The organism is Staphylococcus sp. FSL W8-0774, from assembly GCF_038006785.1.
GTDB lineage: Bacteria > Bacillota > Bacilli > Staphylococcales > Staphylococcaceae > Staphylococcus > Staphylococcus pasteuri.
In genome coordinates this window covers 346029-403699 of the sequence record NZ_JBBOVW010000001.1, presented here as the reverse complement: position 1 = coordinate 403699, position 57671 = coordinate 346029, and the positions used below count along the sequence as shown (strand labels likewise).

Annotated in this window: 57 protein-coding genes and 1 pseudogene (1 of these 58 only partly in view); 17 read left to right on the top strand and 41 right to left on the bottom strand. The window is 32.1% G+C overall.

The genetic code is table 11. The annotated features are described in order from the left end of the window. From aldA to NSQ15_RS01805, 3 genes are all read left to right on the top strand, one after another. Positions 1–4, top strand: partial view of an aldehyde dehydrogenase gene (gene aldA / locus NSQ15_RS01815; protein WP_070453208.1) — the 3' portion only. It extends 1424 nt beyond the left edge of the window; the window shows 4 of its 1428 coding nt (coding positions 1425–1428); its start codon lies off the left edge, out of view; its stop codon occupies positions 2–4. A gap of 127 nt (positions 5–131) precedes the next feature. Continuing rightward, on the top strand, positions 132–413 hold the full coding sequence (locus NSQ15_RS01810; RefSeq protein WP_154835363.1) for a GNAT family N-acetyltransferase: 282 nt from the start codon (positions 132–134) through the stop codon (positions 411–413). A gap of 137 nt (positions 414–550) precedes the next feature. Beyond that, the gene (locus NSQ15_RS01805) at positions 551–1357 is read left to right on the top strand and encodes a VOC family protein (RefSeq protein WP_154835365.1); all 807 of its coding nucleotides are present in this window, start codon (positions 551–553) and stop codon (positions 1355–1357) included. 85 nt (positions 1358–1442) lie between these two features. Here the strand turns inward: NSQ15_RS01805 and NSQ15_RS01800 are convergent, their stop codons facing one another. Both NSQ15_RS01800 and NSQ15_RS01795 read right to left on the bottom strand, forming a co-directional pair. Then, positions 1443–2936, bottom strand: a complete 1494-nt coding sequence (locus NSQ15_RS01800; protein ID WP_154874040.1) for an aldehyde dehydrogenase family protein — start codon at positions 2934–2936, stop codon at positions 1443–1445. Positions 2937–3210: 274 nt separating this feature from the next. Further along, on the bottom strand, positions 3211–3873 hold the full coding sequence (locus tag NSQ15_RS01795) for an NAD(P)H-dependent oxidoreductase (RefSeq protein WP_046467009.1): 663 nt from the start codon (positions 3871–3873) through the stop codon (positions 3211–3213). Positions 3874–4150: 277 nt separating this feature from the next. Between NSQ15_RS01795 and NSQ15_RS01790 the strand changes: the two genes are divergently transcribed. Continuing rightward, on the top strand, positions 4151–5143 hold the full coding sequence (locus NSQ15_RS01790) for a D-lactate dehydrogenase (protein ID WP_017636549.1): 993 nt from the start codon (positions 4151–4153) through the stop codon (positions 5141–5143). Between the two features lie 57 nt (positions 5144–5200). Here the strand turns inward: NSQ15_RS01790 and NSQ15_RS01785 are convergent, their stop codons facing one another. Next, the gene (locus tag NSQ15_RS01785; protein WP_340746889.1) at positions 5201–6007 is read right to left on the bottom strand and encodes a Cof-type HAD-IIB family hydrolase; all 807 of its coding nucleotides are present in this window, start codon (positions 6005–6007) and stop codon (positions 5201–5203) included. 182 nt (positions 6008–6189) lie between these two features. Then, positions 6190–6804, bottom strand: coding sequence for a class A sortase SrtA (gene srtA / locus NSQ15_RS01780; RefSeq protein ID WP_154835369.1), 615 nt, complete (start codon positions 6802–6804; stop codon positions 6190–6192). A 204-nt stretch (positions 6805–7008) separates the two neighbouring features. On the opposite strand from srtA, the gene NSQ15_RS01775 reads away from it, so the two are divergent. Next, positions 7009–7506: a GNAT family N-acetyltransferase gene (locus NSQ15_RS01775; RefSeq protein ID WP_029056095.1), complete on the top strand. Its 498-nt coding sequence runs from the start codon at positions 7009–7011 to the stop codon at positions 7504–7506. 36 nt (positions 7507–7542) lie between these two features. Here the strand turns inward: NSQ15_RS01775 and NSQ15_RS01770 are convergent, their stop codons facing one another. The 5 genes from NSQ15_RS01770 to xylB all read right to left on the bottom strand — a co-directional run bounded on the left by NSQ15_RS01770 (position 7543) and on the right by xylB (position 12496). Next, positions 7543–7716, bottom strand: coding sequence for a hypothetical protein (locus tag NSQ15_RS01770; RefSeq protein ID WP_096807728.1), 174 nt, complete (start codon positions 7714–7716; stop codon positions 7543–7545). 174 nt (positions 7717–7890) lie between these two features. After that, positions 7891–8790, bottom strand: coding sequence for an L-serine ammonia-lyase, iron-sulfur-dependent, subunit alpha (sdaAA, locus tag NSQ15_RS01765; protein WP_017636553.1), 900 nt, complete (start codon positions 8788–8790; stop codon positions 7891–7893). Positions 8791–8802: 12 nt separating this feature from the next. Beyond that, entirely contained in the window at positions 8803–9483 is a 681-nt protein-coding gene (sdaAB, locus tag NSQ15_RS01760) for an L-serine ammonia-lyase, iron-sulfur-dependent subunit beta (protein WP_017636554.1), read from the bottom strand. A gap of 2 nt (positions 9484–9485) precedes the next feature. Beyond that, positions 9486–10529 (bottom strand): PTS sugar transporter subunit IIC, encoded by a 1044-nt coding sequence (locus tag NSQ15_RS01755; RefSeq protein ID WP_017636555.1) that lies wholly within the window; start codon positions 10527–10529, stop codon positions 9486–9488. A 488-nt stretch (positions 10530–11017) separates the two neighbouring features. After that, positions 11018–12496 (bottom strand): xylulokinase, encoded by a 1479-nt coding sequence (gene xylB, locus NSQ15_RS01750; protein ID WP_154835371.1) that lies wholly within the window; start codon positions 12494–12496, stop codon positions 11018–11020. Between the two features lie 233 nt (positions 12497–12729). Here xylB and NSQ15_RS01745 point away from each other — a divergent pair, with 233 nt between their 5' ends. Continuing rightward, positions 12730–13395: an MBL fold metallo-hydrolase gene (locus tag NSQ15_RS01745; RefSeq protein WP_154835373.1), complete on the top strand. Its 666-nt coding sequence runs from the start codon at positions 12730–12732 to the stop codon at positions 13393–13395. Here the strand turns inward: NSQ15_RS01745 and NSQ15_RS01740 are convergent. From NSQ15_RS01740 to pgsB, 6 genes and pseudogenes are all read right to left on the bottom strand, one after another. Then, positions 13394–13579, bottom strand: a pseudogene (locus NSQ15_RS01740) (IS5/IS1182 family transposase); the annotation flags it as partial. The gene NSQ15_RS01745 and the pseudogene NSQ15_RS01740 overlap by 2 nt on opposite strands. Positions 13580–13957: 378 nt before the next feature. Beyond that, positions 13958–15559, bottom strand: coding sequence for a gamma-glutamyltransferase (locus NSQ15_RS01735; protein ID WP_017636559.1), 1602 nt, complete (start codon positions 15557–15559; stop codon positions 13958–13960). A 2-nt stretch (positions 15560–15561) separates the two neighbouring features. After that, positions 15562–15723, bottom strand: a complete 162-nt coding sequence (locus NSQ15_RS01730; RefSeq protein ID WP_186802288.1) for a hypothetical protein — start codon at positions 15721–15723, stop codon at positions 15562–15564. Further along, entirely contained in the window at positions 15713–16786 is a 1074-nt protein-coding gene (locus NSQ15_RS01725; protein ID WP_017636561.1) for a CapA family protein, read from the bottom strand. Before NSQ15_RS01725 ends, NSQ15_RS01730 begins: the two co-directional genes overlap by 11 nt. Positions 16787–16812: 26 nt before the next feature. Next, positions 16813–17265, bottom strand: coding sequence for a poly-gamma-glutamate biosynthesis protein PgsC (gene pgsC, locus NSQ15_RS01720; protein ID WP_002450119.1), 453 nt, complete (start codon positions 17263–17265; stop codon positions 16813–16815). A gap of 1 nt (position 17266) precedes the next feature. Next, the gene (gene pgsB, locus NSQ15_RS01715; RefSeq protein WP_026083444.1) at positions 17267–18424 is read right to left on the bottom strand and encodes a poly-gamma-glutamate synthase PgsB; all 1158 of its coding nucleotides are present in this window, start codon (positions 18422–18424) and stop codon (positions 17267–17269) included. Between the two features lie 453 nt (positions 18425–18877). Between pgsB and NSQ15_RS01710 the strand changes: the two genes are divergently transcribed. Next, positions 18878–19207, top strand: coding sequence for a hypothetical protein (locus NSQ15_RS01710; protein WP_029056088.1), 330 nt, complete (start codon positions 18878–18880; stop codon positions 19205–19207). A 56-nt stretch (positions 19208–19263) separates the two neighbouring features. Here NSQ15_RS01710 and NSQ15_RS01705 read toward each other — a convergent pair whose 3' ends face one another. From NSQ15_RS01705 to NSQ15_RS01690, 4 genes are all read right to left on the bottom strand, one after another. Next, on the bottom strand, positions 19264–20238 hold the full coding sequence (locus tag NSQ15_RS01705; RefSeq protein WP_340746888.1) for an alpha/beta hydrolase: 975 nt from the start codon (positions 20236–20238) through the stop codon (positions 19264–19266). Between the two features lie 78 nt (positions 20239–20316). Then, a complete protein-coding gene (locus tag NSQ15_RS01700) occupies positions 20317–21165 on the bottom strand; it encodes a YitT family protein (protein ID WP_046467001.1) in 849 nt (282 codons plus the stop codon). Positions 21166–21355: 190 nt separating this feature from the next. Further along, complete coding sequence (locus NSQ15_RS01695) at positions 21356–21697, bottom strand: thioredoxin family protein (RefSeq protein ID WP_154874036.1); 342 nt, start codon at positions 21695–21697, stop codon at positions 21356–21358. A gap of 64 nt (positions 21698–21761) precedes the next feature. Beyond that, the gene (locus NSQ15_RS01690) at positions 21762–22169 is read right to left on the bottom strand and encodes an acyl-CoA thioesterase (protein WP_017636567.1); all 408 of its coding nucleotides are present in this window, start codon (positions 22167–22169) and stop codon (positions 21762–21764) included. A 215-nt stretch (positions 22170–22384) separates the two neighbouring features. On the opposite strand from NSQ15_RS01690, the gene NSQ15_RS01685 reads away from it, so the two are divergent. Then, entirely contained in the window at positions 22385–23440 is a 1056-nt protein-coding gene (locus tag NSQ15_RS01685; protein WP_029056084.1) for a zinc-dependent alcohol dehydrogenase family protein, read from the top strand. 359 nt (positions 23441–23799) lie between these two features. Here NSQ15_RS01685 and ptsG read toward each other — a convergent pair whose 3' ends face one another. The 5 genes from ptsG to cidR all read right to left on the bottom strand — a co-directional run bounded on the left by ptsG (position 23800) and on the right by cidR (position 30051). Next, entirely contained in the window at positions 23800–25866 is a 2067-nt protein-coding gene (gene ptsG, locus NSQ15_RS01680) for a glucose-specific PTS transporter subunit IIBC (RefSeq protein ID WP_029055995.1), read from the bottom strand. 229 nt (positions 25867–26095) lie between these two features. Further along, positions 26096–27835, bottom strand: a complete 1740-nt coding sequence (locus NSQ15_RS01675) for a pyruvate oxidase (RefSeq protein WP_029055994.1) — start codon at positions 27833–27835, stop codon at positions 26096–26098. Positions 27836–27879: 44 nt separating this feature from the next. Then, positions 27880–28569: an LrgB family protein gene (locus tag NSQ15_RS01670; protein WP_017636570.1), complete on the bottom strand. Its 690-nt coding sequence runs from the start codon at positions 28567–28569 to the stop codon at positions 27880–27882. Beyond that, entirely contained in the window at positions 28566–28958 is a 393-nt protein-coding gene (locus tag NSQ15_RS01665; RefSeq protein ID WP_017636571.1) for a CidA/LrgA family protein, read from the bottom strand. The genes NSQ15_RS01670 and NSQ15_RS01665 overlap by 4 nt, the downstream gene beginning before the upstream one ends. A gap of 214 nt (positions 28959–29172) precedes the next feature. After that, entirely contained in the window at positions 29173–30051 is an 879-nt protein-coding gene (cidR, locus tag NSQ15_RS01660; protein WP_154835385.1) for a cidABC operon transcriptional activator CidR, read from the bottom strand. Between the two features lie 212 nt (positions 30052–30263). Here cidR and NSQ15_RS01655 point away from each other — a divergent pair, with 212 nt between their 5' ends. Both NSQ15_RS01655 and NSQ15_RS01650 read left to right on the top strand, forming a co-directional pair. Then, positions 30264–30479: a sterile alpha motif-like domain-containing protein gene (locus tag NSQ15_RS01655; RefSeq protein WP_002450133.1), complete on the top strand. Its 216-nt coding sequence runs from the start codon at positions 30264–30266 to the stop codon at positions 30477–30479. A 452-nt stretch (positions 30480–30931) separates the two neighbouring features. Further along, positions 30932–31369, top strand: a complete 438-nt coding sequence (locus NSQ15_RS01650; protein WP_070453153.1) for a CHAP domain-containing protein — start codon at positions 30932–30934, stop codon at positions 31367–31369. 56 nt (positions 31370–31425) lie between these two features. Here NSQ15_RS01650 and NSQ15_RS01645 read toward each other — a convergent pair whose 3' ends face one another. After that, complete coding sequence (locus tag NSQ15_RS01645) at positions 31426–32781, bottom strand: hydroxymethylglutaryl-CoA reductase, degradative (protein WP_256219682.1); 1356 nt, start codon at positions 32779–32781, stop codon at positions 31426–31428. A 248-nt stretch (positions 32782–33029) separates the two neighbouring features. On the opposite strand from NSQ15_RS01645, the gene NSQ15_RS01640 reads away from it, so the two are divergent. Continuing rightward, positions 33030–34196, top strand: coding sequence for a hydroxymethylglutaryl-CoA synthase (locus NSQ15_RS01640; RefSeq protein ID WP_029055990.1), 1167 nt, complete (start codon positions 33030–33032; stop codon positions 34194–34196). Positions 34197–34308: 112 nt separating this feature from the next. Here the strand turns inward: NSQ15_RS01640 and NSQ15_RS01635 are convergent, their stop codons facing one another. Next, positions 34309–34830: a methylated-DNA--[protein]-cysteine S-methyltransferase gene (locus tag NSQ15_RS01635; RefSeq protein ID WP_017636577.1), complete on the bottom strand. Its 522-nt coding sequence runs from the start codon at positions 34828–34830 to the stop codon at positions 34309–34311. A gap of 89 nt (positions 34831–34919) precedes the next feature. Here NSQ15_RS01635 and NSQ15_RS01630 point away from each other — a divergent pair, with 89 nt between their 5' ends. Next, positions 34920–35252 carry a YrhK family protein gene (locus NSQ15_RS01630; protein ID WP_046466995.1) on the top strand — a complete coding sequence of 111 codons (333 nt, stop codon included), beginning with the start codon at positions 34920–34922 and terminating at the stop codon, positions 35250–35252. A gap of 57 nt (positions 35253–35309) precedes the next feature. Here the strand turns inward: NSQ15_RS01630 and NSQ15_RS01625 are convergent, their stop codons facing one another. From NSQ15_RS01625 to NSQ15_RS01610, 4 genes are all read right to left on the bottom strand, one after another. After that, the gene (locus tag NSQ15_RS01625) at positions 35310–35774 is read right to left on the bottom strand and encodes a hypothetical protein (protein ID WP_154835387.1); all 465 of its coding nucleotides are present in this window, start codon (positions 35772–35774) and stop codon (positions 35310–35312) included. Positions 35775–35985: 211 nt separating this feature from the next. Further along, the gene (gene pruA / locus NSQ15_RS01620; RefSeq protein ID WP_154874032.1) at positions 35986–37530 is read right to left on the bottom strand and encodes an L-glutamate gamma-semialdehyde dehydrogenase; all 1545 of its coding nucleotides are present in this window, start codon (positions 37528–37530) and stop codon (positions 35986–35988) included. A gap of 334 nt (positions 37531–37864) precedes the next feature. Then, positions 37865–38428, bottom strand: coding sequence for a sugar O-acetyltransferase (locus tag NSQ15_RS01615; protein ID WP_017636581.1), 564 nt, complete (start codon positions 38426–38428; stop codon positions 37865–37867). A gap of 42 nt (positions 38429–38470) precedes the next feature. After that, entirely contained in the window at positions 38471–39340 is an 870-nt protein-coding gene (locus NSQ15_RS01610; RefSeq protein WP_154874030.1) for an SDR family oxidoreductase, read from the bottom strand. Between the two features lie 192 nt (positions 39341–39532). Here NSQ15_RS01610 and NSQ15_RS01605 point away from each other — a divergent pair, with 192 nt between their 5' ends. The 3 genes from NSQ15_RS01605 (at position 39533) to copZ (ending at position 42637) form a co-directional block, all read left to right on the top strand. Next, positions 39533–39739, top strand: a complete 207-nt coding sequence (locus NSQ15_RS01605; protein ID WP_029055986.1) for a hypothetical protein — start codon at positions 39533–39535, stop codon at positions 39737–39739. Positions 39740–39954: 215 nt separating this feature from the next. Further along, positions 39955–42339 (top strand): heavy metal translocating P-type ATPase, encoded by a 2385-nt coding sequence (locus tag NSQ15_RS01600; protein WP_340746887.1) that lies wholly within the window; start codon positions 39955–39957, stop codon positions 42337–42339. Between the two features lie 91 nt (positions 42340–42430). Further along, positions 42431–42637: a copper chaperone CopZ gene (gene copZ, locus NSQ15_RS01595; RefSeq protein WP_029055984.1), complete on the top strand. Its 207-nt coding sequence runs from the start codon at positions 42431–42433 to the stop codon at positions 42635–42637. A 99-nt stretch (positions 42638–42736) separates the two neighbouring features. Here copZ and NSQ15_RS01590 read toward each other — a convergent pair whose 3' ends face one another. The 10 genes from NSQ15_RS01590 to NSQ15_RS01545 all read right to left on the bottom strand — a co-directional run bounded on the left by NSQ15_RS01590 (position 42737) and on the right by NSQ15_RS01545 (position 54653). Then, on the bottom strand, positions 42737–43735 hold the full coding sequence (locus tag NSQ15_RS01590) for a D-lactate dehydrogenase (protein ID WP_154874028.1): 999 nt from the start codon (positions 43733–43735) through the stop codon (positions 42737–42739). Between the two features lie 18 nt (positions 43736–43753). Continuing rightward, on the bottom strand, positions 43754–44908 hold the full coding sequence (locus NSQ15_RS01585; RefSeq protein WP_217194141.1) for an aminotransferase class I/II-fold pyridoxal phosphate-dependent enzyme: 1155 nt from the start codon (positions 44906–44908) through the stop codon (positions 43754–43756). A 163-nt stretch (positions 44909–45071) separates the two neighbouring features. Further along, positions 45072–46577 (bottom strand): phytoene desaturase family protein, encoded by a 1506-nt coding sequence (locus tag NSQ15_RS01580; protein WP_154835398.1) that lies wholly within the window; start codon positions 46575–46577, stop codon positions 45072–45074. A 12-nt stretch (positions 46578–46589) separates the two neighbouring features. Continuing rightward, the gene (locus tag NSQ15_RS01575) at positions 46590–47453 is read right to left on the bottom strand and encodes a phytoene/squalene synthase family protein (RefSeq protein WP_154835400.1); all 864 of its coding nucleotides are present in this window, start codon (positions 47451–47453) and stop codon (positions 46590–46592) included. 34 nt (positions 47454–47487) lie between these two features. Then, positions 47488–48633 (bottom strand): glycosyltransferase family 2 protein, encoded by a 1146-nt coding sequence (locus NSQ15_RS01570; RefSeq protein ID WP_108000301.1) that lies wholly within the window; start codon positions 48631–48633, stop codon positions 47488–47490. Further along, a complete protein-coding gene (locus tag NSQ15_RS01565) occupies positions 48633–50135 on the bottom strand; it encodes a phytoene desaturase family protein (RefSeq protein ID WP_154835404.1) in 1503 nt (500 codons plus the stop codon). Before NSQ15_RS01565 ends, NSQ15_RS01570 begins: the two co-directional genes overlap by 1 nt. A 4-nt stretch (positions 50136–50139) precedes the next feature. Next, entirely contained in the window at positions 50140–50625 is a 486-nt protein-coding gene (locus NSQ15_RS01560; protein WP_017636592.1) for a glycosyl-4,4'-diaponeurosporenoate acyltransferase CrtO family protein, read from the bottom strand. 214 nt (positions 50626–50839) lie between these two features. Further along, positions 50840–51616 (bottom strand): lytic transglycosylase domain-containing protein, encoded by a 777-nt coding sequence (locus tag NSQ15_RS01555; RefSeq protein ID WP_154835408.1) that lies wholly within the window; start codon positions 51614–51616, stop codon positions 50840–50842. A gap of 459 nt (positions 51617–52075) precedes the next feature. Continuing rightward, positions 52076–53500, bottom strand: a complete 1425-nt coding sequence (locus NSQ15_RS01550) for a phosphate--AMP phosphotransferase (RefSeq protein WP_154835410.1) — start codon at positions 53498–53500, stop codon at positions 52076–52078. A gap of 97 nt (positions 53501–53597) precedes the next feature. Next, on the bottom strand, positions 53598–54653 hold the full coding sequence (locus NSQ15_RS01545; RefSeq protein ID WP_046466984.1) for a PTS transporter subunit IIC: 1056 nt from the start codon (positions 54651–54653) through the stop codon (positions 53598–53600). Between the two features lie 269 nt (positions 54654–54922). Between NSQ15_RS01545 and NSQ15_RS01540 the strand changes: the two genes are divergently transcribed. Continuing rightward, positions 54923–55282, top strand: coding sequence for a DUF488 domain-containing protein (locus NSQ15_RS01540; RefSeq protein WP_017636596.1), 360 nt, complete (start codon positions 54923–54925; stop codon positions 55280–55282). Between the two features lie 61 nt (positions 55283–55343). Here the strand turns inward: NSQ15_RS01540 and NSQ15_RS01535 are convergent, their stop codons facing one another. Continuing rightward, entirely contained in the window at positions 55344–56717 is a 1374-nt protein-coding gene (locus tag NSQ15_RS01535; RefSeq protein WP_017636597.1) for an amino acid permease, read from the bottom strand. A 202-nt stretch (positions 56718–56919) separates the two neighbouring features. Between NSQ15_RS01535 and NSQ15_RS01530 the strand changes: the two genes are divergently transcribed. Further along, complete coding sequence (locus NSQ15_RS01530) at positions 56920–57486, top strand: TetR/AcrR family transcriptional regulator (protein WP_017636598.1); 567 nt, start codon at positions 56920–56922, stop codon at positions 57484–57486. Positions 57487–57671 lie beyond the last annotated feature (185 nt).

Here is a 57671-nt window from a genome sequence, read left to right as displayed (position 1 = left end):
TTAAATTGTTTAAATACTCTGCTGTAATTTTATCTAGCACTTCAATTTAATCTCTATTCTTATATAGCAAATGTTTTAAATTTTTATTTAGTGATAAATATACTATATACACAATAAAGGAGCGATGAATTATGGCTGAAGAAATTAAACAAGGTACAAATAAATTTTATGTTGGCGAAGATGAAAACGATCCTAAAGCAGTAATCACATTTAAAACTGCAGAAAATAATGAAATTGATATTGATCATACTGGTGTTTCTGATGAACTTGGTGGACAAGGACTTGGAAAAAAATTAGTATATCAAGTTGTAGACTATGCTCGTAAAAACAATTTAAAAATTATTGCTTCTTGTCCATTCGCAAAAGATGTTCTTGAAAAAGATGATAGCGTACAAGACGTATATTTAGGTTAAATTGATAAAGTAGAAGTAATAAGAGGGATAAATGTTTATTTCAATTTATCCCTCTTTTTTAAACTTTTATCTTGAATATACTTTTTATATCAGTTATAATAAATATATTCAAAAGAGAGAAAAGCGGGGAATTAACTATGACATTTCATGATAAAACTGCAACACAAATTACAAATATCAATTTAAACGTCAAAGATTTAAACACAATGATTGATTACTATACAAACATTTTAGGATTTAATGTATTATCACAAAGCGACGAACAAGCTATTCTGGCAATTGGTAAAAGTGGACACACTTTAACTTTAAATGTACTTAAAGATGGCAGACAACCTAGTGCATCAGAAGCCGGACTATTCCATATTGCTTACTTACTTCCTACTGATACTGACTTAGCTAACTTCTTATATTACGTAGCTAATAAAGGTATGAGAATTGGTGCTGGAGATCATCTTGTAAGCCAAGCACTTTATTTCGCTGATCCAGAAGGAAATGGCATTGAAATTTATAGTGACCGTCCAAAAGATGGTTGGATTTGGAATGACGGATTCGTCAAAATGGATACTTTAGAAGTAGATGGACCTACATTATTATTAGAAAGAACAGAAGATGGCTGGGATGGTATGCCTGATGGTGCTAAAATCGGACATTTACATTTAAAAACTAATAGTTTAGAAGATGCTAAATCATTCTATATAGATCAAATTGGTTTTGAACATATTTCTAAATTCCCACAAGCACTATTTATGTCTACTAATAAATATCATCATCATTTAGCTGCTAACACTTGGCAATCAAGTAAAAAACGTGAAGATAATGATAATAGCTATGGATTATCTGGATTTGATATTTATAAACCTAATCAATCAAGCGAAATTTTAACTTCACCTGAAGGACTTACTGTACAATTACATTCAAATGAATCAAAAGTACCACAACAATAACTTCAATATAAACATAAAGCCAGTCCAAGACATTGTTTAAGTCTTGGACTGGCTCTTATTATATATTCACAAACCTCAGAAAGTATTAATATAATCCATTAGTTTCATTTGAAGTATCGATATAAATATTTTTTACTTGCTGATAGTTTTTAATTGCGTCTTTGTAAACTTCACGACCGATACCTGATTTTTTATATCCGCCGAATGGTGCGCCAGCTGGAATTTGGTTATACGTATTGATCCAGATACGACCTGTACGCATTGCTTTAGCTACATTTAATGCACGGTTTAAATTAGTTGTAAAGATACCACCAGCTAGTCCATATTCTGAATCATTAGCAATATCAATTGCTTCTTGTTCATCATCAAATTTTTCAACTACTAATACAGGACCAAAAATTTCTTCTTGTGCTAATCGATGACTATTATCTTTTAATTCAATAATTGTTGGTTCAAAGAAGAAACCTTTATCTCGTCCATTATCAGTAAGGCGATGACCACCTGTTACAATGTTAGCACTTGAATCTTCTTCAGCTAGTTTGACATAGTTTTGGATTTTTTCTAGTTGTTCTTCACCAGTTTGACTTCCCATTTTAACATCATCTGCAAATGGGTCACCTACTTTAATATTTTCAAATGCTTCTTTTAATTTTGGTAATAATTTATCATAAACTGATGATTGGACAAGTAATCTAGATCCAGCACTACATACCTCACCTTGGTTGAATAGAATACCTAATTGAACACCTTCGATAACTTGATCAATATTAGCATCATCAAAGATGATATTAGCACTTTTACCACCAAGTTCTAATGTAGTTGGTACAATACGTTCAGCACCTGCTTTAGCTACGCCATAACCAACGTCTGTAGAACCAGTGAATGATAATTTATCAACGCCTTCATGATTGAATATAGCATCACCAGATTCAGAACCTTTACCAGTTAATACGTTAACAACACCTTTAGGCAATACTTCTTGGAATATTTTAGCTAATTCAATTAATGTTAAAGGTGTTGATGATGATGGTTGAATGACAACAGTATTACCTGCAGCAAGTGCTGGTCCTAATTTCCATGATACAAGTAAAATTGGGAAGTTCCATGCCACAACTGCACCTACAACACCAACTGGTTCATTTACTACTAAACTCATAGTATTTTGATCAATTTCATTGACTGAACCTTCATCAGTAGTTAAAACACTTGCGAAATATTTAAATTGGTTAGCCGCCATAGGTACATCTATAGTAGATGTTTCACGATAAGGTTTACCATTTTGTAATGATTCGATAGTTGCTAATCGTTCAGCATTTTCATGAATTTTACGACTAATTTCTAATAAATAGTCAGCACGTTCTTCTTTAGAGATTTTACTCCAAGCATCAAAAGCTTCAGTAGCCGCTGTTACTGCTTTATCAACGTCACCTTTACCTGCTTTAGCTACTTGAGCTAATTCTTCTCCATTTGCTGGATTAGAAACTGTTAATGTTTCTCCACTTTCACTTTTATGAAACTCGTTATTTATAAATAAGCCATAGCTTTCATCTATATAATCTCTTACGTTAATATTTGCCATCGTATCCCGTCCTTTTATAATTTTTGAAATACTGTAGAAAATGTATTAAACAATATATAAAGTTATATCGAAAATGTAAACGTTTACTTTTCCTTAGTTATCATTCTACATCCATACGCTATGATTAAAAAATAATGTGCTCATAAGGATGTACACTTTAAGTTTACCCTGCAACATATGATTCTACTCATCAACGCAAAATAAGAGCGATGATTGAAATAATAATTAAATCGAATTATTTCTCATCGCTATTTCTTCATTTAAAAATATTTATTTACTCAAACCACTCAATGACATCGTTATAATTTTGACGAACTTTACCGTGTGGTGGCTCATCAGCACGATAACCAAATGCTGCCATTACAGAAATACCAAAATGATCTGTATCTAAAATACCTTCATCTTTTAAAAGGGCTGTCACTTCATCTAAATCAAAGCCTTCCATTGGACAAGAATCAATACCTAAAAGCGCTGCACTTGTCATCATATTTGCTAAAGCAATGTATGTTTGTTTACTTGCCCAATCAAACAATGTTCTTTCGCTATCATTAATATGGAAATTAGTTTGGAAATTATCAAATTTTTCATAAACTGCTGGTAGTGTACTTTCCTTATAACCTTTAACACCTTTTACTAAATCTTGAACGAATTGAGATTGAGACGTTACATTTTTACGCGCAAGTACGATTACAAAATGGCTTGCTGAATCAAGTTGTTTTTGAGCGCCCCAACTGTAAGGTTTCAATTTGTCTCTCAATACTTTATTTTGCACAACTACAAACTTCCATGGTTCTAAACCTAATGAACTTGGTGACAATCTTCCCGCTTCCAAAATTGTTTCAAAATCTTCTTTTGGAATGATTTTTTCAGGATCAAATTGTTTTGTTGCATGTCTAAAATTAAACGCATCTATAATTGTTTGATTCATATTACTCATAAAGGTACCTCCATATTATTATTATGGATATTATATCTTAAAAGATGCCCTCTCTAAAATAATTGAACTAATTCATATTTTAATGCTTGTTAACATACATTTGTAATTAAACATATAAAACTATTTCTATTCAGATTTCAAAAAAACTAATTTTTAACTTGATTTGTGAAAAGATTCACAATATAATGTGGATGTAGGTTATAGTTTTACTTATTTTTTATATCATACTATTTGTTAAACTACTTTTTATAATTTTTTGAAATGGGGTAATTTCATTATGACAAGAATAATGTTTTTCGGTACTAGAGAATATGAGAAAGAAATGGCGTTAAACTGGGGTAAAAAGAATAATATAGAAGTCACTACTTCACCTGAATTACTTAGCAAAGACACTGTTGATCAACTTAAAGATTATGATGGTGTTACGACAATGCAATTCGGTAAACTTGAAGACGAAGTTTATCCTAAATTAGAATCTTATGGCATTAAACAAATTGCACAGCGAACTGCTGGATTCGATATGTACGATTTAGAATTAGCTAAAAAGCACGGTATCATTATTTCAAATGTACCTAGTTATTCACCTGAAACTATTGCTGAATACTCTGTATCAATAGCATTACAATTAGTACGTAAATTCCCTGCTATTGAAAAACGTGTACAAAATCACGATTTCACTTGGGCAGCACCTATTATGTCACGTCCTGTTAAAAACATGACTGTAGCTATTATCGGTACTGGACGTATTGGTGCAGCAACTGCGAAAATCTATGCTGGTTTCGGTGCAAAAATCATTGGTTATGATGCTTATCCAAATGAGTCACTCGATTTCTTAGAGTACAAAGATTCAGTAGAAGAAGCTATTAAAGATGCTGATATTATTTCTTTACATGTACCAGCAAATAAAGATAGCTATCACTTATTTGATAAAGATATGTTTGCCAAAGTAAAAGAAGGTGCCGTGCTAGTTAATGCTGCTCGTGGTGCCGTATTAGATACAAAAGCTTTAATTGACGCTGTTAATAATGGTCCTTTATATGGAGCAGCTGTTGATACTTATGAATTTGAATCACCTTACTTCACATTTGATTGGACTAATAAAAAAGTTGAAGATGAAACGTTATTAGAACTCATTGAAAATGAAAATATTTTATTAACACCTCACATCGCTTTCTTCTCTGATGAAGCCGTTCAAAATCTTGTAGAAGGTGGATTAAATGCTTCATTATCAGTTATCAATACAGGTACTTGTGATACACGTTTAAATTAAGTATATAAATAAAATGCGACGAAGTGATTCATTTAGAGTCAGTTCGTCGCATTTTTATTATTTATGATTATCAAGTACCATTGTTTCAATTGTTGTTAACACGCCTTGCTCATCATTACTTGGTGCAACGTCATACGCTATATCAAACAATGAGTCGTCTTGACTATTTTTCATGACATAACTATATTGCGCTAGTTCTAGCATGTCCTTATCATTATTTGCATCACCAAAAGCCATCAATTCAGAAGGTTCTAATCCCCATAATTCAAGCAATCTATGTAAAGCTTGTCCCTTTGTCATATTTGGCATAATAATATCAATACTATCATGACCACTTGATACTAATTTGATAGTTTCTAGGAAACGTTCTTGTAAATCTTTATCTAATTGTGGATGTGTTTCTCTATTAATGTTTAAAGCTATTTTGACATATTCATCTTCAGGTAAATTTTGTAATTGAGATATTTCGCTTAATTGATGGTAATAAAATTTTGTATCCTCTTTAAAATCTTCTTGTGTGTCTTCTAAAATATAGGCACTTTCTAAACCACATACAACTAATTGATCAATTTGTCTTTCTAAATTTAAATAATCAATGACGTCTTGATAATCTTGATGATTAAAACTTCGATATTGATATAATTCGTTACCTTTATATATCACTGCGCCATTTTCTGAAATAAAAAACATGTCTCTCTCACCAAAAATAGACTTTAACTTTGCATATTGATTTCCACTAGCAGCTATAAATTCTATGCCTTTACCTTTTAATGCTTTAAAAATTCGTTCGAAACGTTCTTTATCGAATTGTTTTTTTGAATCTAAAAATGTCCCATCCATATCAACGGCAATTGCTTTAATCACATGTAGTCCCCCTATCTCATCTTTATCCTAATTATAGACAACATTTCAAAGACAATGAAGATGACCTATTCAGACTGAAACTATATTCACAATTTGAAATTACTTTCATTATTGAAAAATAAAAATGATGAACACCTTCACCATTGATTCATAAGAAGTTGTTCATCATCTAAATATCTTTTCTATTTAATTTCTTTCGCGACAAATATTTTACGTTTTTCCCAAACTCCAGTTTCTTTATTATAATTATCACAAGTAATCAATGTTAATTGATTTTTTTCACCTTTGTGTTCATCTAATACTTTCACATCAGATGGATCAACATCTCTTATACTTGTCATTTTATATTTTCGTGTCTCATTACCAACTTTAAAGTAAACTTTACTTCCCTTTTTGGCAGCTTTCAAATTAGTAAATTGATAATGTGGTCTGTCAGTAAATGTATGACCTGCAATAGAAATATTTTGATCGCTTAGAGATTCGTTACCTTCCGCAAAGCTAACACCACGATTTAATTGTTCTGGTGTAGCTGGGCCAGGGTAAACTGGCTCTTCAATTTCAGCATCTGGTACTTTAATATATCCAGCCATTTTAGATTTATCCTTAGGAATTTCCACTGCTTTATTTTTAGAATGATTGTTTTGTTTACTTTCTGTTTTATCATATTTTTCGATTTTATCGCTATTATCTTTTTCATGGAAATAATTATCAATATATGGTTTAGCAAATAAATATATTGCTACTAATATTAAAATGACACCGACTATAGTCATTAATCGATTTGTCCATTTTTTCATAAATGTTTCTCCTTTAACTAAAAACGATATCATTGAGACCAAATTTAGCTATACTTTTATTTTGCTTTTAGTATATCATTAAACATTGTTCACTACATCATCTTTGAATAAAATTTTGTTTTCATTTAATGATACAAAATTCAAAATATATAAATCTTGCAATCTTTATTTAAATAGTTTCTAATTGATTGAGAGGTGATTAAGATGATTAGAGAAGCGCAAAAATCAGATTTAGAGGCTATATTAACTATATATAATGATGCGATTATTAATACTACTGCAGTATATACGTATGAACCCACAACTATAGAAGAACGTATTCAATGGCTTGAAAATAAAAAACAGAAAAATGAACCTGTTTTTGTTTTTGAAGAAGATAATATCGTTCAAGGATTTGCAACTTATGGTTCTTTCAGAGATTGGCCTGCATACCTATATAGTATTGAACATTCAATTTATGTTCACCCTGACTATAGAAATAGTGGTATTGCGTCACAATTATTATCAAAATTAATTGAGGAAGCACAACAAAGTGGCTATCGTACAATTGTTGCAGGTATAGATGCTTCAAATATAGGTAGCATAAAATTACATGAGAAATTTAATTTCAATCATGCTGGCACTATTAAGCAAGTAGGTTATAAATTTGAACAATGGCTTGACCTTGCTTTTTATCAACTTGATTTATATAACATAAAATGAGATTAAGTCAGATTGAATATCCATTACTTAACCTCACTAGCTTTCCCTATTTTCAATAACAAAACGAATGTAATAAAACATGAACACAATGATCATACTTAGCGATAATGATTTGAATAATAAATTCACCCAAGTTCCCTCTGATGTCCACAAATACGTTATCGTTGTGTTAATGATGAATGCTATAAAAATTAAAGTTAAACGTAGCATTGCACCAGCCCCTTTAAAATTATTTTATTTATTGGGATGTGCAATTGCAATAAGTTTTTTTAATCTTCAGAAAAAATAAATAATTATATTTCCATATATTAATAAAAACATATGAAAAAAGCACTTAAGTACCAGAGTTATCCGGCACTTAAGTGCTAAATTATGATTAATGAATTAGTTGTTTTTTACCATATCTTCAGCTTCACCAAAGATTTTACGTTTAATTTCTTCACCAGTTGGTGTTCCTGCTAAACCACCTAAACCAGTTTCACGTAATGATGCTGGTAAATTTCTACCAATTTTATCCATAGCGCTAATCACTTCGTCAACAGGTATTCTACTTTCAACACCTGCTAATGCAAGGTCAGCTGAAATTAACCCATTACCTGAACCAATTGCATTTCTCATAACACAAGGAATTTCTACTAGTCCAGCAACTGGGTCACAAACTAGACCTAACAAGTTACTGATAGCTAATGCCATTGCATGACCTGATGCTTCTGGAGAACCACCAAAAATTGCTACTGCTGCTGCAGCTGCCATTGCTGATGCAGAACCTACTTCTGCTTGGCAACCACCTGTTGCACCTGCAACACTAGCATTATTAGCAACTACTCTTCCGAATAATGCTGCTGTAAATAAGAAATCTACCATTTGATCTTCAGTAATATTATGCGTTTTTTCTAATTTAAATAGTACGCCTGGGATTGTACCCGACGATCCAGCTGTAGGTGTTGCACAAATGATACCCATTGCTGCATTGACTTCATTAGTTGCTACCGCACCTTTAACTGCTTCAATCATTTCATGACCTGATAGCGCATGATTATTTTCGTTATAATCACGTAGTTTTGCTGCGTCATGTCCAGTATAGCCTGTAACACTTTCTACACCTTCGCCCGTAGTACCTTTAACTACAGCATCTCTCATTACTTCTAAGTTTTGTCTCATGTTTTCACGTACTTCATCACGTGAAAGTCCTTTAAGTTCCATTTCTTCTTGGATCATGATTTCTGCAAAGGACATATCTTTTTCAACTGCATAATCTATAGTTTCTCTAATTGAATCAAACATTTTGAATCCCCCTTAATTAATATAGGAAACGGTAAAATCACTGTATTTGTCTCTTAATGTGTCTAATGCTGATTCTTTGATTGCTTTATTTAATGGTAACACTACTAAGCTTTTATCATCATTAATTTGAGTTAATTCATCTTTGTATTCAATTGACATATCGTTTAAATCGTTAATCAAATGATTGATTTGCGCTTTATCTGCCGGTCCATCTACAGTTAAAATCGGTAAACCATGATTCATTTTCGTTTCTAAACCATTAACATGGATACCTTTTATCTTGATAGTTCCGCCACCAATTGAAATACCGATAACTTCTATATAGCGTCCGTTTGCATCTTTAGCTTTGATGAAAGCACAGTTTGGATGTTCTCCAATACTTTCTCCTTCATCTTCAATAATTTCTACTTCAATGCCTTCTTCTTCTGCGATGTCTAATGCTTTTTTAATTCTATTATCAAATGTACTATAACCCATTGCACCACCGACAACTGCAACATCTGTGCCATGCCCTTGATGTGTTTTGGCAAATGATTCATAATAACGAATTTCTAAACTTTTAGGTACATCACCTAAAACCGCTCTTGCTGAGTTTCCGATTTTTACTGCTCCGGCTGTGTGAGAGCTTGATGGACCCATCATAACTGGTCCAATAATGTCAAACGCACTTTGATAATCATAGCTTTTAGCCATCACTAAACACTCTCCTTAAGTTTGTTCTTTTTGCTCGGTACATTTAAACTTAAATTCATTAAATTGAATTTTTTAATAATCATACTCATGATGAACGCTAGTATTATACTTACAATAGCTACAATTACAATTGTAATAATCGCTCTAACTGGTTGGTTGAAACCGAATAATACGATCGCACCAGCAATTGGTGTTGCCATACCTTTAACGCCGATGACTACGCCCATAAATGTCACGATACAAGCGTTAACCATACCTATTATTGCATTTGAACCGTAAAGCTGTACTGGATATTGTGCGATTAAATCAATTTGAGTTAATGGTTCAATACCAACTGCAAATGCTTTAGACTTACCACCAATGTGTAATCTACTGAATAATACGTAGTTTACAAATGAACTTCCCATACATGTCATTGCACCAATTGCCATCGGTACTCCTGTTAGTCCTAATAAGCTTGTTAATACCATTGAACTTAATGGTGTCATACCTGTTACTGGTATTACCAGTCCTAAGATAATTGCTAGTGCATATGGGTTATTGTCGCCAACTGAAGTTACCGCACTACCAATTTGTTTAAGTGTAGCCATTACTCCTGGTGTAATAACGCTTGCTAAACCAAATGTAATTGCTGGAGCCAATAAAATAACAACAATTAAATCTAGTCCTTCTGGAACTTTTTTCTCTATTAATTTAATTCCAAAAGCCACAATATACGCTGCAATAAATGCTGGTAATAATTTGAAATCATGTAATACTAAACCAACAATAACTGCAAACACTGGAGATACGCCTAAATTTAAACAAGTTAGTATACCTACTGCTATACCACTTAAGCTTCCTGCTAAATCACCAATTTCTTGCAAAAATTTAATGTGGAATACGCCACCAATTGCATAACTTAAAAACGCTTGAGGTAAAAACGTTGCACAAGCAGCTCCTGATAAAGCTTGCAACCCCTGTTTACCGTATGGCGCGAATTTTAAGAATAGCGTCATAATTACAAGTACTAATACTAAAGTACCCACTCCTAAGATAATATTCATTTCCCCAAAACCTCACTTTTATATTTTTAAGCCATAGTTATCGTACACCCTTAAGAAAGCGATTTCAACAACTAAAAAGGTTTAATTAAGACTAAAATGTGAAATCATTCACGAATTAATTGTAAAATGCACATTATATAAACTTAATACGTTTATATAGTAATTCTATTAGTGGTTTGTATTTTACATGAAAATAAATCTAATTGTAAAATCACTCTATTTCGTGTAACATTTTTACAACCATAATGGCGACTTAACTATTCTAACGCTTATACACTAAATTTGTAACAAATTGCTCACAATTTTTTAGAGATTTTTATCACAAATTTGTGTAATAAATAATTATAAAGTGAATTCTTACATTATACTAAGGTTTTACACTTAATCAAAACGTTTCATACCTTCTCATTCCATTAATAATTACCATAATTAAATAAAACGGCGTGGTTACAAATTTCATTTTGCACCACACCACTTCATAATTTATATTATCGAATTAACTTTGCTGTTATGTCTTTAGTTTGTTTATAGATATCTTTATATATATTGAAATAATATTGATATTGATGATGTCTGTCTATATTAGGTTCGAACGTTGTATCTGTTTGAATAAATTGCTCAACACATTCTTCAATAGAGTTATACCAACCTAATCCATATGCTGCAAGTATAGCAGCTCCCATGCTTGGTCCTTCTTCGTGTTTTAATTTTTTAACTGATGTATTGAAAACATCAGCTTGTAATTGTAACCAAAAATCACTTTTTGATCCGCCACCGATAGAAACTACGGCATTTATGTCTTTACCTTCTTGTCGAATCAATTGTATAGATTCATACAGTGAATACGTAATGCCTTCAATCGTTGCTCTAACAAAATCTGAATGTTGATGTTGATCACTGATACCAATAAAACTTCCTCTAATTAGTGCATCACCATGTGGTGTACGTTCTCCAGCTATATATGGGGTAAATAGCAATCCATTGGCACCTATCCTAGATTGTGATGCTAGTTTTATAAGGTTGTCGAAGCTTTCATTTTCAAAGAACGTATCTTTTAACCAATTTAAACTATGACCTGCTGCTAAAGTTACGCCCATCGCATAATAAGTGTTAGGAATTGCATGATTAAAGAAATGAAGATTATTTCCATATTCTGTTACACTTTGATGTTCTACATTTAATATCACACCTGACGTACCAATACTACACAACGTTTCTCTATCATGAATAATACCTGCCCCTAAGGCACCACATGCGTTATCTGCACCTCCAGCAAAAACAGCTACGTCTTCATTTAAACCTAGCTCACTAGCAATTGAAGGTAATAAATAGCCTACACTCTCATGTGAATTAATAAGTGGCGGATATATATCACCAATTTCAAACTTATCGCCAATATCTTTATTCCATTGATTAGTCTTAGGATCTAATATCAATGTTCCAGCAGCGTCACTATATTCCATATGAATTTGACCAGTAAGTCGATAACGCAAATAATCCTTAGGTAACATAAAGCGATCAACCTGTTTCCAAATATCTGGCTCATGTTGTTGCACCCATAACATCTTCGGTAATGTGAACCCTTCTAAAACAGGGTTACCATTTACTCTATTACCTAATTTGTTGATAATTTGCTTACATTGCTCTGAATTTCTTGTATCATTCCACAATATTGCGTTTCGTAATACGTTACTTTGTTGGTCAATCATGACTAAACCATGCATTTGTCCTGAAAATGACATACCTTTGACTACGGTATCTTTCATTTTAGAAGATGCTAGTAAACTAGAGATGGCATCTTTTGTTGATTGAAACCATTCTTCAGGATCTTGTTCGCTGTAACCATTATGTTCTTGTATTAATGATAACGATGAATTGGTCACATCAAGAACATTACCTTGTCGATTTACTGCTATCACTTTAACAGAACTTGTGCCTAAATCTACTCCGAGTACTATTTCATCCATTTATCTCACACCTTTTATTTTATAACATTAAACGATATATTTACTGGTGTTGCCTTAGATAATCAATACAACTCTATCTAATTGATATTTCATACTGTTTCATCTTAATATACACACTAAAAACTGTCTATTTAATGTTAATTAGACTTGTTATTCATTAATAAGAATCATTCCAAATAAAAAGGGTAAAAATAATAGAACAAATTAAATCTACTCACAAAGGATGAATAAGTATGAATCATAATCAATTTGAACATTTAAAATATATTGATGAAGGACTTTATGCAACCCCAACAACTGAGTTACCTTTCGACTCTAGATTTGAATTTAAATCATTAGTTTTACAAAGAGATTCTGAAAATGTCATCATTTATCACTCTTCTCATTTGAAAGAGTCAGAAGAAGATATTAACGCTTTAGGTGATGCAGATATATTATTAATGAATCACGAGCATGAATCTTTAGGTGGTAGTATAGACATTGATGTACCTTATTTTATAAATGAAAATGATGCTTCAGCTTTAAAACCTAGTATTCCTGTCGACGGTTATCTAAATCAACGCGAAATGTTATATGATGATTTAGAAGTGATTCCAGCTCCTGGCCATACACCTGGAACAACATTATATTTATGGGATAATGGTAAACATCGCTACTTATTCACTGGTGATTTCCTATGCTTTGAAGGTGATCAATGGCGTACAGTTATTCTAGGTTCAAGTGACAGAGAACAATCAATACAGAGCCTTGAAATGATTAAAGAATTAGACTTCGATGTACTTGTTCCTTGGGTCACAATCAAAGAAGGGCCACTTGTCTACTATGTAAAAAATGATGAAGAAAAGCGCCAACAAGTCCAAAATATTATTGATCGAGTACGTAATGGTGAAAATGTTTAATAAAGTATAAAAGAAAAATAGGGTGATATGACGTAGCACCACGATAATGTTTGAATTCATCGAATTCATTAAGTTGAATTGTTTCAACGATTTCATTAACATGTCGCGACATATCATTTGTGGGAATATGGACTGAAGTTTCCATAGGTAGCGTATGTTGAATCATGTTATAATCTTTATACATAAGTCACTTCGTTTATTTAGTTTAGTGATGTTTATTAAATTATACGAAAGTGCCTTATTTTCCCAAAGTGTTTTAATGTAAAATTACATATAAATACGTAGTATTTATGGCAAGACTCCTGAGGGAACAGTACTAGTTGAAGACCTTAGAAATTCTCACAGATTTATCTGTGTAGTATTTCTGGCTGAAACTGTACCATCGGAAGGGACCCAACACAGAGAAACTGATTAAATCAGTTTCTACAAGCAAAGCAAGTTGGGCATAGTGTAGCCATACAATACGAAGTATTGGGTATAAAGTAAGCACTAAGATGATTAAAATAAATCATCTTAGTGCTATTATTTTAGTATTTATTTCACAGCCTGTTGTAGATATATCTTATCTGTTACCAACGTCTGAACCGACGTCTACTTTCTTACTTTTCTTGTCGTATACTGCTCCTTGTACACTACCAAAGTTTGGATCATTTCGTTTTTCCTTCACACCATATCCAAGATTTTTGAAAATCTCTAAGTCTTCGTCACTCGTAGCATTTTCATAATAAATGGTACCACCATCATTGTAGAATCTTGGTTTGTCGACCGCTTCTTGTAAGGTACCGTCACCTCTTAAATAATCGACAATGACTTCATTTAACATTGTTGGAATTTTGTTACCACCAGGAGTACCAATACCCATATAGAAGTCTGTACCTACTATAATTGATGGCGAAATAAATGAACGTGGTGCTTTATGTTTTTCACCATAGTTAGGACTTGCTTGAGATTTAGAGAAGTCTCCTAATGAGTTGTTCATATAAAAGCCTTCCTTCATAAAGTCACCTGAACCAAAGTAACTTGATAATGTATTGGTAGTACTCGCAACTTTACCTTGCTTATCAATAACAACAAAGTGTGTTGTACTAGTATTATCTGTTTGAATTGGATTAAAATCACTTCCACCTTCAGCTGTTGTACCTACATTTACTTTGTTCAATTCACCTAGCAAATAATCATCTGATAAATGTTCTTCGCTACTAGGTTCCGCACCATTTACAATGTCACGATTGCTATACATAACATCACGAGATTCTAAGATACCTTTAATGTAGCTATTACGATCAGCAGTACCTTGATTTTCTTGTTCATCTATTTTTAATCCTTGTAGTGTCAATGTTCCTCCTAGAGGATTTGAAGCTGAATAAACTTTGTTTCCTAAGTACTCTGTACTTACTGGTTCTTTCTTTTCAGTTTTAAATGTATTGAAATCTTTCTCTGTTAATTGATTATCCAATTGTTTAGAGATACTTTTACCTACATCTTTATAGAAATAATCTGGACCTTTATCACGAATTTTCTTCAATGTATCCGCTAGTTTATCTTGTTTAACAACATCGCCTTCACGGACCGTTTTCTTACCTTTAAAGAATGGTGAATTACGATCAATTTTAGAACCATATATTTTCAAACTACGTTCTAATTCTGAATCTACTTCAAATCCATCTTCAGCAAGTGGAATAATATAACCAAAGAGTTTCTTCTCATCCATCTTACCTTCTTTTTCATGCATATCATGCATACCTCTTACGAAACCAGGCGTACCAATTTTATCTCCTTGTTTATAGTTATAAGAAGAATATGTTTTATATTCATATAAATTTGGTACTTGGCCTTCTGTACCATCATAAGTTAATGTGGCGCCACCACCACCTAGACCAGATGAATGAGGTTCAGTAACCGCTAATGCATATGATACTGCGAATGCAGCGTCTGTTGCATTTCCACCATCTTCAATAACCTTGTTACCTATTTTAGTGGCAATCGCATTGTTAGATGCCACACCATAGTTTTTATTTCCAGCCTTTTTATGATTTGTTATTTTGTTCTCGTATAGTTTATCTTTATCAATCTTTTCATCTTTCGTAAAATAGTAAAATACAAACGAAATAATGATGGTCAAGATTAATATGACAGTCAAGGTTGCTTTATTATATATGTTCATTCCTAACTTTCCCCTTTTGAAAGATATTGCTGTTCTCCATTTTTCAATTCTTGCTGTTCATAACTATCTAAACCTTCATTTGCTCTTGCGAATATGACGAGTAGGAAAATAATTACTACAATAACGATTACAGTGATCGGCAGCCAATGTTTTTTAATATTCAAATGTATAACCTCCATCGTCAGCTTTTTTTAAATCAATTGATTGGTCTTTAATATTATTGTAAAAGCGTCTTTGGTCCATTTTGTTCATATCATCTTCAGAAATTTTACCGTCTTTCGATTGAATTGGTGTGAGATGGAACTTATGTTTTTTATCTTTCCAATCATCTTGTACAACCATACCTTTTTGATTTTTCGATAAGAAATCATCTGATGTTGTATTTCCCAGGCTATAAAAAATAGGAGTGTTCTTGTATTTTTCGACTTTTTGAATAACTGAATTATGTCCAATAATCACATCTGCTCCTGCTTTGGATAAAGCATGGGCATATTCTTTTTGACGATCTGTAACGTTTCTTTCGTTTGGAATTCCCCAGTCAACATTAACTACTACATAATCATTATTTTGTTTTAATTTTTTAATTAATGGATAAAAAATATCTGGATCCAAACTGATAGATGTCGTATTTTTAAGTGGTTCTGCATAATTTGATTCTACATCTGTAAATGATACATTAGCTATTTTCTTACCTTTAACATCTTGTTGCACGGTTTTACTATTAATAGGGTTAGAACCATTCCCCGTTAGGAAATTATACCCAGCTTGCGATTCTACCTTTTCCATCAAGTCTCTTGCAGTAACATTATCTGCAGTCTGATTAATTAAATTTACACTTTTAATGTTCTGCTTTTTCAAGAACATGATGTTTTCTAAATTTTTCTCAATCTCTTTCTTAGAATCTTTAGCAAAGTCATTCACTAACAATGATGCCGTTGAAAAGTCACTATTCTTCAGTGGCTCTTGTAACCCTGAAAATACACTATTGAGATTATTTTGACGTATATGTTTATTTAATGTGATATTACCCAAATAGGTCATGCGAACGCTGTTTGGATCTTTTGCATCACTTTTCACAGGTACCACTTTAACTGCGCGAATAGCGAAGACTATTAATACTAAAGCGATAAGAAGAACTATGGCTGTGTATAAAGTGTTTCTACGTTTATGACGTTTAGATTGTTTGAGCAACCATTCGCTTGGTGTTAATCGTTTTTTCTTTTTCATTGTAATTACGCGCTCCTTGTTCTTGATTAATTAATAAAACTGTATAAGAACAAGATGACATATGTAATACATGTTAATAACATAGTAGATGATAATGTTATTACAACACCTTGTTTTTGAATTGTGTTCGCGATGATACCAGGAATAACTACCCCAATACCAGACACTTCGACCATTTCAAATGGGGTTAATGGATATATCAAATCAAATATAAATTTTAATACCATACCTGTTAAAATCATGGCAGCGAATTTTCTTCTACCATATAAAATAACCCATTTACTAATACCGTTGTTTACAATAAAGAATGTTAAACAACTGATAATTAATACTGATAAAAGCATGATGGGTTGATCAAAAATTAATGCTAAATAACCAGGTACTACCAGTCCTGCTGGATTAATACCAAATTTCTCAGCGAATATAAGACTGAGAACAACACCTACAAATAAGGAGAAATATAATTCTGAACCTATCATTTTATTCTATCCCTTCTATGAATTCCGCTATTCTTCCACCTGGTCCGTGTATGTTACCTACACAAAAGACAAGTGCATTGTCCGCTTCTTTCATAATAGCTTTTTCTATTTCTGTAAAATCTTGTCCTTCAAAATTTAAATATTTCTTATCAGGTAATCGATGCATCAAATCTGATACCATTTGTGTACTTTTTCCGGTACAGATAAGCGTATCGTATTCCACATCTTCTAAGAAATCTTCAACAAACAATTTAGTTCTATCAATTCTATCTGAACGACAATTTAATATGACGATTTTCTTACTATAAGGATAATTGTATGATTCTACTTTATTTAATATCGCTTTCGTAGATTTTGGCTCATTAGCAGCAAATGCATTAACAAAAACATTTTTCGTGTTATTTGCATGGAAATATTTAATTCTAACTGCACCTGGATCTGCAGGCGCATTTAACATTCCTTCTAACGCTGTTTCACTATCAACGCCTACTGCTTGGGCAATGCCTAATACAATAGCCACATTATCTGGAAAGACTAAATAATCAAATTTTCTTAAGTATGATTCAGGTATTTTATCTTTATCAACAACAATTAATTCTGTTTTACGTTTTTTAGCTTCTTTAGCAAAAAAGTCTGTAAACTCATCTTTCATAACAACCAATTTCCCTTTATAAGGAATGGTTGCGGTAAACGCTTGTGCTACATCTTTTAGTGTCGGTCCTAATACATCCATATGGTCTTCCATTACATTAACGATAACGCCCACGTTAGCTTTTACTAAGTCCTTCTGGAATGTAATTTGATAGTCAGGATTGACAGCCATACATTCATTTACAAGTGCATTGGCTTTTTGTTTAACAACTTTACGAATGATATCTCTTTGTTCACCTATATTGGCACCTTGAGGTTTTCTTATTACTGGATACTCTTTTTGAGTAAACCAATACATCATTCGTGCGTCTGTTCCTGTTGTTTTCCCTATGACTCTATAGTGATCTTCTCTCAATACACTATATGCCATTCGAGTAATAGTTGATTTACCTCGAATACCATTAATATTAATTCGTATAGGGATTTTCTTAAGTCGATTCGCATGGCGCCTTTTTTCTTTAATACCTAGCCATAGAATCAACACAACACATATTGTTATGAGAATCACGCTACAATCCCTCTCTTTTCTATGTATATTGAATTGTTAATGGAATGGAAATTTATTTTTCTCTATAAAGTATGAAAAAAATCTATCCAATTATTAAAACGTTTCCATTAATATAAATCTTATAAAAACAATTAATCAAAAGTCAATATGTATTAAATATTCACTTAAAACTTAAAATAAAAAATTACTTATCTATAACTTATAGTAGTAGACTATCATTTGGTTATTGATTCAGTTTTAACTCTTTTAATTAACCATTAAAATAATGTAAATAAATGTAAAGGCTTACTTGAAGAATAGGACATATTGTTAATCATTTAGACTGTATTTGGTTACTAGCCTTGACATACCTTGTATTGAGAAAGACATATATTTTTTACTAGGAATTTACATTAAATTAAAAAACAAATGTTAAATTAAGAGTGTAGTTACTCAGACCTTAGGAGGAGAAGAATGGAAAAGTCAGTTAAATTTGCTATTGGAATTTATTTAGCAGCTATTTTAATAGTGACAACACTTTACTTATCATTCATTCTAGTTGGAAGTTTACAAGGAAAAGACATGAGCAATTCTGTATTAGATACAGATCACACTAAAATAAATAATAAAACACGTAATAGCGATGAAGCCGTAGACTCTAGTTTAAAAAATGAAGATGCTTCATCAAAAGAACATTCATATACATCTACAAATTATAAAAATGTTGATTCTAAAGACTCAAATCAGCATCAATCAAAACAAATAGATAACAAAACAGCGAATTCAAATTATCAAACATATTGATAAATGAATTCGCTGTTATACTCAATGTAAACCCACTCATTTTATAAGGAGTAGGGTTATTTTTTTATAATAATTTGTTTAAGTTGATTCAAGACGTCTTCTCTTTCCGGAAGAGGAAATATAGGATAAATATGAAACAAATTGTCACCTTGTATAAATTCATGTTCAATCCCTTTTTGATCAAGCATTTGGGATAATTTAAGCGCGTCAGGATATAATGTTTCTTTAGTACCTATGACAATAGTCAAGTGACCGAGATGGTTTATATCACCATTAATAGGTGAAATTCTATAGTCATCTAAAGGCGTATCCCCTGCCCATAAACCTGCTAAGTATTTACTTCCATCAATACCTAACATTGGGTCTATTTGTTCATATTTTTTCGTTTCTGGATTACTAAATGTAGCATCTAACACAGGTGATAATAATACAATATGTCCTGGTTGTGGTAATGATCTATCATTTAATGATTGTGCAAATGATAAGGCAATTTGACCACCTGCTGAATCACCCATAACAATAAGTTGATCCGGATTATCTACTTTATTAAGTAAATTTTGATAAATTTTATGGAGGAGTACCTCTGTCGTTATATAATCTCTATGTGGCACTTTAGGATATATAGGCATTACTATTTTAGCGTCTAACGTTTCTGCAAGTAAGTCTATAAATTCAAAGTGATAATCTAAAGGATCTTGAAACCAAGCGCCACCATGAATATATAATACTGTCCTTTGTTGTCGGTCACCTTGATTGTTAACAACATAAACTAATGAACCAAAGTAATCTTGGATACTAACGTCATGGTTAAATTCATATTCAGTACCTGCATACTTACCCTCAGTTTCATCTTTGGTCTTTTCAAGTGCTTTTTTAGCGCCTTCAACACTATCGAACGTGCTTTTCATTCCATTTAATCGCATCATTTTTTCTTGAACGAAACTACGATAACTTCTCTGTTCTTTGACTTTAGCGAATAATATACTACCTACTAAAGTAGAACTTATCACAGCTAGAACTTTCTTGAACATTGAAATCCACCTCCTTTATCCTTTACTTCTATAATATAATAATTTCGAATTTTTCGCGTTATAAAAGTCTTTTTAAGTTTATTTAATATTCATAAATCCGTTACCTAAAACGTCTCTTACATCATGAATAACAAGAAATGCATTGTCATCATAACGGTTAACAATTTTCTTTACTGTAGCAATCTGACTTTGAGATACTACTGCATATAATATATCTGTATTATCTAATTGATAAGCACCTTTACCATCTAACAATGTTGATCCTCTTCCAGTAGCTTGGTATATTTCAGAACTAATATCTTTATTGTGATCTGAAATAACTGTTACTGCTTTTTTAGGATTAAATCCTTCTACTACAAATGCCATCGTTTTTTCGACAATAAATAGCATAACGATTGTATATAGTACATTAGTGATAGGCAACACTAGTAAAAATGATAGTACTACCAATGCGTCTAATATAAATAACGCTTGGGATGTTTTGACTTCTGAATATTTACTTATAATACGTGCAATGACTGATGTACCACCTAATGTACTTCGTGATGCAATTACTAGGCCTGAACCTATACCGATTAATACACCAGCAAAGACTGCATTAATAAAGTTTTCATTAATTCCTAAACTAAAACTTTTAGTTAAATCTAAGAAAATGGAGCTGGCTGTAATCGTAATCACTGTATAAATTGCCGTCGTTTTACTCAAATATTTCCAACCAATGATAATTAAAATAGCATTAATGAGGAAAGATGTAAGCGCCGGTGATAAACCTAGGGTATATTTTAATACAAGGGACATACCAATAGCGCCGCCCTCACCAAGGTTACCAGGTATCACAAAACTATTTACACCGAGCGCAATTAATAGTGTTCCTACAAGACAGAAAACTGTATTTTTAATATGATAAGTACGAGAATGTTTTGCCATTTTAGCCTCCTTCTGTAACACTGCTTAAATCGTTACTATCGTATTTTTATATAAAAATTTCACACGTTTTCTATCATAACACTTAATTATTACACGTCCCACCAACTCGGGTTAAATCGTATAATGAGAATTTAGTATATAAAAAAACACTCGAACATTAATTTCATTCGAGTGTCTGTAAACCTATTTATTATTTTGAACTTTCGTATATTTGTTCATACATCGGTGTTAACTGGCGTTCAAATTTTTGTAAATCAATAAACCTACATTGTCTATGCATTTCTTTACCATTCATAAATATTAAATCTACAGGTACGGTAAAAATAGATAATTCTCCTGCAATATCTGTTACTTCATTTTGATTAATAATAGCTAATTTCACTTGAGGAAACGTTTCTTGTAATAAGTCTTTCACTTGAGGTAACACGGCATGACAAACACTACAGTGATGTCTCATCACATGAACTACAACTAATGGATGTTGATTAATGAAAGTTTTAAATTGTGCTACATCTCGAATTGTCTCAGTCATACCATACACCCTCTCGAGTTAAAATTAGTACAGATCATCTTTAATATAAGTGCGAATTTTCACTTTATTTCATTATATCTTGAAAAACTTGAGGTAACTTCGTTATTTTTTGCTTTTCTAAATCATAAAAACCACCTGTTTGGTAACCTATACAATGTACTTTATCTTCAGATGAGATTTCAAATTTGAATATCCATTTCATTTTACTTGCTTTAATCATCCAACAACGTGCTCTCGGTCTATCGTGTATCGTTACTGGTACTTTATAATCCGCTTCCGTTTTCATTAAAATTGGTGAAATGCCTTTAGATATCATTTCTGAATAATTCATATATTGATTAATAAAAATGGTGCGTAAATCTTCAAACCATCTTATAAACACGATATTACTTACAATCCCCATTGCATCAATATCATATCCATTTACTTCTATCTCTGTATCAACAATTAATTTGCCTTCTTCAGTATCCATTATTAATTTCTCCCTTATATCTATATTCATGTCTATTTTAAGCTATTTAAACATTATTTTCATCTTTGTGGACTTTACCATGTTTACCGGGGCTCTTTTTTATAACTATATTATTCTATTATTTATAATCATTATTTTAATAGAAAACAATTCAAAAATTTTAAATTATGGTATAATAGATGTGAAATCATTCACATTAAAATGGAGGGATTCCTATGAAAGCCTATAATTACTCAAAACCTGGTGTAGCAAAGTTAATTGATAAGGAAAAGCCAGTCATTACAGAAAGTACTGACGCTATTATTAGAATGGTCAAAACGACTATTTGTGGTACAGACTTACACATTATCAAAGGTGATACTCCAGAAGTACCTGAAAATACAACACTTGGTCACGAAGGTATCGGTATTGTTGAATCAGTTGGATCTAATGTGAACAACTTTAAAGTTGGAGATAAAGTCATTGTCTCTGCAGTATCTTCTTGTGGTAAATGCTATTACTGTAAAAAAGGCATTTATGCACACTGTGAAAATGACGGTGGATGGATTTTAGGACATTTAATTAATGGTACACAGGCAGAATATGTTAAAGTTCCTTTTGCAGATAACTCGTTATATCATGCACCTGACTCATTACCAGATGAAGCTTTAGTTATGCTTTCAGATATTTTACCAACTGGTTATGAGATTGGTGTATTAAAAGGAAAGGTTAAACCCGGTAGTACTGTAGCTATTGTTGGTGCTGGACCAGTCGGTTTAGCTACATTATTAACTGCACAATTCTATTCTCCGTCAAAAATTATTATGATTGATTTAGATGATAACCGTTTGGAAACTGCCAAATCACTTGGCGCGACACATACTATCAATTCTAGTAATGTTGAACAAGCTATTAAAGAAGTCTATGAGCTCAATCATCGCGGCGTCGATGTCGCTATTGAAGCTGTAGGTATTCCTCAAACATTTGATTTATGTCAAAAATTAATTGGTGTCGATGGTACAATTGCTAATGTCGGTGTTCACGGTTTACCAGTTCAATTTGATATCGACAAATTATGGATCAAAAATATCAATGTCTCTACTGGTTTAGTTTCAGGTAATACTACAGAAGAACTATTAGAAGCATTAAAAAGTAAAATCATTCAACCTGAACAACTAGTTACTCACTATAGTAAGTTAAGCGAGATTGAAAACGCATATGATTTATTTAGAAATGCTACTGACCATAAAGCGATTAAATTATTAATTGAAAATGATATTACAGAAGCATAATCCTTTAGATATAAAATAGACTGTGACATGAATCCTAAAATAATAGCACTAAGATGATTTATTTTAATCATCTTAGTGCTTTCTTTATACCCAATACTTCGTATTGTATGGCTTCGCTTTCCAAGGGTACAGTTTCAGCCAGAAATACTACACAGATAAATCTGTGAGAATTTCTAAGGTCTTCAACTAGTACTGTTCCCTCAGGAGTCTTGCCATAAATACTATGTATTTATATGCAATTTCATACTAAATTACTTAAAAAAAATAATAAAATAGACAATTTCTATATTATTCCAATAGAAATTGTCTATTTTCACTTGTCCAAGAACTTTATATCCCTGATACTTTATCTCTATTAATTATTTAACTTTCATAATACGTTTACTTGGCTCAACATCTTTAATATCGTCCACTGTTAACGTTTTGTTATCCAAGTTTGTGATAACTAATGGTGTCACAATGCTTGGTGCATTTTCTTTAAGATATGCTAAGTTTACTTTCATTAATGGTTGACCTTGAGTCACTGGTTCATCCGCATTGACTAAACTTTCAAAACCTTCTCCATTTAACTTAACTGTATCTATACCAATATGAATTAATAATTCAATTCCTGTATCAGATTCTAATCCAATCGCATGTTTTGTTGGGAATATTGTCTTCACTGTACCGTCAAATGGCGCAACGATTTCACCTTTTTCAGGTATAAATCCAATACCGTCTCCCATCATTTTTTCAGAGAATACTTTATCAGGTACTTCAGATAATGGAATAATTTGTCCAACACCTGGCGCATAGATTTCAGTTTCAGCAATATTTTCTACGTGTACTGGTTCTTCTGAATCTTCTTCAGTGACAGTTGTTTCACTTGGTTTAGTAATTTCACCACTCATGATTTTTGCCATATCATGTTTAATTTGATCTGATTTTGGACCAAAAATAGCTTGCATGTTATTACCAACTTCAAGTACACCAGAAGCACCTAATGCTTTTAGTCCTGGTACGTCTACTTTTGCTTTATCATTAACTTCAACACGTAAACGAGTGATACAAGCATCTAAATGTTTAATATTCTCTTTACCACCCATTGCATCTAATACATCAAATGGTAATTTAGCCACACTTGAATTTCTGACTTCTTGTTCTTTATCTTCTCTACCAGGCGTTTTTAAATTGAACTTTCTGATAGCAAAATCGAATAAGAAATAATAAACCAGTGCATATACGATACCTACTGGAATAACTAATAACGCATTTGTTCTATGCCAGTTTAATAATCCGAATAATACATAGTCTATGAATCCACCAGAGAATGTCATACCAATTTTCACACCTAATAAATGCATAATTAAGAATGAAGAACCTGCTAATACAACGTGGATTGCATATAACAATGGCGCTACAAATAAGAATGAGAACTCAAGTGGTTCTGTAATACCTGTTAAGAATGATGTTAATCCTGCTGATAGCATCAAACCACCAACAATTTTTTTACGTTCTGGACGAGCATTTTTATAAATAGCAAATGCTGCAGCTGGTAAACCAAACATCATAAATGGATATTTACCAGTAGTAAATGTACCAGCAGTAAATGGTACACCGTCTTTTAATTGAGCCATCCAAATACGTTGGTCACCACGAACCAATTCACCAGCATGGTTTGTATAATGTCCGAACTCGAACCAGAATGGTGCATAGAAAATATGATGCAAACCAAATGGAATTAGTGAACGTTCAATAACACCAAAAATAAATGTTGTTAATACTAAGTTTTTCGTTAATAAGAAGTTTGATAAATCATTTAAACCTGTTTGAATAGGTGGCCATACCCAACTTAATACAATACCAACAATAATTGCGGCCACAGATGTTGCTATAGGGACGAAACGTTTACCTGCAAAGAATCCTAAAAATGCTGGTAACGTAATATTATAGTATTTGTTATAACACCATGCGGCTACGGCTCCCATGATAATACCGCCAAACACACCAGTTTGTAGTGTAGGGATACCTAACACTAACGCAAATTCAGGTTGTTTAGCAGCTTGACTTAATTCTTTAGCACCTTTTGCATAAGAGAAGATATCATCAATTGTAATATTTAAATATTTACCCATAGTGGCATTCATAATTAAATAACCAACGAGTGCTGCTAATGCTGCTACACCATCTCCTCCTGCTAATCCAAGTGCTGTACCGACTGCGAATAATAGTGGTAAGTTGTCAAAAATGACTTGTCCTGCTGCTTCCATAATAGAAGAAATCATAACAAAGACATTATTTGTTAACCAAGGCGCAATTTTGACTAACTGTTCATTGTGCATTGCATTCCCAAATGCAAGTAAAATCCCAGCTGCTGGTAAAATTGCCACAGGTAACATTAACGCTTTACCTATACGTTGCAATTGCCCAAAGAGCTTTTTAAACATATAAAAACATTCCTCTCATATTGTAGTCATTTACATGTACATAAAAAAAGACATGAACAAACAAGACCATAATAAATGGCCAAATGTTTGCTCATGCCTGCATCACCAGTAACACGCAAATGTTATTTTTAATTTAAATATAGTATACACATTAGCTGAAGCGTTTACAATAGTTTATTTTAAAAAAATCTCAACCAAAACGAGTTGGTTGAGATTTATAGAATCTATATTATAAGAAACGTTTTGTTGCTACTGAGATTGGTGGGATTTGATCAAAGTCTAAATGTTTATCTTCAGTAATTGATCTGTATGCCCATTTACCATAACCAAGTGCTTCTGAGTTAACAATTTTACCTGGTAATGGTGCAGCATTAGGGTCAACATGTACATCAACGATAGTTGGAACGTTTTGTGACATTGCTTCTTCAACAATATCATCTAAACGACTAGCGTCTTTAACTGTATAACCTTTACCGCCAGCAGCTTCAGCGAATTTAGCATGATCCATATCAGAGAAATCAATGGCATATTCTAATTCACCAGCAGCTTGTTGTTCATATTTAATGAACGCTAATTGTTTGTTGTTTAATACGAAAATTGTTAATGGTAAGTCGTATTGAACTGCAGTTGCAAAGTCTTGCATTACCATTTGGAATGCGCCATCCCCTGCAATTGCTACTGATTGACGGTCTGGGTAAGCAACTTTAGCTGCCATAGCACCTGGAAGTGCACAACCCATAGTACCTAACCAACTTGAGATCATAAATTTGTTATTTACACCTAAGTTTAAATAACGAGTTGACCATACTGTTGAAGTACCAACGTCTGCTGAAACAATAGCATCGTCTTTTAAGTTGTCATTGATAGCTTTCATTAAACGTTCTGGACGTAATGGTGAATTATTATTATTTAAATCTTGTTCCATCCATTTATCCCATACTGCTTTACGTTCTAAAGTTTTGTCTAAGAATGGACGTTTAGCAACGTGTTTAATGTTTTCGCTTAATTGTTCTAATGCAATTTTAGCGTCTCCTAAGATACCAACGTTGATATCGAAACGGTGACTAATATGTGCTTCATTAGTATCAATTTGGATTGCTTTAATATTTTTCTTAGGTAAATATTTAACGAATGGGAAGTTAGTACCAATCATAATTAAAAGATCTGCATCTTGGATTGTTTGATATGATACTTTAGTACCGATTTGTCCTAAGTTACCTAAGTTGTATGGATGATCATCAGCAAGGATTGCTTTTGCTGGTAATGAATGAATAGCTGGGATTTTAGCCATTTCTATAAATTCACGTAATTCATCTTTAGCATGTTGTGCACCAACACCGAAAAGAACAACTGGTTTTTTACTTTTATTGATTAATTTAGCAGCTTTTTTGATGTTTTTGAATTTAGGTGCAATTGCTTTAGGTTTAGTTGTATTTACTGGTTTGTTAGTAGTGTCTTTAATTTGTTGAGTTAATAAGTCATTTGGACAGATGATTACTGCTACACCTTTTTGCTCATAAGCTGTACGAATCGCTTCATTAACGATTTCAAATACGTTGTCGCCTTTTTGAATTTGGTGGTTATAAACAGCTACATCTTCACATAATTTAGATAAATTAGTTTCTTGGAAAGCACCAGTACCTAATTTATCACTATTTGTTTGACCAGAAATAACTAATTGAGGAACGCTATCCATTTTAGCGTCATACATACCATTTAATAAGTGGATTAAACCAGGTCCACCAATACTTAATGCTACTCCGATTTTACCTGTAATTCTTGTATAACTACCAGCAGCTAAACTTGCTACTTCTTCGTGACGTACGTGGTAGAATTTAAATGAGTCTCTTACTGTACGTAATGAGTCAACTACTGCGTCGATTGAGTCTCCTGGTATACCATATAAGTGATCGATGTCCCATGCTTCTAATGCTTTAACTAATGCTTCATTTGCTTTGATTTTTGCCATTTTTCCAAATAGCCTCCCTTTCTATTTATATGAGTTTCTTCCCTTTAATAGAACAATAAAATAAGTATTGGTATTAAAATCGAACTGATTACTGCAGTTAATATCATACCAATCGAACTAAATGCGCCTGATTCTATATCTAATTCTAGTGCTTTTGCTGTACCGAAAGCGTGAGAAGCGTTACCATATGTTAAGCCTCTCGCGATTGAAGATTTAAAGCCTCCCATACGCAATAGCATTGAACCTAGAATACTGCCTATTAACCCTGTAGCTATTATAAAAAGTACAGTCATTGTATCTGTGCCGCCAAGTTCGTTAGAAACTTCTATCCCAACAGCTGCTGTGATAGACCTCGGCAACATAGTAACAATCGTTTCTTTTGAATAGCCGAAGATTTTCAACGTTACGTATACTAACATAAAATTAAGTATTACACCAGTTAACACGCTCGTGAAAATCACAAAAAGGTATTTCTTTATCTTATGTCTGTTTTGATAGAGTGGATAAGCCAAACAAACGACCGTTGCGTTTAATATATGATTTATCCATTCTCCACCTTTCATGTATCCTTTATAACTAATATCAAACATAAGAAGTATCGCTATAATGATAATTGATGCAATTAATGCTGGATTAAGAAATGGATTTTTATATTTGTCTTGCAGTTTTTTAGAAATAACATATACCACAATCGTTATAATTATCATAACTGCTGCTTGTAATATGTTATTCATAACTCATCCATCCCTTTTCCTATATCTTTTCTGTTCACCAATTTTTCAGCGATATAGCCTGAGGATAATGCTACTAAACATGTTCCTAAAATAATAATTAAAAAGAACAATAGATAGTTAAGCGTAATGTCTGATACTACATCCATAACGCCGACAACAGATGGAATAAAGAAAAATACCATCGTTTTTAATAGGAAGTCTGCACCTTCATTCACCCACGATACAGGAATTATTTTGAACTGTAATAATAGGTAAAAAATGATGAGACCTACAATACTACCTGCTAAAGGGATGTGTAATAAGCGCTGCACTTCGGTACCGATGAATGAAATAATTAAAATAAGTACGAGTTGTACAATAAGATGTATGAAATCTCTCACCTTATGCATGCTATCTTTCCCTTCTAAAAAATTTGTCTAAATTGTTACAACAATTTTTTAGTGATATTTATAATTATAGTCTTCCTTTTTCTATTATTAAAATACATTTTTCGAATACTAAACATTCCTCAAATCTATGAAAGCGTTTTCTTTTGTAAAGATTAATTCTATTATTATAAATGTTAAAATTTTAAGTCATATGAATATTTTAAGGAAATTTATGTTAGGTTAATCTATCTCTTAAATATTCTATCCATTTATTAGTCGCATAACTAAGACGTTTATCCTTTTTCCATACTAATCCTAGTTCCCACTCAACATTTGCATCTTCAATATTAATGGCACGTACATTTTTGTTCATTAATTGAGTAATAGAAAGTGGTAAAATACTTATCCCTAATCTATTACTAATAAGATTCTCTATCACATTCCATTGAGATATTTGAGAAACCATATTTGGTATAAAACCAGCATTTTTAGTTATTTCTATAATTTTATCATTTAAGTAAAAATCATCATTAAATAAGATAAAGTCTTCGTTAGCTAAATCTTTAATTTTAATAGTTTGATACTTGGCTAATGGATGATTTTGGTTTAATACGACACACAACGATTCCTTATTAAATGACAAAGCTTCAAAATATTGATGATCGACAGGAAGTGTCGTTATTCCTAAATCTAATTCATCATTTAAAATTTGTTGTTCAATTGATTTTCCACCGTGTTCAACAAAGTTAAATGTCACATTAGGGAATTGATGATGAAAGTCTCCTATCATACCTATTATAGTCTCCATATTCATCACTGCTGATAGACCAATGTTAATATGACCGGTTTCTAAACCATATAAACTACTGATTTCTGATGGTAAATTTTCATATAAGGAGATAATCTCTTTACTTTTATTGTAAAAGATTTTGCCAGCATCTGTTAAAACAAGTTGCCTCTTTCCTCTATCGAACAATGGTACAGCCATTTCGTCTTCAATATCTTTAATAGCTTTACTAATCGTAGGTTGAGCAATATATAAAAACTTAGAAGCATTTGTCATACCACCTTGCTTCACAACCTCTACAAAATATTTCATATGTTTAATATCCACTAATGTCACCTACTCAAAAAGTTTGTTCCTATTATTATACAATAACGCTTTTGTTTTAACGTGGTTTAAGTATTTCAGCTCTTATATTGGCTTTATATTGGTTTTTATATTGGTTTTTATATTGGTTTTTATATTGGTTTTTTCACATTAATATTAATAGATAATTGTGTTATAATATGCTTTGGCTCAAAATGATTATTCGAGGTGAGGAATTGAGCTTTTACGAATTTATGCAAAATTTTCTTGGTGATGACACACCATTAGGCGAATTGGTTGATTGGATTAATCAAGATAACAATTTTCCTAGACAAGTGAAGAGCCAAAGTGAAATATTGTCATATTTTCGAACTAATCCGTGTCCTGAAGACTTATCAATGACTATTGTTAAAAGAGCATTGTCAGTCTTCAACCAATTCACTAATGTATGATCTATGTTAATTGTTATTTAGCATTTATCTAACATAAGAATACATGGAAGTCTATCATCTCGAGGGGAGCGGGACAGAAATTTTTCGTAGTTCCACCCCACCAAAGATGACTAGAATTGAAAAAACTTTAAATAAGTACATTTCAATTCAGTCATCTACTGCCAATATATGCTTTTATTTAGAAATGTTAAATTTATTTATATACTTTTAATGCTGTCGACAAAGTTTCGTGCTTTGTTGATGGCTTTTTTATTTGTACTTATATACTTTCTATTCATAAGAGTAAAACATGAAACTTACATGAAAGTATAAAATATTATTACAAAAACCCCTATTTATATTTCAGTAACATTACAGTTCCTTGTATAATTCATTTCTAATATTGTATTCTACCTTTTTTACATCTATTATGAATACGGTTACTAAATAAAAAACGATTTTTGGGAGAAAAAATGAAACTTAAAAAATTACTATCTCGTGTCATAATCGCTACTGGAATCTTGTTAACAGGGACTATAACTTATCAAACAGCTGAACAGACACATGTGTCAGAAGCAGCTTCATATAAAAATTATTATAATAAAGGTCAATGCACTTGGTGGGCTTATCAAAGACGCGCACAATTAGGTAAACCTATATCTAATCGTTGGGGCAATGCGAAGAACTGGTATTCAAATGCAAGACGTTCAGGCTATGCTACTGGTCATACTCCTAGACGTTATGCGGTAATGCAATCTACTGCAGGTTACTACGGTCATGTTGCTGTTGTTGAGAAAATTTATAGCAATGGAAATATAAAAATATCAGAATATAACTATAATCGTCCATATAATTATGGAACGAGAATTATAGGAAAATCATCTGCTCGACATTATAATTACATCTATTAAATAAAAAACGACATGGCATATGCAACTTTAAATGCATACCATGTCGTTTTTTTAGTTTAAGAATTTTGACGTAATTGTTCTAAAATTTCTTTTGCTTTTGCTGAATTGGCTTGTTCTTCTTGTTTAAGTGCATCAGCAACTTGTGCAATTTCATCGCCTTTAGCACCTACGATAATTGCTAATGATTTATATTGTAAGCTCATATGACCTTGTTGAATTCCTTCAGACACTAATGCGCGACACGCAGAAAAGTTTTGTGCTAATCCAACCGCTGCAACAACATGACCTAGCTCTTGTGCAGTTTTGACATTTAGTAAATCAAGTGAAGCTTTAGCAATTGGTAATACTTTTGTACCACCACCAACAATAGCTAAAGTCATCGGCACTTCTATTGTTCCTATTAATCGTTGGCGATCTGAATCATACTCCCACGTTGCTATACCACGATATTGACCATCACGGCTAGCGTATGCATGCGCACTCGCTTCTGCACCACGCGTATCGTTACCAGTTGCTAAAACAACTGCATGAATACCATTCATAACACCTTTATTGTGTGTAGCAGCTCTGTGTATATCTACTTGTGCTAATACAGACGCACGTTCCATTCTTTGTGCTACTTCCGCACCTTCTCTACCACCTTTAGTTAAATCGTTAACGTCTATTTCTCCTTGTACTTTGACAACAGATGCAGTGGCATGATTAGATAATATGCTCATTAATACGTCTTTATCTGGAAATTCATTTTTTAAATGTGCTGTAATGGCCTCTAATATTGTATTTAACATGTTAGCACCCATCGCATCTTTTGTATCTACAAATACTTTCAATGATAACAGTTGCTGTTCTGGAAATGTATCTATGTCAATCTTTTGATAACCTCCACCTCTTGCTTTAATAGATGGATAGGCTTCATCTGCAATTTGGTGTATTTGTTCTTCTTTATTTTGAATCGCCTGTGCCAAAGCTTCAGTATCTTCAACACCATCAAATACAATTTGTCCGATCATTAAACGTTGGCTTGATACTGTTTTAAATCCGCCAGTTTGATTTACTAGCTTTGCACCATAACTCGCAGCAGCAACTACTGATGGTTCTTCCACCATCATTGGCACAACGTAAGGTTGTTCATCAACGATAATTTCAGGTAATAATCCAACGGGCAATGTACCTTGGCCAATCACATTTTCAATTAAACTATTAGCAATATCTTCATCTATTAGTGGATGATTTAACAAAATGTCATGATTTTCGCTAGATAACCAACCATATTCTTCTAATTGTTTTAATTTATCTTCTCTCGATAAATGACGAAATCCTTTATCCAAATTTTGCATATTTTTTCTCCTTTTTTCACTATGAATTATCACTTTTAATTCTATATATTCAAATAAAACAAAACTTATTACCATTATAAAACAATTAAAGTTTTCTTTGTAAAAGTTACTTGTTTTATATTCTAAAAATCTCTGTATTTATAACAATATCATTTGCTATTTTTTAAATTTATATATTAATAACAGGCGATTTAACGCAATTATTAAAACGCTTACATAACTGTTATACATTCATATCAAAATCTGTTATATTCATTGTATATCATTAAATTATTTTGGTATGATACTAATGCTACTTTTAAAACTGAAAGGATGTAACCCTTATGAACATAGGTATAGATAAAATAAACTTTTATGTACCAAAATTTTATGTAGACATGGCTAAGCTTGCTGAAGCACGCCAAGTTGACCCAAATAAATTTTTAATTGGAATTGGCCAAACTAAAATGGCCGTAAGTCCTGTAAACCAAGATATCGTATCTATGGCCGCTAATGCCGCTAAAGATATTATAACAGACGAAGATAAAAAGAAAATCGGTATGGTTATTGTAGCGACTGAATCTGCAATTGACTCTGCAAAGGCTGCAGCTGTTCAAGTCCACAATTTACTAGGCATTCAACCTTTTGCACGTTGTTTTGAAATGAAAGAAGCGTGTTATGCTGCTACACCTGCAATTCAATTAGCTAAAGATTATCTAGCAAATCGTCCAGAAGAAAAAGTATTAGTTATCGCAAGTGATACTGCACGTTACGGTTTACAATCTGGTGGTGAGCCTACTCAAGGTGCCGGTGCCGTAGCAATGATGATTTCTCATAATCCTAGCCTCTTACAATTAAATGATGATGCTGTAGCATATACTGAAGATGTCTATGATTTTTGGAGACCGTCTGGCCATGCATATCCACTTGTTGATGGTGCATTATCAAAAGATGCATATATCCGTTCATTCCAACATAGCTGGGATGAATATTCAAAACGTGAAAATAAATCGTTAGCTGATTTCGAATCACTATGTTTCCATGTTCCATTTACAAAAATGGGTAAAAAAGCTTTAGAATCAATTATCGATGAAGCAGATGAAACAACACAAGAACGTTTAAGAACAGGTTATGAAGATGCCGTTTATTATAACCGTTATGTAGGTAATATTTACACAGGTTCTTTATATTTAAGTCTTATATCATTATTAGAAAATCATGACCTTTCTAGCGGACAAACAATCGGATTATTTAGTTATGGTTCAGGTTCTGTTGGTGAGTTCTTTAGTGCTACTGTCGTTGATGGTTTCCAAAATCAATTAGATACTAAAGGTCATCAATCTGCTCTAGAAAAACGACAAGAAGTTTCAGTAGAAGAATATGAAAACTTCTTCAATCGCTTTGATAATTTAGAATTTGACGCACAACAAGATGCAGTAGACAATGATCAATCTATCTTCTATTTAGAAGCTATTAATGACAATATTCGTGAATACCACGTTCCAAAATAATAAACTATAAACCATACTGGAATACAAATTCCAAAATAATAGCACTAAGATGATTAGGAAGAAAATCATCTTAGTGCTATCTTTATATTCAATGCTCAAAAATTACGTATTTTTATGGTTTAGTACTATGTTTTGGTACAAATAAAGGACTCATGTCTACTTTTTCAGTTTCTAATAATTTTACTTTGTTTTTGATTGTTCCACCATATCCTGTAAGACTTCCATTTTTAGCGACAACTCTATGACATGGAATAATAATAGATATTGGATTACTCCCAACTGCGCCACCAACTGCCTGAGCTGACATTTTGTCTTTATTCATTCGTGTTGCTACTTTTTGAGCTATATCTCCGTAAGTTGTTAATTCCCCGTATTCAATTTTTTCGAGTTCTTGCCATACAAATTGTTGAAACTCAGTACCCTGAGGTTTAGTAGGAATATTTAAGTTTGGAACATCCCCTTTAAAATAAGCATCAAGCCATTCTTTAGTTAATTGAAATACTTTTATATCATCTTTTTCAACTCGACCATCTTCTAATTGTTGGTTTTGATAAAGTACATGTGTAAGATATTCGCCATCGCTAACAAGTTCTAATAACCCGACTGGTGAATCATAATAAGTTTTATATTCCATTAGACTCATTCCTTTCTTTATAGTAACTCATGCGTTTTATTAATTATTATAAGGGTATTTGATGTTATGAATTTAAAGGAGGTTTACCCATGTTTACCCACCACAACAATAAAAACAGTGTCGACTTACATTTAAACACTAATAATCAAAAATATGATCTAGCTACACAAGATCATGCTAATCAAATCACCAATTTTTATAAAGCAATATATCAAATTAATGATATTATTTTGGGATTAGTATTTTTGGTAGGAAGCTTTTTCTTTTTTAGTGATGCAACTATGACTTTGGGTACGATATTATTTGTAATTGGTAGTATTCAAATGACAGCAAGACCTGTTATTTCATTTATACATGATATGAAATTATCTAGATATTATCATAAACGATATATTGAAGAAAAAAATAATTCACATACTTAAAGTAATTTAAAAGTAAAATGACAGCGCCTAAATTCATAAGACGCTGTCATTGTTTAATTAAGCAAAGTTATAAAGTTTAATTTCCTTTTCTTTAGCATATTCTAAAGCAAGAATTTCTAAAATATTAATAAAAGCGGGTTCCCCTTTAACTTTAATATATTGGAATGTTAAACCATAATTTTCAGCAGTCATTTCTTTTAGTTCAGAAGTATCTGCATTTTTATTTTTAGCAAGTTCTTTTCTGAATTTAGTTGTACCACTATCAGATTTAGAATTATATTGAGCTAATTTTGTATTTAAATCTTTTTGAATTGGTTTATAACCTGTCGCATAACCACCTGTTTGACCAACAAATATAGGTTTCTTACTATCGAAAATGACATAAACTCCATATTGATCTTCAACTTTTTCTCTATCTTCTTTTGTAAATGACAAAGATTCTTTCTTATCGTATTTAAAAAGCTTTTTTAATTTCTTTTCATTATCTTCTAATAATTGATTTAGTTTCTTACTACCCTTCATGATTAAATCCTCCCAATAGCCTTATATTTAAAAGTTCTTATTGAGTATATATCACTATTTAAATGTTTTAATCATTTTTCTGTAAAATTAATATTTCATCAATCTTTTCTTAATATTTATAAAATTAATTTTGCACTTGAATTCATAAAAAAACGTTGCATAAATCTGAGATAGACTTACACAACGTCTTTGACTATTACTTTATTTTGTATTAGAACATTTCAGATACAACTTTTTGTTCTAAGAAGTTTAATAAGTAGTCTGGGCTACCTGTTTTAGCGTCAGTACCTGACATTTTGAATCCACCAAATGGATGATATCCAACAACTGCTGCTGTACATCCACGATTTAAGTATAAGTTACCTACATCGTATTCATTTACAGCTTTAATCCAGTGTTCACGATTATTAGTAATTACTGCACCAGTTAAACCATAGTCAGTATCATTAGCAACATCAATCGCTTCATCAAAATCTTTTACTTTAACAAATCCAACAACTGGGCCGAAGATTTCTTCTTGCATAATTCGGTCTGAAGATTTCAAGCCAGAGAAAATAGTTGGCTCAATGAAATATCCAGTAGAATCATCAGTGCCTCCACCTTGTTCTAATTTACCTTCTTCTTTACCAATTTCGATATAATTTTTGATTTTATCAAATTGTTTTTGATTAATTACTGGTCCTACAAATGTATTGCCTGTTGTGTCTCCTAAAGATAATTCTTTAGTTAATTTAACAGCTTTTTCTAATACCTCATCATAAACATTTTGATGCACAATTGCTCTTGAACATGCAGAACATTTTTGACCTGCAAATCCAAATGCTGATGTTACAATTGATTCTGCTGCTAAATCTGTATCAACATTTTCATCGACAACGATAGCATCTTTACCGCCCATTTCAGCGATAACGCGTTTTAAGAATGTTTGTCCTTCTTGAACGACTGCACTTCTTTCATAAATACGTGTACCTGTTACTCTTGAACCAGTAAATGTGACAAAGTGTGTGTCTTTATGATCTACTAAGTAGTCACCAATTTCTTTAGGATCTCCTGGTACAAAGTTAACTACACCTTTTGGTAAACCTGCTTCTTCTAGGATTTCTATTAATTTATAAGCAGTTAACGGCGTATCTTCTGCTGGTTTTAATAAAACAGTATTACCTGCTACAACTGGTGCTAATGTTGTTCCAGCCATAATTGCAAATGGGAAGTTCCAAGGTGGAATTGTAACACCTGTTCCTATAGATTTATAGAAGTATTTGTTATGTTCTCCTTCTCTATCTAAAACCGGTTTACCATCAGCTAAATCCATCATTGAACGTGCATAGTATTCAATAAAATCAATACCCTCAGCCGCATCGCCTACTGCTTCATCCCATGGTTTACCCGCTTCATAAACCATAACAGCAGAAATTTCTTCTTTGCGACGACGAATAATTGCAGCAACACGTAACATTAATTCAGCACGATCTTTATGAGACCATTTTTTCCATGTCTGGTATGCTTCGTTAGCAGATTGAAATGCTTTTTCAACATCTTCTTTTGTTGCTTTTGAAACTTTAGCAATAGTTTGAGAAGTATTAGCTGGATTTATAGATTCAAATTGATCTTTTTTATCTATCTTTTCTCCATTAATGACTAATGGAATACTTTGACCTAATTGACCTTCTACTGCTTTTAAAGTCTCTTTAAATTTATCTACATTCGTTTGAACAGAAAAATCAATTCCTGGTTCATTTTTAAAATCTACTACCATTATTGCGTACCCCCTATGAAATATTTAAATGAGTTGTTGAACCCTTTGTTTAATTACATACAGGTCTAGATAAGTGCGCTATTTTACTCATGTTACTGTCACGCTAATGCAACTTTATCTCAACCTTTCTTTCATTCTACTATGTATCATTGTAATTTTGCAATCGCTTTCATTTAAAAATCTTAATATTTCAAAAATTAACTAAAATATTAAAGAAACGAAAATTAGTCTCAACTTATAAAGGCTTATATTTTACTTTTTATAAAAAACAAGTCCATAAGAAATCATATTCAGGAATAACCTAAATTAATCTTATGGACTATATCTCATTTATTTATTCATTGTCTATTTGACGTATCACTTTACAAGGGTTACCTACTGCTAAACTATTTGGTGGTATATCTTTAGACACTACACTACCCGCACCTATTACACTGCCTTCACCTATAGTAACTCCAGGTAAAACTGCTACATTACCCCCAAACCATGTATTACTTCCTACTATAATTTCTTCAGCTAATTCTAAACCTTTATTTCTGTCTTTAAACTTTAATGGATGTGTTGCTGTATAGAATCCACAATTGGGACCAACAAATACATTATCTCCAAAAGTGATACCTCCGCCATCCATTAGATAGCAATTAGTATTTAAAAATACATTTTTTCCAAAGGTAATATTCCAACCATAATCTGTATCAAAAGGAATCGCTATACTTATATTTTCAAGTTTTGCATTAAATAAAGTCGATAATATCTCATGTCTTTTTGTTTCATTACTAGGTCTCGTATGATTATATTCAAAACATAAGTCTTTAGCTTTCTTTCTATCTTCAATTAATTCATTATCAAAATTAGCATCATACCACTGATGAGCTAACATTTTTTCCTTTTCAGTCATTAATCTTTTCACCCTAACAATTACTCTTTTCTATATTAACTCCTATGTTGTCATGTAGTCTCCACCGTTAACATGAATTACTTGTCCAGTAATATAAGAACTATCAGCAGATGTAGCTAAAAATACATAGGAAGGTGCTAGCTCTGCTGGTTGACCTCTACGTCCCATAGGAGTGCCACCGCCTTGATTTTCAACTTTATCTTCATCAAATGTAGAAGGAATTAAAGGTGTATAAATCGGTCCAGGTGCAACTGCATTTACACGAATATTTTTCTCCATAAGTGTTGTAGCTAATGAACGCGTAAATGATACAATGGCGCCTTTTGTTGCTGAATAATCAATCAAGTGTCCTGAACCTCTATAAGCTGTCACACTTGTTGTATTAATAATCGTATCTCCATCATTTAAATATGGTACGGCAGCTTGTGATAAAAACATCATGCCGAAAATATTAGTTTGGAATGTTTCTTTAACTTGTTCTGGCGTAATTTCTTCAAAATGGTCTCTTGGAAATTGTACGCCACCATTATTAACTAATATATTAAGTCCTCCGAAATCCTCTACAACATCTTTGATAAGTTGTTGTGATTGCTTTTCGTCTTTTAAATCATGCGCATATGCTTTAGCCTCGACACCTAGTTCTTTTAATCGATTAACGGTATCTTCTGCATCTTGATGTTCATTATAATATCCGATAGCTACATTAGCACTTTCTTTAGCAAATAGAATTGCTACAGAGCGTCCAATACCAGAATCTCCGCCAGTAATAAGTGCTACTTTTCCTTTTAATTTTCCAGCTGCTTTATATTCGTCTAATTCAGCAATTGGTTTAGGATTCATGTCAGCTTCAATGCCTGGTTGTTGTGGTTGCGTATATCCTTTAATTTGTTGATGAAATTCTAATAAGTTCATAGTTTTGCCCCTTTCCTAATCTTTATTCACCTTCCCTATAAACTTACATATAAAACTACTTATACACCTTTATAGGGCTATTCTTTAAGAATCATACTGAAGTACGAGTTCACATCAATACTATAGCCTCATGTTTTTTATCAACATATTTTTTATAATAGACTCTACCAACACATTAAAGGAGCCAATATCATGAAACGTATTTTAAAATCAGCAATCGCAGTTCTTATACTTTTAGGCGTGGTCAAAACTTTCCAAACTCATGACGTTATTAATGAAGCCGATCGTTATTATCAACAAGCAAAAGATGGTCAAATCTTAGAAAATATTTCTAATTATGACATCAATCAAGTTAAAGATATTGATCTTAAACAATTTTCCCCTTCAGACTTTTTCTAACTCGTTAACCAAAAATCCATTCTATTTATAAGAGCTACAATTCCAGCATATTAGCTGTTAATATAGATGATAAAATCCCACACAAATGTTTCTTAAAATATTTGTGTGGGATTTTTTTATTATCTAGTCTTACTTTCTTCTTTTGGCAAACAATGTGTTTGACTTATATACCTGTAGGGGGTACACTAATGATGAGAAGAAACGGAGGCTTTCACATGGATAATAACAAAAAAACAACTATAGATATAACAGGAATGACATGTGCTGCGTGTTCAAATAGAATAGAAAAGAAACTCAATAAACTTGATGATGTTACTGCTCAAGTTAACATTACAACTGAGCAAGCAACAATTGATGATCATCAAGGACAATATAATACTGAGGATTACGTTAACGAAATTCAACATTTAGGCTATGATGTCGTTAAAGAAAGTGTAGAATTAACGATTTCTGGCATGACATGTGCAGCATGTTCTAATCGTATTGAAAAAGTACTTAATAAAATTGATGGTGTTATCAATGCCAACGTCAATTTAACTACCGAACAAGCTACTGTTGAATATTATCGTGGAGTAGTTAATAGCGATGATTTCATTTCTAAAATACAAAATTTAGGCTATGATGCAAAAGTAAAAGAAGGACAAAATCAATATTCTAATAAAGATAAACGACTTAAAAAGCAACTTACTAAATTAGTCATAGCTGCTATATTATCAATACCATTACTAGCAACGATGTTAGTTCATTTGTTTCATATGCCATTACCTTCAATATTTATGAATCCATGGTTCCAATTCATATTAGCCACACCGGTACAATTCATTATAGGTTGGCAATTCTATAAAGGCGCCTATAAAAATCTTAAAAATGGTTCCGCAAATATGGATGTATTAGTGGCATTAGGCACGAGTGCTGCCTATTTCTATAGTATCTATGAAATGTTTAAATGGCTCAATCACACAACTCAAATGCCTCATCTTTATTTTGAAACGAGTGCAGTGTTAATTACTTTAATTTTATTTGGTAAATATTTAGAAACGAAAGCTAAAACACAAACTACTAATGCATTAGGTGAACTATTAAGCCTTCAAGCTAAAGAAGCACGTGTTATTAAAGACAATAAAGAAATGATGATACCTGTAAAAGATGTTCAAGTAAATGATAATATTTTAATTAAACCAGGTGAAAAGATTCCAGTTGATGGCGTTATTCTAAAAGGTACAACGTCAATAGATGAATCTATGCTTACAGGTGAATCTATACCTGTAGATAAACAAATCAACGATAAAGTTATTGGCGCGACAATTAATCAAAATGGCGCCATTGTTATTCAAGCTACTCAAGTAGGTAATGATACCGCACTAGCTAATATCATTAAAGTCGTTGAACAAGCTCAAGGATCTAAAGCACCTATCCAACGTTTAGCAGATCAAATTTCTGGATATTTTGTACCTACTGTTATAGGTATTGCTTTACTCACATTTATTATTTGGATTACGTTAGTTCATTTTGGACAATTTGAACCAGCACTTGTAGCCGCTATTTCAGTATTAGTTATCGCTTGTCCATGTTCATTAGGATTGGCAACTCCAACATCTATTATGGTAGGTACTGGTCGTGCTGCTGAAAAAGGCATCCTATTTAAAGGTGGTCAATACGTTGAACAAGCACAAAATATTGATACTATCGTATTAGATAAAACAGGTACTATTACAAATGGTAAGCCTGTTGTAACTGATTTTGAGGGTGATAACGAAACGTTACAATTACTTGCAAGTGCAGAATATGCTTCTGAACACCCTCTTGCAAAAGCAATTGTTGATTATGCTCAAACAAATAATATCAACTTAATAAATACAGATACATTTAATGCACTGCCTGGTCATGGAATAGAAGCATCTGTTAGTCAAAAACAAGTTCTAGTAGGTAATCGCCAGTTAATGACATCAAATAATGTTGAACTCTCAAATCATATTGAATCTAAAATGACAGATTGGGAGAACAATGGTAAAACTGCCATGCTTATCGCTATTAACGGCGTTTATCAAGGTCTGATAGCAGTAGCAGATACTATTAAAGACAATGCAATTGAATCAATTCGTCGATTACACGATATGAATATTAATGTTGTTATGCTAACAGGTGACAATGATAATACTGCTCAAGCTATTGCAAAACAAGTGGGTATTGATCGTGTTATAGCGAATGTACTTCCTGACGAAAAATCTGCGCATATAACACACTTACAAAAGGAAGGTAAACAAGTTGCCATGGTTGGAGATGGCGTTAATGATGCTCCTGCACTTGTAACAGCTGATATTGGTATAGCGATGGGTACTGGAACTGAAGTTGCGATTGAAGCCGCCGACATAACTATATTAGGTGGTGATTTATCCTTACTACCTAAAACATTAAGTATTAGTCAATTAACAATGCGCAACATACGACAAAATTTAATTTGGGCATTCGGCTATAATATAGCCGGTATTCCTATTGCAGCATTAGGCTTACTCGCCCCTTGGATTGCAGGGGCTGCTATGGCACTTAGTTCTGTCAGTGTAGTCACAAATGCACTAAGATTAAAACGTATTATAAAATAATTTCAACACTAATTGGTATGCATTTACTTTCAAGTCATGCAACTTAGTTATAAAATGAAATTAAGTCATTAAATTATAGAGGTGAATAAAAATGGGACAAAAAGTTATAAATGTAGAAGGTATGAGTTGCGATCATTGCAAAAATGCAGTTGAATCTGCTTTAGCAAGAATCAATGGTGTTTCTGCAGCAGAAGTTAATTTAGACAAAGGTCAAGTACGTGTCGATTATGATGAAGATAAAGTACAATTATCAGACATGAAAGATGCTATTGAAGATCAAGGCTACGACGTTAAATAATTCAAATAAAGCATTGAGTATAGATAAAGCACTAAGATGATTTATTTTTAATCACCTTAGTGCTTTTATTTTGGGGTTTATGTCTCAATCCCCCCATTTTTAATTTACTCGTAAGTGTGTTGTTCCAGTTTGTAGTACTTCTAATGTTGCATCTAATGCATCAACGATTAAATTTTTTACTGCAGCATCTGTATAAAATGCAATATGCGGCGTAATAATGATATCTTCTCTATCAATTAATTGTTGCAATAATTGATCATTAAACTGTTGTTCACGTTGATCACTAGGGAATAATCCACGTTCAAATTCATACGTATCTAAAGCAGCTCCTTTGATTTGTCCACTATCTATACTAGATAATAATGCATTGGTATCTACTAATGAGCCTCTAGCACAGTTTACAAATACAGCTCCTTTTTTAAAATGAGAAAATGTGTGTTTATCAAATAAATGGTGGTTGTATTTTGTAGCAGGCACATGCAATGTTACTATATCTGCGCCTTCTATTGCTTCTTGTAATGTAGGTTGATACGTTACATATTTTTCATTTTGTTCATTTGGATATGGATCATATGCTACAACTTCACAACCATATCCTTGTGCGAAAATCTTAGCAGCAATACTGCCTATTCTACCTGTTCCAATAACTGCTACTTTTAATTCACTTATTGATTTTGACAATATTGAAGGTTCCCATCTAAAATCATGAACGTTCATTTTATTTTGGATTGCGTTAAAGTTTCTTACTACATTAATTGCTTGCGTCACTGCAAATTCAGCAATTGAACTAGGTGAATATGACGGTACATTGGAAACAATGATGTCATATTTTGATGCCAATTCTAAATCATACGTATCGAATCCCGCACTTCTTTGAGCGATTTGCTTAATACCAAATGATTTTAACTTCACAAATACTTCTTCAGAGATAGGTATTTGTTGTGAAAGTGATAGTCCATCAAATCCTTCTACTTCATCTATATTATCGTCTGTTAAAGGATGACGTGATAGTTCATATTCAACGTTATTCTTCTTAGCCCAATCTTCAACATAGACAATATCCTCATCACGTACACTCATTATTTTTATTTTAGTCATACTAACATCCCCTACACATTATTTTTCATATAAATTGGTTAATGTTGATAATCGTTTTGCTGCTGTTTCAAGTTGTTCTTCAGATAATGCTAATGAAAGTCTGACATAATACTTTCCATTGTCACCAAATGGTATACCAGGTGCGACTAAAATTGATTGTTCTTTTAATAACATCTGTTCAAACGCTTCACTATCGTATTGAGGTGGGGTCTTCAACCAGCAATAAATGCCTCCTGTTGAATGAACAAATGGTATTCCCGCTTCCTCTAATTTATTCTCAAAGATATCTCGTCTTCGTTTAAATGTGGCATTTTGTTCTTCTAAAAAGTCATCATAATAATTTAATGCATAAGTAGCTGCATCTTGTAACGCCCCAAACATACCAGCATTTGTATGTGTTTGATATTTTTTCAAAGCTTGAATCATGTCACGATTACCTACTGCGAAACCTACTCTAAATCCTGACATGTTGTATCCTTTAGATAATGAGAAGATTTCTACTGCTACATCCTTTCCATTTTCTGAAGATAAAATACTTGGATTTTTAGCATCAAAACCAAATGCGCTGTATGCAAAATCATGAATGATTTTGGTATCAGTATGTTTAAATTTTTGTATTGCTTCATCAAACACTGATTTCGTAGCAGTTGAACCTGTAGGATTATTAGGATAGGTTAAATAAACTAACTTTGCTTTTTCTAATATTTCCGCATCCACTGCATCCCAATTTGGTAAATAATACGGCGGTTCTAAATTTAATGGAACTGGGTTAGCGTCAGCTAGCATCACACCTGCCAAATAATCCGTATATCCTGGATCTGGTAATAAGACGTTGTCACCTGGATTTGCTAGACATGTTGGTAATGCAACTAACCCATTTTTTGTACCATATAGTATACATACTTCTTCATCTTTATCTAATTCGACCCCGTAGTGTCTTAGATAAAAATCTACAATAGCTTGTTTAAAAGTATCTTTACCGTGAAAGGCACCATATTTTTGATTTTCAGGTATTTTTAATGCTTCAGCAAAGTGGTTAATAATACCTTGTGGTGTTTCTCCATCTGGAATACCAACAGCCATGTTGATTAATGGTAATGGTCCATGTTCAATTTTACGTCCCATCGTTTTTCCAAAATAACTCTCAGGGATAGCCGCTAATCGATTCGACATTTTCAACTTAAAACGCCCCCTTTATACATTATTCAACTATTTTTATAATCATCTATTAGTACATTCATTTTATCAACCGTTAAAATATTGTCAATATTCTAAATTTTTAGATGATTTAATCAAAAAAAGCTAACAGAGTTATTACACTCCGCTAACTTTTAATTTAAATCTGATTATCTATATCTTTAAGTATTTCATCAACTGTAATTTTAGCACTAGTTAATACGATAGGTACGCCTGCTCCCGGATGGGTACTTGCACCTGCAAAGTATAAATCTTGATAGTCTTTAGAAACATTAGGTGGTCTAAAGTAATTACTCTGTGATAATGTCGGCATTAAACCGAATGCAGTACCGAATTTAGCATTAAATTTACTTTCAAAATCTTCTGGAGTAAAAATCGTTTCTGATATGACGTGTTCCTTAATACATTCTAATGTAGGAATCGTTTCCAGTTTACGATAAATAATATCTTTAACTTCATTTATAAAATTTTCGTTATCCCACTCTAATTGTCCTGTTTTAAGTTCTGGCGTTGGCATAAGAACGTATAGCCCTGTTTGACCTTCTGGTGCTAATGATTGATCTCCTATTTTTGGTACATATAAATATAATGAAGGATCTTTTGATATATCACCGCCAAAAATCTCTTCAATATTTTGTCTGAAATGATTTGAAAATATGACATTATGCAATAACACATCTTCTGTAATATCTTTATCTATTCCAATATACATTAGAAAAGCAGAGCAAGAGTAATCCAATTTGTCTATCTTTTGAGGTGGATATTTTTTAATAGGTGCATGTTTAGGCATTAATTCTTGTGCTGCATAAGGAAAGTCAGCTGTACATAATACTTTGTCAAAACGCTGGACCAAACCATTTACTTTGACACCATCTGCTGTCTTATATTTAGGATCTATAATAATTTCTTCAATATCTGCATTACATTGAATATCGACACCTAAATCTTCGTTTAACTTTTGTAATCCTTTAACCATGCCGTACATTCCACCTTTAATGAAATGAACACCAAACATCATTTCAATCATCGGTATGATAGAGTATAATGATGGACCTCGTTTAGGATCTATTCCTATATATAACATTTGAAAGGCTAGTAATTTTTGAATTTTTTCATTATCTACATATTGACCAATTAGGTTGTCAGCATGATTCAATGTTTTTAATTTATATCCTTGAATCAATGATGTCATATTATAAAAGTCAGATGGTTTTCTGTATGTACGTTCTAAAAAGTATTTTCTCGCAACCTCATATCGTTTATAAATATCAGTTAAGAATTTCATAAATCCGTGTGTTGTTCCTGGTTCAATCTGTTCTAACGTTTCATGTAATTCAGCTAAATCAGTAGGTACACGTACTTTGTCATCTTTATCAAAGTAGACGTCATAAATGTATCGTAATTGTTCCATTTCAACGTAATCTTCAAAACGCTGTCCGCAATCCTCAAACACTGCTTTGTATACTTCAGGCACCATTACAATAGTGGGACCCATATCAAAGGTAAAACCATCTTTCGTAAATTGATTCATTCGTCCACCAATTTTATTATTCTTTTCAAATAGTGTGACTTGATGTCCTTTTGCGGCTAGTCGAGCTGCCGAGGCTAATCCAGTTACACCTGCACCTATTACAGCGATATTCAATTCGCATTCATCCTATTCTTGATATTTATTTTTAATCTGTCTATATATTTTTAATTTTTTAATTCTAGAAACATAAACTCGACGATGTAATGAATAATCGTGCTGTCGTGCTTCATCAATAATCCCTTTATAAATGAGTGCTGCTAATTCTATAATTGGTCTTGCTTCAGGTTTATATACTTCCAAATGATCTAAAGTATATTGATAATCTTTTTCTGCAATTTGAGCGTAATGTTCCCATAATTGAATATAATTTTGTGTAGGTTGATTATGGAAGACATGTTTTATATCTACATCAAATTGATGAATCATTGATTGACTAAAGTAAATTCTACCTTTTTCAAAATCTTCACCAACATCACGTAAAATATTAGTTAATTGTAAAGCTTCTCCTAATTGTCTCGATACTTCATAAGTTTCTTCATCGGGATGTTCAGTCAAAATAGGTGTCAATATTTCACCTACTGTGCCAGCTACACCATAACAATAGTCCATCAAATCTTTATCTTCTTTAAACATTTCAAAATCTTCATCTTCTGATACAGCATGAATAAGATTATATAGTGATTGATATTCCATTTTGTATTGTTTTGACGCATCTAAAAAAGCTAACATAATACGCTCATCACTTTTGAATTGATCAATTGACTGAACTTCTTGTGCCTCAATTAATTGAATATCTTCTTTAATAGCTTGTAACTTTTCAGGGTCTTGTTCTTCATCGATACTATCATCTATAATCCGGCATACTGCATATACTGCCCATATCGCACGCCTCTCATGTTCAGGTAATAAATCAAACGCATAAGAAAAACTTTTAGAATACTTTTTCATAATTTGATGGCAATATTTATAACTTTCATTAATTGTTGTCATTATTTGACCTCCTGTTGCTTTAATACTTTTCACTTTAATGAATGTCAAAGTGTCTACCTTTCCATTCAACCTTTTTCAAAATATATGTATGCCACAATGATTTCCCAAAAATACTACAGAAAAATAAAAATAGTAATGGATGTAAACATAACAATATCCTAGAAAAATTACCAACACGTCGATGCAATTGAATAAACTGAATTGTATAGATAAAGTATAGTGTTAACATTTTAAATTTTGAAATAGGTTTATAAATACAACTAAATATTATTCCTAAACTAGTCATTATAGAACCAAATAGCCAAATCATTATAGCAAACATTATGCGTGACTCTGTCTGATTAGCACCTACAGATAAATGCTTGGTCCAACCTTTAACTAATGCATTCAACCCCTCTTCGTACATTCTAAAATGAATGTTGCCTTTTCCTTCATAAAGTGTGACAGGTAAATTGAGTTGTTGATAAGCTTGGCCAAGTGCAAAGCCTTCAATAATACTGTGTTCTGCATTCAGATGCCCATTAGTAGCTAAATAGTCATCTATGTTAGTTAACAATATTGGCCCAAATGCTATATTATTGTCCTTCTGTTTCTTTAAAGATGAGAAGTGATTCATACCTACTACAGTCATTAAATTAAAAATTGCTGATAAATTTTCATAGGTGTTACGTGTTTTATGATAAGGTTGAACACTTAGTAACCCTTTATCGTCTTGATGATGATAAGTATGAATAAGTTTCTCAATGACTTCGTTATTTTCAAATACTACATCTGCATCCACAAACATTACTAATTTACTATTACAATACTTCATTCCTTCATAACATACACGTGATTTACCACGCCATTTATCTTCAATGGAATATTGAACTTGATGAACCTCAACTTGATATGCTTTTGCAACGTTGACTGTGTCATCTGTAGAACCATCATCCATGACAATCACTTTAAAATTTCCAGTTTGCGTTAATAAGGATTCCAGTAATTGTGGTAATCTATGAGCTTCGTTTCTAGCAGGAATAATAATAGTTATGATTGGATTACTCCCATTTATTTCTTTCAAATCATGGCTATTATTTGTTTTCTGATGGTTCAATCTATTTCTATGATTATATATAAAATGACCACACACTATTGATAACGTTGTAAAAACAGTAATAATATATTGAATCATTCTCACTATTTTTCTCCTTTAGTTCCTTCGCGCAGATTAATCATATCTGCTACTTGTTGTCCGCTTAAAGTAACCATAGGCATACCGCCTCCTGGGTTGACGGAACCACCAACAAAGTACAAGTTATTAAAATATTGGCTACATTTAGGGAATTTGAAACCTTTATTTTTCTTTTTATCTGCTACAACACCATATATTGCTCCTCTATTAGAACGGTAATGTTTCTCAATATCTTCAGGTAACCAATAATCTTCATATATAATATGCTGTCTTAAATCAGTTAGTCCCATACGTTCTAATTTATCTAATACGATGTTTCTAAATATTTGATACTCTTCTTTTTTAAAAGGTTTATCTTGAATATATGGGATATGTGGTAAAACTTTTATATTTTCATAACCATTAGGTGCTTGAGTTGAGTCAGTTTTATTCGTATTTACTAAATAAATAGTTGGGTCTTGAGGTAATATTTTTTGATCAAATACTTCTTCATAATTTCTTTTTGAATTACTGGAAAAGAAAAAATTATGATGTCGTAGCTGAGGATAAGATTTACTGACACCCAAATGCATTACAAATCCAGAACTAGCCGGTTCGTATACGCCTTCTAATTTATCAATACGTTTTTGGTTAAAATGTAATAATTCTCGATATGTAGGAATAACTTCCATATTAGAGATAATATAGTCAGCTTCAAAAAATCTACCATCTGCTAATCTAACTCCTACTACGTCGTCATGATAGGTTTTTATATTTTTAACAGTTACACTAGTGTGAATTTGAACCCCTTCTTCTATAGCAAGTTGTTCCAATGCTTGAGCGAGTCGATGTATACCGCCCTGAACATACCATAGACCTTGTTCTTGTTGCATATTAAATAGCATTGATAATACTGCTGGTGCATGATAAGAAGATGAACCTACATATTTGATAAAGTAACCTAACATATCTCTTAATTTAGGATTACTAACACGTTGATTTATTGCTTGTTGCATAGTAGAAAAATAATCAAACTCTTTTAAAGAACGTAAAGGCCCATGATATTTTATAATATCTTTTAATTTGTCTAACCCTTTATTAAAATAGCCTTTTTCTGTAATTCGCTGTATACGTCGTGTATACTCTAAATAATTTTGTAACTCTTCTTTATCAGTCAAAGATAGTTGGTCATTATTTGAAAATGTTTGTTCTATTCCTTCATATAAATCTATATATGTACCATCTGTAAAGAAACTTCGCCATTGTAATGGTAATCTTTCAATTGTTACATAATCTTTCATATGTTTATTACTATATTCGAATAAACGTTCAAAAATTTGAGGCATAGTTAATATAGAAGGTCCTAAATCAAAACCAAACCCTTTCGTTTCAAGGCGATTGACTTTACCTCCTATATGTTCATTTTGTTCGAATAATGATACTTCATAGCCACTTTGTGCCATTCTAATTGCAGCAGATATACCACCTAATCCACCACCAATAACAACCACTTTAGTATTTTCAGTCATGTATTTAACCTCTTTTATAAATTAAACGAATTAACTTTTCTAATCTTGGACGATTATATCTTTGTACTAAGATCACAGGAATATGACTAAATAATACATAGATTAAATTGATTATTTGTATGTATCTAGAAGATTTCACAAATATAATAACTGGTATTATAGACAACCAATGAATCAATTCTGCTCTTTTCATTTCAATATCAAGTTGTTTTAATGTTTCAATATTTAAATCTTCTATTGAATTCTTATTATATATATGAGAATTTAATTTACTTCCTTCAGGTATCAAGTACTTCCATTGGTTTACTTTTAAAATTCTATTCCAAAATTTACCATTATTTTCCCAAGAGTATATACGAAATATATGCCCATTTTTTTCAAAAAATGAATTAGGTATTTTAGTTCCAAAGTGTGCTAATGTCATTTGAATCGAAAACCAATACAAACTATGTAAAACAGTTAATTTCAAGGTCTTTTTAATAATTTTCAAACACATCACAACACCTTCACTATTTTATCACCTATTAACATACGTTTTAGAACATGTTCCCTCATTATCATTATTTAAACTCTAAACACCAAATGAATTAAAATTTTTAATTAAACTTTGTAAAAAATTAATAAGCTAAATAAAAAAAGAGGATGACATAGTCATCCTCTCAATCATTTATAACTCGAAGTTCTTTCCAGTTATAAACTGAATCCTACCACCATCCGTGGCTTTGACGGAAAGCAATTGCACTGCTTAATGAACCGTAACGGCTATTAGCATAGTTAAGCATACCTTTAGTTTGGCTAGCTACTGATCCTGAACCCCAAGATTCTTTAGTTTGACCTAAACCTCTGTATCCAGCTGGGTTAACTGCGTTAGGGTTACCACCTGATTCAGGCATAACGATAGCGTTCCATGCAGCTTCAGTACCACCATTAGCTAAGAATTGAGCTTTAGTTGATCCACCAGTTGAAGCACTTGAAGTTGAAGCACTTGAAGTTGATGGTGCTGAGTATGAAGTTGTTTTAGTGCTGTAGTTATGGCTTGAACTACTGTTTGAAGAAGTAGTTGGAGCTGAAACAGCTTTTACGTTAGTGTTGCTTGATTGTTGGTTAGAGCTTACTGATTGAGTACTAGCTTCTTGGTTATAAGAAGTTGTGTAGTCAGCTGATTGAGCTGCAGTATTTGATGTTTGAGCTGATGCTTGAGTTGTTGAAGCGTTTGAACCAACTTCTTGGTAGTTCCAAGAGAAGTTTGTACCGTCTGAAGTGAAGTTATATTCGAATCCACCACTTACAAAGTGAATGTCGTAAGCGCCAGCTTGAACTGGTTGAGCGTTTAATTGTTCTGGGTGGTTATGAGCTAAGTCGATTAAATGTGCTTGATCTACGTTAGTAGTTTCTGAAGCGTGTGCTTCGTGACCTGATACTGCGTAACCTGCTGCTCCTAAAGTTAATGCTAATGTTGATGCGATAAATGTCTTCTTCATAATTGAAAAATCCTCCAAAAAGTTTTTTGTTTTTATATGTTTTCTTGTATTAAATTCGTTGTGCAATATTGAAAATGTTTTTGTTTAACTTTCGACGGTATTCACTATACCATAAAAATCGGCTTTGTATATTACACGTTCCTTACAAAAAATTACAAACTAAACCTCGTTTTGTAACTTTGAAATATAAATGTCGTCCTTGTAATATAAAGACTTAAACTTTTTAGTTTAAAATTTCATCACAAACCCTTATATTACATTAGATTTTTAAGAGTTTTGCTCAACTTTTACATTTGCCGTAATATTACAGATTGCATTTTAGTTACATAACTGTAATAGTTCTAAAAATTTAAAATGGTTAGTTTTAACATAAAAATAGATGAAATATCCAAACTTTATCATTAATTTGAATCATTTCATCTAAACACAAACTATATTTATTTTGTAATCCGAATTAGTTTAATAGTCTTTAACGCCCCATAATACTTTTTCACATTGTCTAATAATATATTTCAATACTTCAACTCTTGCAGTCTTCTTATGATCAGCAGGCACAATGAACCAAGGTGCGTAATTAGTATCAGTATATTTAATCATGTCATGACTTGCTTCTAAATATAAATCCCATTTATCACGATTACGCCAATCTTCATCCGTTATTTTCCATTGTTTATTTGGATCTTGCTCTCTATCCTTAAATCGCTTAAGTTGTTCATCTTTATCTAAACACAAGAAAAATTTTAAAAGAATCGCACCTTCATCTGTCCACATTTTTTCAAATTCATTAATTTCATGATAAGCTCGTTTCCATTCTTCTTTATCGGCAAACCCCTCTACTCTTTCTACCAACACTCTGCCGTACCAACTGCGATCGAATATTTCAAGGTGACCTGTTTTAGGCATTTCTTTAGCAAAGCGCCATAAGTAATGATGAGCTAATTCAACATCGGTTGGTGCACTGATACCATTTACTTCATAACCTGTAGGATCTAACTTTTCTCGAATTCGCTTAATATTACCACCTTTACCAGCTGCATCCATTCCTTCGAAAGTTAAAATAAGTGGAATCTTTCTTTCATATAATGCAAATTGAATTTCTCTCATACGTTTTTGTAAAGGTTCAATCATTTCTTTATATTCTTTTTTAGAAATTTTCTCGAATTTAACATCAAACATATTAGTCGAAAAATCTTTGCTAAATGCACCATCTTTATTAGCTTTCTGTCGTTTTGATTTCTTAATCGCGTTTTCTAATCTTTCTATTATATGTTTGTACATTTTTTCAAATGCGACTTCACGTTGTGTATAATCAATGACTTCCCATTGGTTATCTTTATGTGTGAACTTTCTCATTTCTGCTAAATACGTTTCATTAGGGATGACCTGTTCATATTCTTGAACTTTCCATTTCATTAATGGATTGTCTTTAGTTTGTTGAATATGTTCTTGTCGTTTTTCTTCGCTCACTTCAATATAAAACTTAATTAATTCATAATTGTCATTTTGTAGCATTGTTTCAAAACTTTTGATTTGATTAACTAGTTTCTCACTTTTTTTATAATATGCTTGTTTAATACCGTTTTCTTTATAATCTAAGAAATGAGAATACCAACTTCTAAAATATATGTTAATGTGTCCTTTTTGAGGTAATGTGTTCCAATATTTTTGTAAAAATTGATATCTTAAATCTTCATATTGTGGTGACTTAGTAGAGATGAATTGTGTGTATTTTGCATCAAAAGTCAGTAATAGTTCGTTAGATAAACGTGTCTTCCCTGACGCCGGCATACCTTCAAATAAAATCATAATTGGAATGCCTAATTCATGAGTTTGGCGAGTCAGACTTGCTGCTTTCAATTTTAATTCTTCTATTTTTTTATTCATAATACCCACCCTTTGGTTAAAAATGAAATTTTATAAAGTATAGCATAATAAAAACAGGTCCTTTACTATTAAATGAAAGAAACCTGTTTTTTACTTATTATGCTAAAAATTTAAATATTTCATTACTATAAATTTTAAATACCTTTCTAAATAGAATATCTAAAATCCATGCTATAAAAAAGGGAACGATAAAGAAGGCAACAACGATAAGTAATAAACTCAACCAAGCAGAATCAACACCCATAAATTTAAATGCATTAATAGGTCCTACCATCCCTATAAATCCAAATCCTGCTGATTCTTTTGTACCTGCTATACCTACAATTCCTGAAGTAATCCCTGAAACTGCGGCTGTAATTAATATTGGTAGCATAATAATCGGATAACGCACCATGTTAGGCATCATCATTTTCACACCGCCAAAGAAAATAGACATTGGCACACCCGCTCGATTGACTTGGCTAGTTCCAATTAGTAATACCGCTTCTGTAGCTGCTATACCAATAGATGCGGAACCAGCCGCTATACCCGAAATACCAATCGCTATGGCAATCGCTACTGTTGATAGCGGCGATATGATAATGAAACTAAATACCATTGAAATTAACATACTCATTAATACAGGCTGTAATTCTGTAAAACTGTTTACCATATTTCCTATCCCCGTTGTAATCAAATGTACATAAGGTAGAATCAATACACCTATTGTTGCGGCAATGCCTCCGACAACTGTTGGATATACAATTAAAGCCATACTACCTACACGGTGCTCTATTAACAAAATCAACAATACCGCAATAGATGCAGTAATCATTGTATTAATCAAATCTCCTATTCCAGCAATCACCCATGTACCATTCTTAAATTGGGCAGCACCACTTCCAACATAAGAAGCACTTGCTACTACTGCCATAGCTAATGGTGTCAAATTAAATTTTAAAGCGATTAACGCTCCTACTAGTGCTGGTACTGTAAATTGAATTGCTTGAACAACACCTAGTAACGTTTTAAAAATAGGATGATATTGCATCAAATATTTAAATATTTCTCCCAATATCGCATTAGGCACTAAACCTGCTACAATACCTACTGCTACCCCAGATAGCACTCTAAATATAAAATCTTTTGGTCTTATTTTACTCAATGTTGTCATTTCTAGCGCCTCCAATAATCTATTACAATAAAAAAAGACAAATAGCCTTAATTGAACTAACTATACACATGATGAAATCTAAGGTGTGTTGGTATTCGTTGATGCAATCATTTGTTGTGTAAAGTTGGGCCAATTAAGACTATAACTAGTATTATACCATATTTTTTGGAATTTTCAGATAATTATTTTAAATTTTCATCATTTTTTAACATCTTTATGCCATTATGATTGTTATGCTAAAGATACAAATAAAAGAGGAGATGTATACGATGACTGTTAAATGTCAACGCATCTATGATAAACAAATTGCTAAAGGTAAGCGTGTGTTAGTTGATCGTGTTTGGCCAAGAGGTATTTCTAAAGAAGATGCACAATTAGACGAATGGTTAAAAAAAGTAGCCCCTACTACTGAATTAAGAAAATGGTTTAATCATGAACCTAAATTATATGCTGCGTTTTCAGAAAAGTATGCTAAAGAATTACGTGAAAATAGCGAACAACAAGAAGCTTTTGAATATCTTAAAGACTTTGTGGCATCAAGTAAGGAAGATGTTATTTTATTATATGCCGCAAAGGATACTCAATATAATCACGCTAAAGTATTAATGAAACTTCTAAAAAATAACTAAATCAATAAAAAGCATTTAATGAGTTTACCTTTCATTAACTCATTAAATGCTTTTGTTTTAATTATTCATCTACAATTTCTGCTTTTCTAGATTCTTTCTTATATCTCAAATACATTAAACCTAATATTCCCATCCAAAATGGGGCAATAATAACTGCTATTCTTGTACTATTGTTAATTAATAAAATAATAAATATAAATGCAAAGAATGTAACAATACCATAAGCCATCCACTTACCGCCTGGTAATTTGTATTGACTTTGTTTATGTAACTCTGGATTTTGTTTTAAATAACCGATATAAGCAATCATAATAATAGACCAAATTACGATATTTAATACTGTAGAAACTGTTGTAATATATACAAATACTTTCGTTGCATCTTTAAAGATGGCATTAAGTACAACAGAAATACTTAACAATCCACATGTTACTAAAATCGCATAATAAGGCACACCATTTCTATTTGTTTTTCCTAATATAGGAGGTGCTTGTTTACGTTGAGATAATCCAAACATTGTTCTACTATTGGCAAACACGCCACTATTACAAGCTGAAGCTGCTGCAGTTAATACTACAAAGTTGATAAGTCCTGCCGCAAAAGGAATACCAACTAACCCAAATAATTTAACATACGGACTATCTGACGGACTAAGTTGATTCCAAGGTACCGCAGCCATAATAACTGCTAAAGAACCAATATAAAAAATCAAAATTCGATAAGGTACATTATTGATTGCTTGAGGAATTGTTTTATGAGGATTCTTAGTTTCACCTGCTGTGATTCCTATTAATTCAATACCTATAAATGAAAAGATTGCCATTTGAAATGACATGAAAAAGCCAGATGCACCATGAGGGAATATACCACCATGACTCCAAATATTAGATACACTAGCTGTTCCGTATGGCGTCTTCATTGCAAAAATGACCATAACAATTCCTACTATTATTAATGCTAAAATTGTTAAAACTTTAATAATAGCAAACCAAAATTCCAATTCTCCAAATAATTTAGCGCTGAATAAATTTAAAGACATGAGAACTAGTAATGTAAATAACGCCGTTAACCAGTTCGGCATAGCCGGGTACCAGTAATCTACGTATTTAGCTACAGCTGTAATTTCGGCCATACCAGAAATAATCCATGTTAACCAATATGTCCAACCTACAATAAATCCTGCCAATGGACCTATATGTTTATGGGCGATATCCGCAAATGATTTAAAACCAAGATTAGATAATAACATTTCTCCCATTGCACGCATAAACATAAATAATACAAAACCTACTATAATATATGTAAGTAAAATTGAAGGACCAGCCAAATGAATAGATTCACCTGCTCCTAAAAATAAACCTGTTCCAATTGCACCACCAATAGCAATCAATTGAATATGTCTATTACTTAACTCACGTTGCAATTTATCCGCCATTATTGTCTCCCCATTCCGGTCATTGCTTAACTATAATTTTTTGTGTAATATAAACTTTCATTTCTACTATAAAGTTACACATACCCTCATTTTCAAATTACAATCAACTATTTAATATGATTTAGATTAATACTTTGACATCTCAATAGTTAAGCAAGATAATTTAATAAAGATTGACAACACATGTTAGGTAGGTAAAAAGATGAATACGACTAAAATAGATCCACGAGTTTTACGTACTAAAAAACTATTAGTTGAAGCATTTCAAACCGTATCCCGAAAAAAACAATTCTCACAATTAACCGTGAAAAATATTACTGACGAAGCAACAGTGAATAGAGCTACTTTCTATGCCCATTTCACTGATAAATATGATATTTTGGATTATTCACTATCAGTAACCATTCTTAAAGATTTAAACGATACATTGAAGGTTTCAGATTTTATAAATGAACAAGTGCTTTCACAATTATTTATGACTATCTGTGATTATATGGTAGATGTTCAAAATTTTTGCAAGTTAAATCAAGACGTATTTTGTAACCAAGCACATCAACGTATTAATGAAGAATTAGAAGATATATTCACGATTATGTTAGAAAATAGTTACCCTAATCATGAACGAGACATCCTCGTCAACAGTGCTAGTTTCTTATCGGCTGGTCTATGTGGCTTATGTAAACACTGGCTTAATACAAGTCAACAAACTGCTAAAGTATTTATAGAGAAAAATCTTCCATTTCTTATTCACCATGTTGCGCATTTATAATTTTCTTATTCAAAATTCACTTATATATCTATTCATAAAAATCGTTCTAAAACGTTAATTTATGAATAGATTTTTTATTTTTAGCAACACATTTTAAAATATGTTAGTTAAACGACAATCTTATAAACATGTTGTTTGCACTTTTTTAGATTAAGGTATATATTATATTTAAACAACAGATGTTG

Bases quoted from the DNA above. Each gene is read 5' to 3' on its own strand.
- NSQ15_RS01575 (WP_154835400.1), bottom strand. From the start codon at position 47,453: ATGACAACAATTAATGAAAGTTATAAATATTGCCATCAAATTATGAAA.
- NSQ15_RS01665 (WP_017636571.1), bottom strand. From the start codon at position 28,958: ATGCATAAGGTGAGAGATTTCATACATCTTATTGTACAACTCGTACTT.
- NSQ15_RS01610 (WP_154874030.1), bottom strand. From the start codon at position 39,340: ATGAACTTATTAGAATTTCATCAACAAATTAAAGGATATACGCAACCA.
- NSQ15_RS01600 (WP_340746887.1), top strand. From the start codon at position 39,955: ATGGATAATAACAAAAAAACAACTATAGATATAACAGGAATGACATGT.
- NSQ15_RS01555 (WP_154835408.1), bottom strand. From the start codon at position 51,616: ATGAAGAAGACATTTATCGCATCAACATTAGCATTAACTTTAGGAGCA.
- NSQ15_RS01710 (WP_029056088.1), top strand. From the start codon at position 18,878: ATGGAAAAGTCAGTTAAATTTGCTATTGGAATTTATTTAGCAGCTATT.
- NSQ15_RS01705 (WP_340746888.1), bottom strand. From the start codon at position 20,238: ATGTTCAAGAAAGTTCTAGCTGTGATAAGTTCTACTTTAGTAGGTAGT.
- sdaAA (WP_017636553.1), bottom strand. From the start codon at position 8,790: ATGTTTGATTCAATTAGAGAAACTATAGATTATGCAGTTGAAAAAGAT.
- NSQ15_RS01585 (WP_217194141.1), bottom strand. From the start codon at position 44,908: ATGTCGAATCGATTAGCGGCTATCCCTGAGAGTTATTTTGGAAAAACG.
- pgsC (WP_002450119.1), bottom strand. From the start codon at position 17,265: ATGATAGGTTCAGAATTATATTTCTCCTTATTTGTAGGTGTTGTTCTC.
- NSQ15_RS01635 (WP_017636577.1), bottom strand. From the start codon at position 34,830: ATGGAATATAAAACTTATTATGATTCACCAGTCGGGTTATTAGAACTT.
- NSQ15_RS01790 (WP_017636549.1), top strand. From the start codon at position 4,151: ATGACAAGAATAATGTTTTTCGGTACTAGAGAATATGAGAAAGAAATG.
- NSQ15_RS01795 (WP_046467009.1), bottom strand. From the start codon at position 3,873: ATGAGTAATATGAATCAAACAATTATAGATGCGTTTAATTTTAGACAT.
- NSQ15_RS01550 (WP_154835410.1), bottom strand. From the start codon at position 53,500: ATGAATAAAAAAATAGAAGAATTAAAATTGAAAGCAGCAAGTCTGACT.
- NSQ15_RS01695 (WP_154874036.1), bottom strand. From the start codon at position 21,697: ATGACTGAGACAATTCGAGATGTAGCACAATTTAAAACTTTCATTAAT.
- NSQ15_RS01735 (WP_017636559.1), bottom strand. From the start codon at position 15,559: ATGAACATATATAATAAAGCAACCTTGACTGTCATATTAATCTTGACC.
- NSQ15_RS01800 (WP_154874040.1), bottom strand. From the start codon at position 2,936: ATGGCAAATATTAACGTAAGAGATTATATAGATGAAAGCTATGGCTTA.
- NSQ15_RS01545 (WP_046466984.1), bottom strand. From the start codon at position 54,653: ATGACAACATTGAGTAAAATAAGACCAAAAGATTTTATATTTAGAGTG.
- NSQ15_RS01650 (WP_070453153.1), top strand. From the start codon at position 30,932: ATGAAACTTAAAAAATTACTATCTCGTGTCATAATCGCTACTGGAATC.
- NSQ15_RS01725 (WP_017636561.1), bottom strand. From the start codon at position 16,786: ATGAAAAAGAAAAAACGATTAACACCAAGCGAATGGTTGCTCAAACAA.
- pruA (WP_154874032.1), bottom strand. From the start codon at position 37,530: ATGGTAGTAGATTTTAAAAATGAACCAGGAATTGATTTTTCTGTTCAA.
- NSQ15_RS01540 (WP_017636596.1), top strand. From the start codon at position 54,923: ATGACTGTTAAATGTCAACGCATCTATGATAAACAAATTGCTAAAGGT.
- NSQ15_RS01630 (WP_046466995.1), top strand. From the start codon at position 34,920: ATGTTTACCCACCACAACAATAAAAACAGTGTCGACTTACATTTAAAC.
- NSQ15_RS01700 (WP_046467001.1), bottom strand. From the start codon at position 21,165: ATGGCAAAACATTCTCGTACTTATCATATTAAAAATACAGTTTTCTGT.
- NSQ15_RS01590 (WP_154874028.1), bottom strand. From the start codon at position 43,735: ATGACTAAAATAAAAATAATGAGTGTACGTGATGAGGATATTGTCTAT.
- srtA (WP_154835369.1), bottom strand. From the start codon at position 6,804: ATGAAAAAATGGACAAATCGATTAATGACTATAGTCGGTGTCATTTTA.
- NSQ15_RS01675 (WP_029055994.1), bottom strand. From the start codon at position 27,835: ATGGCAAAAATCAAAGCAAATGAAGCATTAGTTAAAGCATTAGAAGCA.
- NSQ15_RS01670 (WP_017636570.1), bottom strand. From the start codon at position 28,569: ATGAATAACATATTACAAGCAGCAGTTATGATAATTATAACGATTGTG.
- NSQ15_RS01535 (WP_017636597.1), bottom strand. From the start codon at position 56,717: ATGGCGGATAAATTGCAACGTGAGTTAAGTAATAGACATATTCAATTG.
- NSQ15_RS01615 (WP_017636581.1), bottom strand. From the start codon at position 38,428: ATGACTGAAAAGGAAAAAATGTTAGCTCATCAGTGGTATGATGCTAAT.
- NSQ15_RS01690 (WP_017636567.1), bottom strand. From the start codon at position 22,169: ATGGATACTGAAGAAGGCAAATTAATTGTTGATACAGAGATAGAAGTA.
- NSQ15_RS01755 (WP_017636555.1), bottom strand. From the start codon at position 10,529: ATGAATATTATCTTAGGAGTGGGTACTTTAGTATTAGTACTTGTAATT.
- sdaAB (WP_017636554.1), bottom strand. From the start codon at position 9,483: ATGGCTAAAAGCTATGATTATCAAAGTGCGTTTGACATTATTGGACCA.
- xylB (WP_154835371.1), bottom strand. From the start codon at position 12,496: ATGGATGAAATAGTACTCGGAGTAGATTTAGGCACAAGTTCTGTTAAA.
- NSQ15_RS01625 (WP_154835387.1), bottom strand. From the start codon at position 35,774: ATGAAGGGTAGTAAGAAACTAAATCAATTATTAGAAGATAATGAAAAG.
- NSQ15_RS01685 (WP_029056084.1), top strand. From the start codon at position 22,385: ATGAAAGCCTATAATTACTCAAAACCTGGTGTAGCAAAGTTAATTGAT.
- NSQ15_RS01645 (WP_256219682.1), bottom strand. From the start codon at position 32,781: ATGGTAATAAGTTTTGTTTTATTTGAATATATAGAATTAAAAGTGATA.
- NSQ15_RS01805 (WP_154835365.1), top strand. From the start codon at position 551: ATGACATTTCATGATAAAACTGCAACACAAATTACAAATATCAATTTA.
- ptsG (WP_029055995.1), bottom strand. From the start codon at position 25,866: ATGTTTAAAAAGCTCTTTGGGCAATTGCAACGTATAGGTAAAGCGTTA.
- NSQ15_RS01605 (WP_029055986.1), top strand. From the start codon at position 39,533: ATGAAACGTATTTTAAAATCAGCAATCGCAGTTCTTATACTTTTAGGC.
- NSQ15_RS01745 (WP_154835373.1), top strand. From the start codon at position 12,730: ATGAATCATAATCAATTTGAACATTTAAAATATATTGATGAAGGACTT.
- copZ (WP_029055984.1), top strand. From the start codon at position 42,431: ATGGGACAAAAAGTTATAAATGTAGAAGGTATGAGTTGCGATCATTGC.
- NSQ15_RS01565 (WP_154835404.1), bottom strand. From the start codon at position 50,135: ATGACTGAAAATACTAAAGTGGTTGTTATTGGTGGTGGATTAGGTGGT.
- NSQ15_RS01640 (WP_029055990.1), top strand. From the start codon at position 33,030: ATGAACATAGGTATAGATAAAATAAACTTTTATGTACCAAAATTTTAT.
- NSQ15_RS01530 (WP_017636598.1), top strand. From the start codon at position 56,920: ATGAATACGACTAAAATAGATCCACGAGTTTTACGTACTAAAAAACTA.
- NSQ15_RS01770 (WP_096807728.1), bottom strand. From the start codon at position 7,716: ATGCTACGTTTAACTTTAATTTTTATAGCATTCATCATTAACACAACG.
- NSQ15_RS01775 (WP_029056095.1), top strand. From the start codon at position 7,009: ATGATTAGAGAAGCGCAAAAATCAGATTTAGAGGCTATATTAACTATA.
- NSQ15_RS01810 (WP_154835363.1), top strand. From the start codon at position 132: ATGGCTGAAGAAATTAAACAAGGTACAAATAAATTTTATGTTGGCGAA.